The sequence below is a fragment of the Burkholderia sp. Bp8986 genome, from assembly GCF_003854225.1.
Classification (GTDB): domain Bacteria; phylum Pseudomonadota; class Gammaproteobacteria; order Burkholderiales; family Burkholderiaceae; genus Burkholderia.
The window spans coordinates 1-56,931 of record NZ_QTQM01000011.1 but is presented as its reverse complement, the minus strand read 5'-3'; the positions used below and the strand labels follow the sequence as shown (position 1 = coordinate 56,931).

General features: G+C 67.7%; 51 protein-coding genes and 1 pseudogene. 29 read left to right on the top strand and 23 right to left on the bottom strand.

Annotated features, from left to right (window positions below):
• Positions 1–203 precede the first annotated feature (203 nt).
• Both DID99_RS12990 and DID99_RS12980 read right to left on the bottom strand, forming a co-directional pair.
• A complete protein-coding gene (locus DID99_RS12990; RefSeq protein ID WP_124666872.1) occupies positions 204–434 on the bottom strand; it encodes a hypothetical protein in 231 nt (76 codons plus the stop codon).
• 279 nt (positions 435–713) lie between these two features.
• Positions 714–1,619: a hypothetical protein gene (locus DID99_RS12980; RefSeq protein WP_124485117.1), complete on the bottom strand. Its 906-nt coding sequence runs from the start codon at positions 1,617–1,619 to the stop codon at positions 714–716.
• A gap of 78 nt (positions 1,620–1,697) precedes the next feature.
• Between DID99_RS12980 and DID99_RS12975 the strand changes: the two genes are divergently transcribed.
• On the top strand, positions 1,698–2,036 hold the full coding sequence (locus DID99_RS12975; protein ID WP_044844401.1) for a helix-turn-helix transcriptional regulator: 339 nt from the start codon (positions 1,698–1,700) through the stop codon (positions 2,034–2,036).
• 619 nt (positions 2,037–2,655) lie between these two features.
• Entirely contained in the window at positions 2,656–4,608 is a 1,953-nt protein-coding gene (locus tag DID99_RS12970) for a Xaa-Pro dipeptidyl-peptidase (protein WP_124666871.1), read from the top strand.
• Between the two features lie 151 nt (positions 4,609–4,759).
• Here the strand turns inward: DID99_RS12970 and DID99_RS37255 are convergent, their stop codons facing one another.
• Complete coding sequence (locus tag DID99_RS37255) at positions 4,760–4,900, bottom strand: hypothetical protein (protein ID WP_185733770.1); 141 nt, start codon at positions 4,898–4,900, stop codon at positions 4,760–4,762.
• 169 nt (positions 4,901–5,069) lie between these two features.
• Positions 5,070–5,999 carry a 2-hydroxyacid dehydrogenase gene (locus tag DID99_RS12965; protein ID WP_124666870.1) on the bottom strand — a complete coding sequence of 310 codons (930 nt, stop codon included), beginning with the start codon at positions 5,997–5,999 and terminating at the stop codon, positions 5,070–5,072.
• 166 nt (positions 6,000–6,165) lie between these two features.
• Here DID99_RS12965 and DID99_RS12960 point away from each other — a divergent pair, with 166 nt between their 5' ends.
• From DID99_RS12960 to DID99_RS12940, 5 genes are all read left to right on the top strand, one after another.
• Positions 6,166–7,089 (top strand): ABC transporter substrate-binding protein, encoded by a 924-nt coding sequence (locus DID99_RS12960; protein ID WP_044844405.1) that lies wholly within the window; start codon positions 6,166–6,168, stop codon positions 7,087–7,089.
• Complete coding sequence (locus tag DID99_RS12955; RefSeq protein ID WP_124666869.1) at positions 7,086–8,264, top strand: ABC transporter permease; 1,179 nt, start codon at positions 7,086–7,088, stop codon at positions 8,262–8,264. The genes DID99_RS12960 and DID99_RS12955 overlap by 4 nt, the downstream gene beginning before the upstream one ends.
• Complete coding sequence (locus tag DID99_RS12950) at positions 8,261–9,199, top strand: ABC transporter ATP-binding protein (RefSeq protein ID WP_124666868.1); 939 nt, start codon at positions 8,261–8,263, stop codon at positions 9,197–9,199. The genes DID99_RS12955 and DID99_RS12950 overlap by 4 nt, the downstream gene beginning before the upstream one ends.
• Positions 9,196–9,969, top strand: a complete 774-nt coding sequence (locus DID99_RS12945) for an ABC transporter permease (protein WP_124666867.1) — start codon at positions 9,196–9,198, stop codon at positions 9,967–9,969. Before DID99_RS12950 ends, DID99_RS12945 begins: the two co-directional genes overlap by 4 nt.
• Positions 9,970–10,208: 239 nt before the next feature.
• On the top strand, positions 10,209–10,877 hold the full coding sequence (locus DID99_RS12940; protein ID WP_124666934.1) for a lytic transglycosylase domain-containing protein: 669 nt from the start codon (positions 10,209–10,211) through the stop codon (positions 10,875–10,877).
• 14 nt (positions 10,878–10,891) lie between these two features.
• Here DID99_RS12940 and DID99_RS12935 read toward each other — a convergent pair whose 3' ends face one another.
• The 8 genes from DID99_RS12935 to DID99_RS12900 all read right to left on the bottom strand — a co-directional run bounded on the left by DID99_RS12935 (position 10,892) and on the right by DID99_RS12900 (position 19,854).
• A complete protein-coding gene (locus tag DID99_RS12935; protein WP_124666933.1) occupies positions 10,892–12,244 on the bottom strand; it encodes a HipA domain-containing protein in 1,353 nt (450 codons plus the stop codon).
• A complete protein-coding gene (locus tag DID99_RS12930; protein WP_124666866.1) occupies positions 12,244–12,579 on the bottom strand; it encodes a helix-turn-helix domain-containing protein in 336 nt (111 codons plus the stop codon). Before DID99_RS12930 ends, DID99_RS12935 begins: the two co-directional genes overlap by 1 nt.
• A gap of 239 nt (positions 12,580–12,818) precedes the next feature.
• Positions 12,819–13,259, bottom strand: a complete 441-nt coding sequence (locus tag DID99_RS12925) for a dihydroneopterin aldolase (protein WP_006749884.1) — start codon at positions 13,257–13,259, stop codon at positions 12,819–12,821.
• Positions 13,256–13,885 (bottom strand): sarcosine oxidase subunit gamma, encoded by a 630-nt coding sequence (locus tag DID99_RS12920; protein ID WP_044844412.1) that lies wholly within the window; start codon positions 13,883–13,885, stop codon positions 13,256–13,258. Before DID99_RS12920 ends, DID99_RS12925 begins: the two co-directional genes overlap by 4 nt.
• The gene (locus DID99_RS12915) at positions 13,875–16,886 is read right to left on the bottom strand and encodes a sarcosine oxidase subunit alpha family protein (RefSeq protein ID WP_124666865.1); all 3,012 of its coding nucleotides are present in this window, start codon (positions 16,884–16,886) and stop codon (positions 13,875–13,877) included. The genes DID99_RS12920 and DID99_RS12915 overlap by 11 nt, the downstream gene beginning before the upstream one ends.
• Positions 16,883–17,182 carry a sarcosine oxidase subunit delta gene (locus tag DID99_RS12910; RefSeq protein WP_124485108.1) on the bottom strand — a complete coding sequence of 100 codons (300 nt, stop codon included), beginning with the start codon at positions 17,180–17,182 and terminating at the stop codon, positions 16,883–16,885. Before DID99_RS12910 ends, DID99_RS12915 begins: the two co-directional genes overlap by 4 nt.
• 26 nt (positions 17,183–17,208) lie before the next feature.
• Complete coding sequence (locus DID99_RS12905) at positions 17,209–18,453, bottom strand: sarcosine oxidase subunit beta family protein (RefSeq protein ID WP_034180813.1); 1,245 nt, start codon at positions 18,451–18,453, stop codon at positions 17,209–17,211.
• Between the two features lie 15 nt (positions 18,454–18,468).
• Positions 18,469–19,854: an L-serine ammonia-lyase gene (locus DID99_RS12900; RefSeq protein WP_044844415.1), complete on the bottom strand. Its 1,386-nt coding sequence runs from the start codon at positions 19,852–19,854 to the stop codon at positions 18,469–18,471.
• Between the two features lie 241 nt (positions 19,855–20,095).
• Between DID99_RS12900 and DID99_RS12895 the strand changes: the two genes are divergently transcribed.
• From DID99_RS12895 to denD, 8 genes are all read left to right on the top strand, one after another.
• Positions 20,096–21,169, top strand: a complete 1,074-nt coding sequence (locus DID99_RS12895; RefSeq protein ID WP_124521420.1) for a GlxA family transcriptional regulator — start codon at positions 20,096–20,098, stop codon at positions 21,167–21,169.
• 281 nt (positions 21,170–21,450) lie between these two features.
• Positions 21,451–22,155 (top strand): FadR/GntR family transcriptional regulator, encoded by a 705-nt coding sequence (locus DID99_RS12890; protein WP_044844417.1) that lies wholly within the window; start codon positions 21,451–21,453, stop codon positions 22,153–22,155.
• Between the two features lie 76 nt (positions 22,156–22,231).
• Positions 22,232–23,122, top strand: a complete 891-nt coding sequence (gene ltnD / locus DID99_RS12885) for an L-threonate dehydrogenase (RefSeq protein ID WP_124521418.1) — start codon at positions 22,232–22,234, stop codon at positions 23,120–23,122.
• A 19-nt stretch (positions 23,123–23,141) separates the two neighbouring features.
• Complete coding sequence (gene otnK, locus DID99_RS12880; RefSeq protein WP_124666864.1) at positions 23,142–24,428, top strand: 3-oxo-tetronate kinase; 1,287 nt, start codon at positions 23,142–23,144, stop codon at positions 24,426–24,428.
• On the top strand, positions 24,428–25,066 hold the full coding sequence (locus tag DID99_RS12875) for an aldolase (protein ID WP_044844447.1): 639 nt from the start codon (positions 24,428–24,430) through the stop codon (positions 25,064–25,066). Before otnK ends, DID99_RS12875 begins: the two co-directional genes overlap by 1 nt.
• A gap of 140 nt (positions 25,067–25,206) precedes the next feature.
• Complete coding sequence (locus DID99_RS12870; protein WP_124666863.1) at positions 25,207–26,532, top strand: MFS transporter; 1,326 nt, start codon at positions 25,207–25,209, stop codon at positions 26,530–26,532.
• Positions 26,533–26,591: 59 nt separating this feature from the next.
• On the top strand, positions 26,592–27,368 hold the full coding sequence (gene otnI / locus DID99_RS12865) for a 2-oxo-tetronate isomerase (protein ID WP_124521414.1): 777 nt from the start codon (positions 26,592–26,594) through the stop codon (positions 27,366–27,368).
• 28 nt (positions 27,369–27,396) lie between these two features.
• The gene (gene denD / locus DID99_RS12860; RefSeq protein WP_124666862.1) at positions 27,397–28,368 is read left to right on the top strand and encodes a D-erythronate dehydrogenase; all 972 of its coding nucleotides are present in this window, start codon (positions 27,397–27,399) and stop codon (positions 28,366–28,368) included.
• A gap of 79 nt (positions 28,369–28,447) precedes the next feature.
• Here denD and DID99_RS12855 read toward each other — a convergent pair whose 3' ends face one another.
• Together DID99_RS12855 and hpnI are read right to left on the bottom strand one after the other, a co-directional pair.
• Positions 28,448–29,536: a lysylphosphatidylglycerol synthase domain-containing protein gene (locus DID99_RS12855; RefSeq protein WP_124666861.1), complete on the bottom strand. Its 1,089-nt coding sequence runs from the start codon at positions 29,534–29,536 to the stop codon at positions 28,448–28,450.
• Entirely contained in the window at positions 29,533–30,702 is a 1,170-nt protein-coding gene (gene hpnI, locus DID99_RS12850; RefSeq protein WP_124666860.1) for a bacteriohopanetetrol glucosamine biosynthesis glycosyltransferase HpnI, read from the bottom strand. The genes DID99_RS12855 and hpnI overlap by 4 nt, the downstream gene beginning before the upstream one ends.
• A gap of 342 nt (positions 30,703–31,044) precedes the next feature.
• Between hpnI and DID99_RS12845 the strand changes: the two genes are divergently transcribed.
• Together DID99_RS12845 and DID99_RS12840 are read left to right on the top strand one after the other, a co-directional pair.
• Positions 31,045–31,272 (top strand): hypothetical protein, encoded by a 228-nt coding sequence (locus DID99_RS12845; protein WP_124666859.1) that lies wholly within the window; start codon positions 31,045–31,047, stop codon positions 31,270–31,272.
• Between the two features lie 70 nt (positions 31,273–31,342).
• Positions 31,343–31,870 carry a cytochrome b gene (locus DID99_RS12840; RefSeq protein ID WP_124521404.1) on the top strand — a complete coding sequence of 176 codons (528 nt, stop codon included), beginning with the start codon at positions 31,343–31,345 and terminating at the stop codon, positions 31,868–31,870.
• 266 nt (positions 31,871–32,136) lie between these two features.
• On the opposite strand, the gene DID99_RS12835 is transcribed toward DID99_RS12840, so the two are convergent.
• Positions 32,137–32,433, bottom strand: coding sequence for a DUF4148 domain-containing protein (locus tag DID99_RS12835; protein ID WP_124666932.1), 297 nt, complete (start codon positions 32,431–32,433; stop codon positions 32,137–32,139).
• Positions 32,434–32,504: 71 nt separating this feature from the next.
• Positions 32,505–32,849, bottom strand: a complete 345-nt coding sequence (locus tag DID99_RS12830; RefSeq protein ID WP_044844429.1) for a DUF4148 domain-containing protein — start codon at positions 32,847–32,849, stop codon at positions 32,505–32,507.
• A gap of 204 nt (positions 32,850–33,053) precedes the next feature.
• Here DID99_RS12830 and DID99_RS12825 point away from each other — a divergent pair, with 204 nt between their 5' ends.
• Complete coding sequence (locus DID99_RS12825) at positions 33,054–33,743, top strand: aspartyl/asparaginyl beta-hydroxylase domain-containing protein (RefSeq protein WP_124666858.1); 690 nt, start codon at positions 33,054–33,056, stop codon at positions 33,741–33,743.
• A gap of 28 nt (positions 33,744–33,771) precedes the next feature.
• Here DID99_RS12825 and DID99_RS12820 read toward each other — a convergent pair whose 3' ends face one another.
• Positions 33,772–34,713 (bottom strand): LysR substrate-binding domain-containing protein, encoded by a 942-nt coding sequence (locus DID99_RS12820; RefSeq protein ID WP_124521402.1) that lies wholly within the window; start codon positions 34,711–34,713, stop codon positions 33,772–33,774.
• Positions 34,714–34,791: 78 nt separating this feature from the next.
• Here DID99_RS12820 and DID99_RS12815 point away from each other — a divergent pair, with 78 nt between their 5' ends.
• The 3 genes from DID99_RS12815 to DID99_RS12805 all read left to right on the top strand — a co-directional run bounded on the left by DID99_RS12815 (position 34,792) and on the right by DID99_RS12805 (position 36,810).
• Positions 34,792–35,190 carry a nuclear transport factor 2 family protein gene (locus tag DID99_RS12815; RefSeq protein ID WP_124666931.1) on the top strand — a complete coding sequence of 133 codons (399 nt, stop codon included), beginning with the start codon at positions 34,792–34,794 and terminating at the stop codon, positions 35,188–35,190.
• A gap of 145 nt (positions 35,191–35,335) precedes the next feature.
• Complete coding sequence (locus tag DID99_RS12810) at positions 35,336–35,605, top strand: MoaD/ThiS family protein (RefSeq protein ID WP_044844433.1); 270 nt, start codon at positions 35,336–35,338, stop codon at positions 35,603–35,605.
• Between the two features lie 56 nt (positions 35,606–35,661).
• Positions 35,662–36,810, top strand: a complete 1,149-nt coding sequence (locus tag DID99_RS12805) for an exo-alpha-sialidase (RefSeq protein ID WP_124666857.1) — start codon at positions 35,662–35,664, stop codon at positions 36,808–36,810.
• 50 nt (positions 36,811–36,860) lie between these two features.
• Here the strand turns inward: DID99_RS12805 and DID99_RS12800 are convergent, their stop codons facing one another.
• Positions 36,861–37,784: a LysR substrate-binding domain-containing protein gene (locus DID99_RS12800; protein WP_124666856.1), complete on the bottom strand. Its 924-nt coding sequence runs from the start codon at positions 37,782–37,784 to the stop codon at positions 36,861–36,863.
• Between the two features lie 189 nt (positions 37,785–37,973).
• Between DID99_RS12800 and DID99_RS12795 the strand changes: the two genes are divergently transcribed.
• Positions 37,974–38,399 (top strand): PACE efflux transporter, encoded by a 426-nt coding sequence (locus DID99_RS12795; RefSeq protein ID WP_124485095.1) that lies wholly within the window; start codon positions 37,974–37,976, stop codon positions 38,397–38,399.
• 137 nt (positions 38,400–38,536) lie between these two features.
• Here DID99_RS12795 and DID99_RS12790 read toward each other — a convergent pair whose 3' ends face one another.
• From DID99_RS12790 to DID99_RS12775, 4 genes and pseudogenes are all read right to left on the bottom strand, one after another.
• Positions 38,537–39,484 (bottom strand): choline ABC transporter substrate-binding protein, encoded by a 948-nt coding sequence (locus DID99_RS12790; protein ID WP_124521396.1) that lies wholly within the window; start codon positions 39,482–39,484, stop codon positions 38,537–38,539.
• 110 nt (positions 39,485–39,594) lie between these two features.
• Complete coding sequence (locus DID99_RS12785) at positions 39,595–40,596, bottom strand: GlxA family transcriptional regulator (RefSeq protein WP_044844438.1); 1,002 nt, start codon at positions 40,594–40,596, stop codon at positions 39,595–39,597.
• A 117-nt stretch (positions 40,597–40,713) separates the two neighbouring features.
• Positions 40,714–41,610: a choline ABC transporter permease subunit gene (choW, locus tag DID99_RS12780; protein WP_044844439.1), complete on the bottom strand. Its 897-nt coding sequence runs from the start codon at positions 41,608–41,610 to the stop codon at positions 40,714–40,716.
• Positions 41,603–43,014: pseudogene (locus DID99_RS12775) on the bottom strand (glycine betaine/L-proline ABC transporter ATP-binding protein); the annotation flags it as partial. The pseudogene DID99_RS12775 and the gene choW, both read right to left, overlap by 8 nt.
• Positions 43,015–43,370: 356 nt before the next feature.
• Between DID99_RS12775 and DID99_RS12765 the strand changes: the two are divergent.
• Complete coding sequence (locus DID99_RS12765) at positions 43,371–46,769, top strand: DUF2339 domain-containing protein (protein ID WP_124666855.1); 3,399 nt, start codon at positions 43,371–43,373, stop codon at positions 46,767–46,769.
• Positions 46,766–48,118 (top strand): DUF3999 domain-containing protein, encoded by a 1,353-nt coding sequence (locus tag DID99_RS12760; RefSeq protein ID WP_124666854.1) that lies wholly within the window; start codon positions 46,766–46,768, stop codon positions 48,116–48,118. Before DID99_RS12765 ends, DID99_RS12760 begins: the two co-directional genes overlap by 4 nt.
• Positions 48,119–48,146: 28 nt before the next feature.
• On the opposite strand, the gene DID99_RS12755 is transcribed toward DID99_RS12760, so the two are convergent.
• Complete coding sequence (locus tag DID99_RS12755) at positions 48,147–48,974, bottom strand: GNAT family N-acetyltransferase (protein WP_124666853.1); 828 nt, start codon at positions 48,972–48,974, stop codon at positions 48,147–48,149.
• Between the two features lie 322 nt (positions 48,975–49,296).
• On the opposite strand from DID99_RS12755, the gene DID99_RS12750 reads away from it, so the two are divergent.
• From DID99_RS12750 to DID99_RS12730, 5 genes are all read left to right on the top strand, one after another.
• Positions 49,297–49,602: an NIPSNAP family protein gene (locus tag DID99_RS12750; protein WP_124485090.1), complete on the top strand. Its 306-nt coding sequence runs from the start codon at positions 49,297–49,299 to the stop codon at positions 49,600–49,602.
• Between the two features lie 300 nt (positions 49,603–49,902).
• A complete protein-coding gene (locus tag DID99_RS12745) occupies positions 49,903–50,553 on the top strand; it encodes an NADPH-dependent FMN reductase (protein WP_044844444.1) in 651 nt (216 codons plus the stop codon).
• Between the two features lie 224 nt (positions 50,554–50,777).
• Complete coding sequence (locus DID99_RS12740) at positions 50,778–50,996, top strand: hypothetical protein (RefSeq protein ID WP_006749916.1); 219 nt, start codon at positions 50,778–50,780, stop codon at positions 50,994–50,996.
• 92 nt (positions 50,997–51,088) lie between these two features.
• On the top strand, positions 51,089–51,991 hold the full coding sequence (locus tag DID99_RS12735; protein WP_124485089.1) for a ferritin-like domain-containing protein: 903 nt from the start codon (positions 51,089–51,091) through the stop codon (positions 51,989–51,991).
• 1,135 nt (positions 51,992–53,126) lie between these two features.
• Positions 53,127–56,931 (top strand): ESPR-type extended signal peptide-containing protein (locus DID99_RS12730; RefSeq protein WP_260444573.1); only part of this gene is annotated, 3,805 nt, incomplete at its 3' end.

The following is a 56,931-nucleotide window of genomic DNA, read 5'->3' as shown; positions in this document are numbered from 1 at the left end:
CCGGGTGCGCGCCGCCCGACTGCACGATGCGACGGGTGTAATGGCCGGTTGGCGGAGGATGAGCGACTGACATGCCGGACGTTGTCGTCCGGCATGCTGGTACGTCGGCACGCCGACGAACGTCGCATGACGCGGCGAAACGATCAGAACGAAAAACGGCAGACAACCGCGGCCGAAGCAAAAGCAGAGGCCGCGAACTCAGTTCAGTTGCCGTGCGCGGCGTCGGCGCCCACCACGCGATCGAAGAATTCCTGCGCGCGCGCCAGTTCGTCGAGCGCGCGATCGAGGCGCGACATCGCAAGTGCATAGTCGGCCGACGAGATGTCGTCGTCGCTTTCGCCGCGCACGGCGCGAAACGCCTGGTCGACGTTGCGCGTCGCCTCGACGAAGCGTTGCGCGGCCCGGGCTTCCCGCGAACAGGTGTGGGTCGACATCGACACTTCTCCCTCAGGGTTGCTGTGTGAAGCAAGCCGACGCCCAGTGTGCGTGGTGCGCATGTCGGCGGCGTGAACGACGGCAAGCAGCCTGTCGATGCACGGCCGCCGCGCGGCACGCTTCGTGGCGATTGTCGCTCCGCACCCGCCGATCCGCTACGGCGAGATTGCAACAAATTCTTGCGCGCGCCGAGATGGCGGCCACACGCATGCGCGTCGTTGCACGCGCATTCATCTGCCCTGCCTCGCGTCACGCGCCGCGCACCGGCGGCGCGAACGTCATGCGCGCCCGATGCGCGGATGCGCGAGACCGCCGAACGCGGCCGCTTCGCCGGGCGACAGATCGAACAGATCGCCGGTGAGCTCGCCCGGATGCTCGGCCGCGGGCCGGCTGCGCAGCCGCGCGACATGCGTGGGCGCGACGTAGGCAGCCGCCGTTTCGATCGGCGGCACGTCGAACAGGTCGCGCGTGACGCCGCGCACGGCATCCGTCGGCGAACGGCCGCGCAAGCGCGCGACCAGTTCGACGAAGCGGTCGAAATCGCCGGCGCGCGTCGCCTTGTTCACTTCGGCGAGATCGCGCGCCTTCAGCACGCACGGCTGTGCGAGCCGCACGAAATACGGTGCCTCGAGTTCGACCGACAGCGCGAGCGGATAGCTCTTGCCGGTCTGTTCCTTCGCGCGCCCGATGCAGTCGACCACGGCCGCGCCCTGCGCGACGCCGAGCGGCTTGCCCGTGCTCACGCTGCGCAGGTGATCGGGGCACACGCGCAGTTGCGTGCCGACCGTCAGCGCGGTGGACGATGCGCAGACGAGCGCGTAGTGCTGTTCGCGACGCCGGCCCGACGGCAGCGTCGCGCGGCTTGCAATGAACGTGTGCGGCGGCAGCGGCCGCACCTGGCCGCTGGCGTCGACCCAGGCATTCCACAGCAGCGCGTCCTCGCGCTTGCGCTCGCCGGGCCGCGGACGCGACGCAACCGGCGAGAACAGCGCGAGCAGCGAGCCGGTGCGATGCGCGGCGACTTGGGCGCTGCTGCCGAGCGGCTGGTTGATGCCCCACAGAAAACGCCCGCCTCCGAGCCGGCGCTCCCACTCCTTGCGGAGCACGACGGTCGGCAGTTCCTCGCCGGACTCGGTACCGATCTTCGTCCAGCAGAACGTGGGAGGGAGGTGTTTCAGTGTCATCAACTTTCTCGGGATACAGCCTCGCTGGTGACAGCAAGCCCATTCAACAACCGTAACTGTATAGGTATAATGCATCGCATGGAAGCCCCGGATCACGATTTTCCTGTACAAGACCTGTTACGCCGTCTGATGGCGGACACGCGCTCGTCCAGCGAAATTGCGCGACTTTCCGGGGTCAGCCAGCCGACCGTGTCGCGGCTGCGACTGTCGAACGGGCATCGGCTGCGGCGCAGCGCGCCATTCAACAAGCTATGCAGTTTCTACGGCGTCGATACCGGTCCGGCGCGCCGCCGCTACAACGACCTGCTGCGCGACGCGATCGTCGACGCGTGGGACGGCTCCGACGAGCACGGGCGCGCACTGCTGGTCGTGATTCAAGGGTTGAAGGATCTGCAGGCGAAGGCGGATGACGGGTGACGGCGCGCGCGGGCGTTGATCAATGGAAGGAAGACCGGGAGCATCCGGCGAGCGGGCGGGGCGAATGCGATTCGTCACCGCCCGTTTTGCTTGGGGCGACAGGACGCGAAGCAACGGCAAGCGCGTCGTCGCACATGCGCGAGGTCATCGCACTACGCGCGCCGCATCGGCATGCGCTTCGAATTTTTTTTACCTACGGTTAAAAAAGTTTGACACACCGTTTTCGCTGAGATAACTTTTGCGCAAGCTTCCGGAAAGCAAACGCGAACCGGCAAGCCATCACGATGCGCGGCGCGGCCGAAACCGCCGATCCGTTTCATTCCGTCGCCGCACGCGCGTCGCGTCGTGTTTTTTCGCAGCGCAGCACCGCAGCTCGCAACATCCCCGTCTCATCGAATGATGTCGTTCCGTTTCATCTGGAAGGACGCGTGGCATGCGCGCATTTGATTCGTAGTCCTGCATGACCGCAATGCACTGCCGCCGCTTTCCGGCCGGGATCGCGCCCGGCGTTGTCCCGATGGTGCAGTTTCCTCTTCGTCGCATGCAGTAATCGGCCCGGCCCGCAGGGGGCGTATCGCGGAACGGTCGTATCCACACAATCAAAAGAACGAGGTCGGCAATGCAATTTCATATCAGAGGATCGCGCAGCGCATGGCTACCCGCGCTCGTTGCGGCCGCGACGCTCGCCGCGTGCGGCGGTGACGACGGCGGCAGCGTGGCAGGCGTCTCCGCGCTCGCGCAAAATCAACAGGACGAGGCCGCTGCATCGGCGGCCGGCGCTCAATCGCTCGCAGCGCGCGTGTCGCCGTCCGGCGTCCCGTACGCGAACCCGGCGAGCGGCGGACGCTACAAACCGGTGATCAGCAACGGCCAGGTACAGCCGTCGCTGTCCGGCGGCACGATCGAGGAAAACGCGTGGATCGACACGCCGGTCGACTCCGACGGCGACGGCACGCGCGACCGCATTCACGTGCGCATCGTGCGTCCGTCCGAAACCGCCAACGGCGCGCGCACGCCGGTCATCGTGCTCGCGAGCCCGTACTACGCGGGGCTTGCCGACAGCCCGAACCACGATGTCGACGTCGAGCTCGACGGCTCGCCGCATCCCGTTGCGACGGCCGCCGCCCCCGGCGGCGCGTCCACGCGGATCATGGCCGCCGCGCCGCAAGTGCGGATGCTGCAGCAGCTCGAAGCGGCCGCCGCCGGCCGTTCATGGATCGAAGGCTACTTCGTGCCGCGCGGCTTCACCATCGTCTATGCGGACTCGCTCGGCACCGCCGGCTCCGACGGCTGCCCGACGATCCTCACGCGCGACGAATCCGTCGCGATGGCGTCGGTGATCCGCTGGCTCGGCCGCGACGCGACCGCGAAGGATGCGAGCGGCAAGGCAATCGTTGCGAGCTGGTCGACGGGCCACGTCGGCATGTACGGCGTGTCGTACGACGGCACGCTGCCGAAGATGGTCGCGAGCCTGCGCACGCGCGGGCTCGATGCGATCGTGCCGATCGCCGGGTTGTCCAACATGTACGGCTACTATCGCTCGGGCGGCCTCGTGCGCGCGCCGGAGGGCTATCAGGGCGAGGACGTCGACGTCTACATCAAGGCGCTTCTGACGAATGCGCATCCGGAGCGCTGCACGCACCTGGTCGACGAAGCGCTGCAGCAGGAAGACCGCAAGACGGGCGACTATTCGCCGTTCTGGGCCGCGCGCGACATCCCGACCGAGCACGCCGTCGCGCCGGCACTCGTCGCGCAAGGGTTGACCGACGACAACGTGCGCGTCGACCAGTCGACGTCGTGGTATCTCGCGATGCGGCGTCAGGGCGTGCCGACGCAGCTGTGGCTGCATCGCCTGAAGCACACCGACCCGACCCGCGTGGCGGCGATGGCCGATGCGTGGACCGCCGAGGTGAACCGCTGGTTCACGCGTTACCTGATCGGCGTCGACAACGGCGTCGAACGCGATCCGCGCGCGGTGGTCGCGCAGGCCGACGGCACGCTGCTGAAGGAAACCGACTGGGCCGCGCGGCGCGCCACGCCGGTCGCGTATTTCGCGGGCGGCGACGGCACGGGCACCGGCACGCTGTCGCGGCTGCCGAGCGGCGGCCCGCTCGCGCGCTTCACCGACGATGCGTCGATTCCCGCGCTCACGCTGGCGAACGCGCCGACCGGCGAGCATCGCAGCCGCTTCGAAACGACTCCGTTCACGACCGCGACACGCCTGTCCGGCTCCGCGACCGCCCGCGTGCGGCTGACCTTCACCGGCATCGCGAACGTGACGGCGCTGCTGGTCGACCGCGCGCCGGACGGCACGGCGACGATCGTCTCGCGGGCATGGACCGATCCGCGCAACCGCGTGTCGGACTGGATCTCGGCGCCGGTGCTGCCGGGCATGCCGTATGACCTGAAGCTGACGTTCATGCCGCGCGACTACACGCTCGAAGCGGGTCACAGGCTCGGCCTCGTCGTGCTGTCGAGCGACAACGAGGCGACGCTGCGGCCGGCACCGGGCACGGGGCTCGCGCTCGACCCGGCAGGAACGTCGGTGACGGTGCCGCTGGTGTCGTCCTGACCCGGCGCGCGCAAAACGGGCGCGGTGGCCCAAAGGATGCGCGTGCGATCGTGAACGATCGCACGCGCCCGAATCCACACGAAACGCACCCTGGGCGCCACGCGGCGATGCTGCACCGTTGCGTGGCGCCGTTCTTCATCGGCAACGCGGCTCAGCCCGCCGCAAGACGCCTGGGCACGACATCCGGCCACACGTTCGCGCGCTCGACGCGCTGATCGTCGCCGGCATGTTCGCGCGGGTGGCGGCTGATCGCGCCGCGGCTCGGCACGAAGGGTACGGCAGCGATAGTCATCGATCGTCTCCATGAACGGCACACGTCCGGCAGCAGCCGGACGGCATGGAATGCGATGTCGTTGCAGCGGGATCGACGTTCCGGCGCCGAATGGCCGGCCTTGATGCGAATTTTTCCGATTTTCGCGTGCGGGTTGCGGATACATGCCCGCGCGCCGCACGGACCACACTCACAGCGGCGTCAGCACCGTCTCCCCGGCGAAATGCCGCGCCGCATTGTCGAGAAACTGCTGGACCGAGCGATCGAGCGCCTCCGGCGACCAGCCGCCCATGTGCGGCGTCAGCACGATATTGTCGAGCGCCGTCAGCGCGCGCGGCGGCTCCGGCTCGCCTTCGTAGACGTCGAGCCCCGCGCCCGCGATGCGCCGTTCGCGCAGCGCATCCGCCAAAGCGGCGGTATCGACAACGCTGCCGCGCGACACGTTGACGAGAAACCCGCCGGGGCCGAGCGCATCGAGCACCGCGCGGTCGATCAGGTGACGCGTGCCCGCGCCGCCCGGCGTCGCGACGATCAGGAAATCGGCCCATTGCGCGAGCGCCTCGACGCGCTCGAAATAGCGATACGGAACATCCTTCCCGGAACGGTTGTGATAACCGATCTCGATGTCGAAGCCGGCCGCGCGCCGCGCGCATTTCTCGCCGATCTTGCCGAGCCCGACGATACCGAGCTTCTTGCCCGACACGTTCGGCGGCATCGGCAGCGCGTCGCGCCATACGCCCGCGCGGGTCTTCGCATCGAGTTGCACGACGTTGCGCACCGCCGCCAGCAGCAGCGCGAACGCATGATCGGCAACGCAATCGTCGTTGGTGCCCGCGCCCGTCACCACGGTGATGCCGCGCGCCTTCGCATGCGCGACGTCGATGTGCTCGTAGCCGGCGCCGAGCGCGCTGACGAACGTGAGCTGCGGCAGACGATCGATTTCGGCGGCTGTCAGGCCCGTGCTGCCGTTGGTCAACACCGCGCGAATCGTGCGGCCGTGTTCGGCGATCGCGCGCTCGCGTTCCTCGGCGGTCGGTGCATGGTGGACGTCGTACGACGCGGCGATCTGGCGGTGCGCGTCGTCGCGCAGCGCGATAAGGACCAGTAGCTCGGGTTTCATGTCAGCAAGTGTCCGCAGGCGGGAATGCGCTCCAGTGTAACAACGGCGTGCGACGCATGCGGGTTACCCCCACGCGTGCTGTGGACGTGCCGCCGCACGCGGTTTGCCAAAGCCGACTCAGTCAAGTAACTTTCGGCGTACGTCCCCGTTCTGGAGAAAGGCCCCGATGAAGCTCGCCCTGCCCGCCCGCATCCTGGGCCTCGCGTTCGCCGCCGCAGTCGTCGCACCCGGCGCGCACGCCGACACGCCCGTCGTGGTGTCATCGAAAATCGACACCGAAGGCAACCTGCTCGGCAACGTCATCGCACAGGTGCTGAAGGCCCACGGCATCCCCGTCACCGAAAAGATCGCGCTCGGCACGACCCCGATCGTGCGCAAGGCGCTCACGAGCGGCGAGATCGACATCTACCCCGAATACACGGGCAACGCGGCGTTCTTCTTCAACAAGGCCGACGATCCCCTGTGGAAGAACGCGAGCCAGGGCTACGACACCGCGAAGAAGCTCGACTACGCGGCAAACCATCTCGTCTGGCTGACGCCGGCGCCCGCGAACAACACGTGGGGCGTCGCCGTGCTCGCGCCGGTCGCGCAAGCGCAGCACCTGAAGACCTTCTCCGACTTCGGCAAGTGGATCGCGGGCGGCGGCAAGCTGAAGCTCGCGGCATCGGCCGAGTTCGTGAACAGCGCATCCGCGCTGCCGTCGTTCGAAAAGGCATACGGCTTCAAGCTGAAACCCGATCAGCTCGTCGTGCTGTCGGGCGGCGACACGGCCGCGACGATCAAGGCCGCCGCGAACCAGACCGACGGCGTAAACGCGGCGATGGTGTACGGCACCGATGGCGGCATCTCGTCGAGCGGCCTCGTCGTGCTCGACGACGACAAGCACGTGCAGCCCGTCTATGCGCCGACGCCGGTGATTCGCGAAGCCGTGCTGAACGCGCATCCACAAATCGCCGACTTCCTGAAACCCGTGTTCGCGAGCCTCGACCTGAAGACGCTGCAGACGCTGAACGCGCGCATCCAGATCAACGGCGAACCGGCGGCCGGCGTGGCCAAAAGCTACCTGAAGTCGAAAGGCTTCGTTAAGTGACGGGTCGCGCGGTGGCGTCCGCGCGGCGCATCACGCTCGACAAGGTCGGTATCCTGATCGGTGTCCTGACGATCGTGGCGGTGTTCGGCATGCCGTTCATGGTGCTGCGGCCGAACCGCATCGCGGCCGGCACGGGGCTGTCGGTATTCGCCGCGCTGCCCGCCGTGCAGGGTGCCGCGCTCGCCGCGCTGTGGCTCGTCGGCGCGTTGTGGGCGATGACGGCGAGCCGTCCCGGATGGCGGCTCGCGGCCGGCTGCACGTGGCTCGCGACGCTGGCCTACGCGGTCGGTGCGGCCGCGACGCACGCCGTCGCCGCCGACGACGCGCTCGCACGCGTGTCGCCCGCGGCGGGCGTGTGGCTGCTGCTGTTCGCGTGGGCCGTGCTCGTCGCCGACGCGCTCGCGCGGCTCGCCTTCGGCCCGTGGCGACGCCTCGTCGCGCTCGCCGTCGCCATGGCAGCGATATCGCTGCCGCTCGCGAGCGGCTGGTGGGACGGCCTGTCCGTGATGCGCGAATACGCGGTGCGCAGCGACGACTTCTGGCGCGAGGCGATCCGGCACGTCGCGCTCGCGGGCGGCTCGGTCGCGGCCGCGCTCGTCGCGGGCCTGCCGCTCGGCATCGCGTGCGCGCGGGTCGCCCCGGTGCGCACCGTCGTGATGCCGGTGCTCAATATCGTGCAGACGATCCCGAGCATCGCGATGTACGGGCTGATGATGGCGCCGCTCGGTCTGCTCGCCGCGCACGTGCCGCTCGCGGCCGCGCTCGGCATCCGCGGGATCGGCGTCGCGCCGGCCGTGCTCGCGCTGTTTCTCTACTCGCTGCTGCCGATCGCGTCGAGCGTCGTGGTCGGGCTCGAGCAGGTGCCGCCGCACGTGACCGAAGCAGCACGCGCGATGGGCATGACGCGCGCGCAGCGGCTGCTGCGCGTCGATCTCGTGCTCGCGTTGCCGGTGATCCTGAGCGGCGTGCGCATCGTGCTGGTGCAGAACATCGGCCTGACCGCGGTCGCCGCGCTGATCGGCGGCGGCGGGTTCGGCATCTTCATCTTCCAGGGAATCGGGCAATCGGCCGCCGATCTCGTGCTGCTCGGCGCGATCCCGACGATCGCGCTCGCGCTGGCGGCCGCCGTCGTGTTCGAAGCCGCGACCACGCTCGCGAAGGGACGTACCGCATGATCGAGATCGAACGCATCGGCAAACGCTTCGGCGACGTCGTCGCCGTCGACGACGTATCGATGACGATGAAGCAAGGCACGATCACCGCGCTCGTCGGCGCATCGGGCAGCGGCAAGTCGACGCTGCTGCGGATGATCAACCGGCTGATCGCGCCGACCGGCGGCACGATCCGCATCGACGGCGTCGACACCGCGAGCGTGCCGCCCGAGCAGCTGCGGCGTCGCATCGGCTACGTGATCCAGGGACACGGCCTGTTCCCGCACTGGAGCGTCGCGCGCAATATCGCGACCGTGCCGCGGCTGCTCGGCTGGCCGGCCGAGCGCATCGACGCGCGCGTGCGCGAACTGCTCGACCTGTTTCATCTCGCGCCGTCCGAATTCGCGGACAAGCTGCCGCACGAACTGTCGGGCGGCCAGCAGCAGCGCGTCGGCGTCGCGCGCGCGCTCGCGGCCGAGCCCGCGATGCTGCTGATGGACGAGCCGTTCGGCGCCCTCGATCCGATCATCCGCAACAAGGCGCAGGACGATCTGTACGCACTGCAGCGCCGCCTCGGCATCACGGTCGTGATCGTCACGCACGATATCGAGGAAGCGCTGAAGCTCGGCGACACGATCGCGGTGATGGACGGCGGACGGCTGCTGCAGGTCGCGTCGCCGGCCGAGATTCTCGGCAAGCCGGCAGCGGGCGTCGTCGAACAGCTCGTCGCCGGCGTCGACCGGCCGCTGCGCCTGCTCGCGCTGACGCCGATCGACGCGGTGGCCGAGCCCGGTCACGCCGACGGCGAACCGATCGCCGCGACACGCACGCTGCGCGACGCGGTGTCCGAGCTGCTGTGGCGCGGAGCGGACGCATTGCCGGTCGAAGGCGGCAACGGGCACGCCATGCGCCGCATCACGCTCGACGCGATCCGCGCGCACGCGAGGAAGCCCGCATGACGACGCGGCCCGCGCGTTCGCTTTCGCCCCGGCCGCGGCGGCTGCCCGCGCATGTCGCACGCGCGGCCGCGCTCGCGCTGCTGCTCGTGCTGCTGTTGCGCCCCGCGTGGCTGCAGGGCGTGTTCGCGCCGTTCGCGGACAACGGCGCGCCGGTCATCTACGATCGCGCGAGCCTGCTCGATCTCACGCTCGCGCATCTCGGCACCGTCGCGCTGTCGAGCCTGCTCGGCACGCTGATCGCGGTCGCGGCCGGGATCGCGGTCACGCGGCCGGCCGGCGCAGATTTCCTGCCGGTCGCGCGCAGCGTCGTCGACATCGGCCAGACCTTTCCGCCCGTCGCGGTGCTCGCGCTCGCGGTACCGGCCGTCGGCTTCGGGTTGAAACCCGTGCTGATCGCGCTCGTGCTGTACGGGCTCCTGCCGGTTTTCGAGAGCACGATCGCGGGGCTCGAGGACGTGCCGCGCGACGTCGTCGACGCCGCGCGCGGAATGGGGATGAGCGGCTGGCAGCAGCTGGTGTCGGTCGAGCTGCCGCTCGCGTTTCCGGTGATCGTCAACGGCATCCGGCTCGCGGTCGTGATCAATCTCGGCACCGCGACGATCGGCTCGACGGTTGCCGCGCGCGGGCTCGGCGACGTGATCATCGCGGGCCTGCAGACGTCGAACACCGCGTTCGTGCTGCAGGGCGGCGTGATCGTCGGGCTGCTCGCGGTGCTGGTCAGCGATGCGATCGGGGCGATCGCGCGGGTGGCGGGCGCGCGGCGGGCGTAGCACGCGGCAGGCGGCAGACGGATTACGCACCCGCAGTCGCTGCGTCGCGGGCGAAAAAGGGGGCGCCAAAAAACCGGATGCGCTTCATCCGGACTCCGATGCGTGTTCGTGCAACAATCCCGTCTGCGCACCGCGCGCATCGATACAAGCCTACATCGTGCTTTCATTCGAGCCTGCGCTCGAACGCGCACGACGATTGGCCGATATACTATGCGCCTCTCATTTCCCCGCACTCCACCATGCGACGACGGTTTCTCTGGCTGATCGTGCTTTCGCTCGGCATTGCGCAACAGGCCTCGGCGCAGCAGGTGCCAACGCTGCCTGCCTCCGCGCCCGAAGCGGCCGCATCCGCGCCGGCCGAGGCCTCCGCCCCGCTCGCGAACGATCAGCCGAACGAAGCAAACCGCCGCATCACCTCCTACCTGACGAAGAAATTCGGCGTCGCGAAAGAGCGCGCCGCGAAGCTCGCCGACATCGTGAGCGTCACTGCGACGAAATATTCGCTGCCTCCGGCACTCGTTTACGCGATTATCTCGATCGAATCGCGCTTTCAGGAAAAAGCGCGCGGCCAGCATGGCGCGACCGGGCTGATGCAGGTCGTGCCGGCAGCACACCGCGGCATGCTGCGCGACGTGAAGGACCTCACCGAGCCGAATGCGAACGTCGAAGCGGGCTCCAAGATTCTGTCGGGCTATGTGCGGGCGGCCGGTGGCAACGTGCAAGCCGGGCTGAGGAGTTATGGCGGCTCCAACGCGTATGCGGCGAAGGTGATGCAGCGGGTCGACACGTTCCGCTTCGTGCTCGAACCGGAAGACGGCGCGAAAGGCTCGAACGACACGAGCCCGCGCATGGTGCCGGTCAGCGATCCGTCGACCGCGGCGCCCGCCGCGAGCCGCAACGCAAAGTAAGCGCACCGCGCGCGTCAGAGCAGTTCGACGTTGACCTTGGGCACCATGGGCGCAATCCGCAGCACGCGCTCGGCCTGAGCTCGCACGTACTCCGAAATACGCTGTACCCATGCACGCTCGTCGCCTGCGTACACGCCGGATTCCGCCAGTTCGGGAGCCAGTTTCCCGGCCAGCGTCGCCATCCGCGTCATTTCACGCGCAACGAGCGCCGGCCGGATCCGCACACGATGCGCGAAGTCTGCGAGCGCGAAAGCCGTGAGCTCCTCGCCGCGAAACACATCGCCGTACGCCATCGCCATGTCCTGCACATAGGCGTCGCCGTAGACGTTCACGCACACCAGGTCGTAAAGCGGCGCCGGATCGAGCCCGCCGCTGCTGACGAAAAACGAAATGTTCTTGCCGTGCGCGTCGCTGTTGCCGATCAACAGTTGCAACAACGCCCAGCGCAACATGGCCGAACGCGCGGCGGCGGGCGTCTCGAGAAACGGTGTCAGCGAAAACAGCTTTTCGAAGCTCACGCCTTCGCGGATATTGCGTACGTCCGCGTTGTTGCCGAGATTGCGTTCGTATTTGAGTGTCGCCGGCAAGTCGAGGGCCTGGCATCCATCGATGACATGAAGTCGCCGCACCGCGCTCACGCGCTGCGGATCCTCCGGATCGGTCGTCACGACCCGGTCGAATCGTTCGATCAGCAGAATCGGTTCGGGGATGCGCCGAATCTCGACACGCGCGACCGGCAAGCCCATGCGGGCCGCCAGCGTCATGCAGAAATGCTCGTTGGCCACCATGAACGGCGCCTGCGGGCTGCGCGACTCGGGCTTCAGAATATGCGAACTGCTGAGCGACCCGTCGACAAGCGCATACCGTTCGCCCTCGACGAGCACCTGCAGCTTGTCCTGATGGCCGGCGATCGACAGACGTACCTGATCGTCCCAGACGGGAAACGGAATCGCATCGCGCTTGCGGATCCGATCGGTCAGTTCCTCCGCGGAGATCGGTCGGCGCACGGGTTCGAGGGTCTCAGGCGCTCGTGCGGGCGAACCGTCGTCCGGAACGAAGCTCAACGCACCGACGGGCTCCTTGCCGAGCATTCGGATCAGGCCGAAAACGTTGTCCTTCGACATCTGATACATCGAGGCGGCCACGTCGAGTGCGCGGCCCTCGGGCAGCAGGTTGCCCACGAAGCGCTGGATCGCACCCGACGGCGGGATCCCCCCGTCGAGCGGAATGCACGGCGACAGCGCAAACGCATCGCCGCGTGCCAGCCACGCCGGATCGTAGGAAAAGCCGTAGTCGTCGCGGCGGGCATCGTAAGTCAACTGCCCGACCGGCGAGCCATCGGCCGAAATGCGCAGACGATGGATCATCACGGGCCCTCGGGCAAACCGGACGAGCCTGGCGGAGCGGCGCGCACCGTCGAGGTGTCACGCAATGCGTTGCGCGCCGCCGGGACGTCGCGTTTCGGCACGACGAGCAAATTGAGGCCGAAGCCGTCCAGTACCTTGAACAGCTTGTCGAGACTCACCGCGCGGCCGTTTTCGAGCCGCGACAGCACGTCCTTGGAGACGCCGAGCATGTCGGCCGCATCGTCGATCCGCATCTGGTTCTGCGCGCGCCGGTTGCGCACGAGCGCGCCCAGGGCGGCAAGGTCCGGTGCGAACGGGTCGGGTGCTGCGATGGGTTGCGGTAAGGTTCGAGCCATAATTCCGAAATTTCAGGAACAAAGCGCCGTTACGGTCAGCTGACGGCATAGTTACGGAAATATCGGAATTATAGTGGTTCAACGGCCGAACGGCCAATTGTTCCGGTATTTCAGGAATAAAATCGAGAGCGGCACGTGACCGTCGATTATTCGCATATTTCAGGAATTATAAATGGAAACAGCGACGCCTCCGCGCCGCCGTCTCGCACTGACCGGAACCCGCCGACCAGCCGACCCGCTCAAAGCTGCCCCGCCGCCCCCGTCCACCGCAGGTAATCCCCGCGCGTCCAGTCGAGCGACACGCCCACGCGCTTCGTCCCCGGCCGGATCTTCGGCTTGTACATCGACAGCGTCAGCGACTCCAGCGCGGGCCATTCGCGGAACGACAGCACCGCGAGATCGGCGACGAGCGTCTCCAGCAGCCGCGTATGCGGCTTGTGCGACAGGAACGACGCGACGCGCGCGCAGTAGCCGTCGTAGTCGATCCACTCGCCCTGCTCGCTCGGCTCGCAGCGATACCCGAGCCGCGCATCGATCACGATCGGCTGCGGCGCCTCGTGCTCGTGCGCGTGGATGCCGATCCGCGCGGGCACCTTCAGTTCGTCGACGAACACGCTCCAGCCACGCCCGCGCAGGCGCGGCGCGTCGATCGCCACGAACGGTTCGTCGAACGGCTTCATGATGCGAGCGGCGCCGCGGCGTCGAGCATGATGCGCACGAAATAGTCGGCGAAGCTGCGGCGCAGCACGATCTCGAACGTATCGTCGCCGGTCGGGATCAGCGTGATCGGCGACTTGAAGTAGTGCGACTGCGCGCACTGGCCCGGCTTGAGCACGCGCGGATGCAGGTCGAGCGGGCAGCCGCGCGCGATCACGTCGCGCACGCGTTCGCCGCTGACCTCGACGACCGTGTAGCCGCTGCCGACGTCGACGGCCGCCGCATACGAACCCTGCACGGCCTCCGCGAGTTGCGCCTCGAGCACGCCCGCCTGCACGGGCCCGTTCGAGCGCACGAGCCACTCGTCGGGACCGAGCCACAGCACGTCGTACTCGGCGCCGCGCGCCACCGTGTTCGGCACCGCCGGCGGCCGGCAGCCGACCACGCGCTCGAACGCGCTGACGAATGCCGGGTCGCTCAACTCGCCGCGCACGTTCACGAGATCGAGGAACGGCCGCTCGCGCAGCGTGAACTTCTTCGATGCGCGTGCCTGGTGCAGCTTCAGCACATCGGCCGCGCCGACGAACGGCGATTCAAGCGTCACGCCCGCGCCCGCCACCGGCGTCTGGTTTCTCGTTTCATTCCACATGCTGGCGCACCCCTTCGGTATCGTAGAAAACCGGGCTCGAGATCTTCGCGGTGATGCGCTTGCCGTTGGCCAGCGGAATCACGACGCTCTCGCCCATCTTGTTCAGGCCGCCCTTCACCACCGCCAGCGCAATCGAGCGCTTCAGGATCGGGCTGTAATAACTCGACGTCACGTGGCCGATCATCGGCGTCGGATCGACCGCCGACACCTGCGTGTCCTTCGCGATGATCTGCGCGCCTTCCGGCAGCACGAACTGTTCGTCCTCGGTCAGCAGGCCGACGAACTGCTTGCGGCCTTCCTTCGCCGTATCGGAGCGCGACAGCGAACGCTTGCCGAGGAAGTCCTTCGACTTCGCGACGAGCCCGCCCATCCCGAGGTCGTACGGCGTGATCGAGCCGTCGGTGTCCTGGCCGACGATGATGTAGCCCTTCTCCGCGCGCAGCACGTGCATCGTTTCCGTGCCGTACGGCGTGATGTCGAACTCGGCACCGGCTGCCATCAGCGCTTCCCACACCGCGCGGCCCGCGTTGGCCGGCACGTTCACTTCATAGGCGAGCTCGCCCGAGAAGCTGATCCGCATCACGCGCGCCTTCGCGCCCGCGACGGTGCCGTTCCGGTAGCTCATGAACGGGAACGCGTCGTTGCCGAAGTCGATGTCCTGGCAGACCTTCTGCACGACCTTGCGGCTCTTCGGGCCGACCACCGCGAACGTCGCCCAGTGATCGGTGACGGACGCGAGCCGCACCTTCATGTCGGGCCATTCGGTCTGCAGCCAGCGCTCGAGCCACGTGAGCACGCGCGCCGCGCCGCCGGTGGTCGTCGTCATCATGAAATGCTGGTCGGCGAGGCGCACCGTCACGCCGTCGTCGAACACCATCCCGTTTTCGTCGAGCATCAGCCCGTAGCGGCACTTGCCGATCTCGAGCTTGTTCCACGGGTTCGTGTACATCCAGTTCAGCAGCTTCACCGCGTCCGGACCCTGGATGTCGATCTTGCCGAGCGTCGACGCGTCGAGGATGCCGACGCCGTTGCGCACCGCGAGGCATTCGCGCTTCACGGCCGCATGCAGGTCCTCGCCCTTCTTCGGGAAGTACCACGGCCGCTTCCAGTTGCCGACGTCCTCGAACATCGCGCCGTGCTCGACGTGCCATTCGTGCACGGCCGTCTTGCGGATCGGGTCGAGGAAGTCGCCCGTCTCGCGGCCCGCGAACGTACCGAACGACACGGGCGTGTAGTTCGGGCGGAACGTCGTCGTGCCCGTTTCCGGAATCGTCTTGCCGAGCGCCTGCGCGAGGATCGCCATCCCGTTGATGTTGCCGAGCTTGCCCTGGTCGGTGCCGAAGCCCATCGCGGTGTAGCGCTTCACGTGCTCGACCGACTCGAAGCCTTCACGCGCGGCCAGCAGGATGTCGGCGGCCGCCACGTCGTTCTGGAAGTCGACGAACTGCTTCGGCCCGCGTGCGGCGGCCTCGCGGCTGCCGACGAGCCACAACGGCTGCAGCGCACCTTCGACGGTTTCCGCGACCTGCGGCGCGACGGGGCGCTGCGCGGCCGTGAAGCCCGCGGCCTTCGCCGCTTCGGCGCCCGCGTCGACCGCGAGCCGCAGCGCACGGGCGAGACCGAACTCGCCCGCGGCCGCACCGACGCTCGCTTCGGCCTGCACGGGCTTGCCCGGCAGGAAGCACGCCTTCTCGTCGCTCCAGCACGCCTTGCCGCCCGACTGCGCGAACAGGTGCAGCACCGGGCTGAAGCCGCCCGACATCGCGACGAGGTCGCACGGCAGCGACTGCAGCTTGCCGCCGGTCTGGCCGTTCGAGTAGGACGCGACGTCGACCGACGATACGCGCCACTTGCCCGAAGCGGCCGTCACGACCGCACCGCTCATCACCGTCACGCCCTGCCGCTTCGCGGCCGCGGGCAGCGCGCCGTTCGACGACGCACGCGAATCGACGACGGTCACCTTCGCGCCGCATGCCTTCAGGTCGAGCGCGGTCTGGTACGCACGGTCGTTGTTCGTGAACACGACCACGTTGCGGCCCGGCAGCACGCCGTAGCGATGCACGTAGGTGGACACCGCGCCGGCGAGCATCACGCCCGGCAGGTCGTTGTTGCCGAACACGATCGGACGCTCGTGCGCGCCGGTCGCGAGGATCACGCGCTTCGCGCGGACCTTCCACAGCAGCTCGCGCGTGCCCTTGCGCATCGACACCGGCTGGTGATCGGTCAGGCGCTGCGTGACCGTCACGAGGTTGTGGTCCTGGTAGCCGAACGCCGTGCTGCGCGACAGGATCGTCACGTCGGGCAGCTTGCGCAGCTCGGCCTCGATCTTCTCGACCCATTGCAGCGCGGGCTTCGCGTCGATTTCCGCGCGGCACGACAGCAGGCTGCCGCCGAGTTCGCGCTGGTCGTCGACGAGGATCACGCGTGCGCCGGCGATCGCTGCCGCATGCGCGGCGGCGAGGCCCGACGGGCCACCGCCGACCACGAGCACGTCGCAGTGCGCGTAGCATTTGTCGTAGCGATCGGCGTCGAGCACTTCGGGCGCCTTGCCGAGGCCGGCGGCCTCGCGGATCTTCTCTTCGTACTTCGGCCACATGTTGCGCGGCCACATGAAGGTCTTGTAGTAGAAGCCGGCCGGCATGAAGCGCGAGAACTTCTGGTTGATCGCGTACTTGTCGTTCTCGAGCGACGGCTCGGCGTTCACGCTCGTCGCGACGAGGCCCTGGTACAGCTCGATCTCGGTCGCGCGCGCGTTCGGCACCGTGTACGGGCCGGTTTCGAGCTGCACGACGGCATTCGGTTCCGCGACGTCGGCCGTCACGATCCCGCGCGGACGGTGGTACTTGAAGCTGCGCGCGACGAAGTGCACGCCGTTCGCGAGCAGCGCGGACGCGAGCGTGTCGCCCTGGAAGCCCTGGTACGTGCGGCCGTTGAACGTGAACGTCAACGGAATCGCGCGATTGATGCGGCCACCGGTGCCGAGGCGGTCTTTCTGGCTCATTTGCTCGTGCCCTCTTCGTGTGCGTTGCCGGCAGCTGCGCCACCGAACTTTTCGTAGCCCTTGATATCGTAGGTCACCGTGTCGCGCGTCACCTTGAACCAGCGGCGGCAGCCCTGCGTGTGCAGCCATTGCTCCTTGTGCAGGCCGCGCTTGTTCTCGCGCATGAACACGTATTCGCCCCATTCGCGGTCGGTCATGGTCTCGTTCGCCACCGGGCGCACGATGTCGGCTTCACCGCCGCACGTGAACTCGGATTCGGCGCGCGGCCCGCACCACGGACATTCGATCAGCAACATGTTTCTTTCTCCAATGGTCGTCGGGTTTAGTGCGCAACGGCGGCAGCGCCGTGTTCGTCGATCAGGTGGCCCGTGTAGAAGCGGTCGAGCGCGAACGGGGCGTTCAGCGGATGCGGTTCGTCGCGGGCGATCGTGTGCGCGAACACCCAGCCCGAGCCCGGCGTCGCCTTGAAGCCGCCGGTACCCCAGCCGCAGTTGAAATAGAGGCCCTTCACGTCGGTCTTGGTGATGATCGGGCAGGCGTCCGGCGACACGTCGACGATGCCGCCCCACTGGCGGTTCATCCGCACGCGCGAGAACACCGGGAACATCTCGATGATCGCCTGCAGCGTGCTCTCGATGATGTGGAAGCTGCCGCGCTGGCCGAAGCCCGTGTACTGGTCGATACCGGCGCCGATCACGAGGTCTCCCTTGTCGGACTGGCTGATGTACGCGTGCACCGCGTTCGACATGATCACCGAGTTCACCACCGGCTTGATCGGCTCGGACACGAGCGCCTGCAGCGGGTGGCTTTCGATCGGCAGGCGCACGCCGGCCATGTCGGCGAGCGTCGTCGTGTTGCCGGCTGCGACCACCGCGACCTTCTTCGCCTTGATGAAGCCCTTCACCGTATCGACGCCGACCACCGCGCCGCCTTCGCGGCGAATGCCCGTCACCTGGCAGTTCTGGATGATGTCGACGCCGGCGCGGTCGGCGCCGCGCGCGAAGCCCCAGGCCACCGCGTCGTGACGCGCGACGCCCGCACGGCGCTGGATCGAGGCGCCGAGCACCGGGTAGCGGCTGTTCAGGTTGATCGTCGGCTCGATTTCCTTGATCTGCGCGGGCGTCAGGAATTCGGCGTCGACGCCGTTCAGGCGGTTCGCGTTCACGCGACGCTCGGTGTCACGCACGTCCTGCAGCGTGTGCGCGAGGTTCATCACGCCGCGCTGGCTGAACATCACGTTGTAGTTGAGGTCCTGCGACAGCCCTTCCCACAGCTTCATCGCCTTCTCGTACAGCGCGGCCGATTCGTCCCACAGGTAGTTCGAGCGCACGATCGTCGTGTTGCGCGCGGTGTTGCCGCCGCCGATCCAGCCCTTCTCGAGGATCGCGACGTTCGTGATGCCATGCTCCTTCGCGAGGTAGTACGCGGTCGCGAGGCCGTGGCCGCCGCCGCCGACGATCACGACGTCGTATTCCTTCTTCGGTTCCGGGCTCTTCCACTGCTTTTCCCAGTTCTCGTGATACGAGAGGCCGTTGCGGAACAGGCTGAATATCGAGTAGCGGCTCATGTTAGTGATCCTTCGTTAGCATTCGATGACGTTCACGGCAAGACCGCCGCGCGACGTTTCCTTGTATTTCGTCTTCATGTCGGCCCCCGTCTCGCGCATCGTCTTGATCACCGAATCAAGCGAGACGTAGTGCTGGCCGTTACCCTTGAGCGCCATGCGCGACGCGTTCAGCGCCTTGATCGCGCCCATCGCGTTGCGTTCGATGCACGGAATCTGCACGAGCCCGCCGACCGGGTCGCAGGTCATGCCGAGGTTGTGCTCCATGCCGATCTCGGCCGCGTTCTCGACCTGGTCAGGCGTGCCGCCCATCACCGCGGCCAGCGCGGCGGCGGCCATCGAGCACGCGACGCCCACTTCGCCCTGGCAGCCGACTTCCGCGCCGGAGATCGACGCCGTTTCCTTGTAGATGATCCCGATCGCCGCGGCCGTCAGCAGGAATTCGACGATGCCGGCTTCGTTCGAGCCCGGCACGAACTTCACGTAGTAGTGCAGCACCGCGGGAATCACGCCGGCCGCGCCGTTGGTCGGCGCGGTGACGACCCGGCCGCCCGCCGCGTTCTCCTCGTTGACGGCCATCGCGTACAGGTTGACCCAGTCGAGCATCGACAGCGGATCGCGCAGCGACTCCTCCGAACGCGCGCGCAGGCGCCCGTTCAGTTCGGCCGCGCGGCGCTTCACGCGCATCGGGCCCGGCAGTTCGCCCTCGACCTTGCAGCCGCGCTCGACGCACGCGGCCATCGTGCGCCAGATCGCGAGCAGCCCGGCGCGCACTTCGTCCTCGGGGCGCAGCGCGCATTCGTTGCGCAGCATCAGTTCGGCGATCGACAGCCCGTGTTCGCGGCACTGGCGCATCAGGTCGTCGCCGGTGCGGAACGGATACGGCACCTCGACCGCCGCGCGCACGCCGTTCACGCGATCGCCGTCGCGGTTCACGACGAAGCCGCCGCCGACCGAGTAATACTCTTTCTCGACGAGCAGCTGGCCGTGCTCGTCGAACGCCTGGAAGCGCATCCCGTTCGGATGCACGATGCTCGTGCCGCTCATCAGCTTGCGGTAGAAGCCGATGTTCTCCTTCTCGTCGAAGCGGATCGTCTGCTTGCCGAGCAGCGCCAGCGACTTCTCCGCGCGGATCGCCGCGAGCCGCGGCTCGATCAGGTCCGGATCGATCGTGTCCGGCAGGTGGCCCTCGAGGCCGAGCAGCACCGCCTTGTCGGTGCCGTGGCCCTTGCCCGTTGCACCGAGCGAGCCGTATAGTTCGACCCGCACGCGGCGCACGAAGCCGAGCAGGTTCGCGTCCTCGATGTGCGACGCGAAGCGGCACGCGGCGATCATCGGGCCGACCGTATGCGAACTGGACGGGCCGATGCCGATCTTGAACAGGTCGAACGCGCTGACGTTCATCTGGCTTCCTCTGGGTGGGCGTACGTGAAATGTCGTTGGCATCAGTACATCAAAGCGTAAAATTGGCCGATAGAACAAAAACGGCATCGGCGTGGGATACCGCCGCCAAGCCCCGCGCAGGACGGCCGGAAAGTGCGTTTTGACGATGATCGGCGACGCAAAACCACAAGTCGGCCGGCGCGCCCGCAAGCAGAGTGCAACAAGTGAGACCCGCCTTCCCGGCGTGACGAGATTGACCGCGATGACACCCGACGTACCCGCTTTCCCCCTCGCCGAACCTGCGCCGCGGCGCATCCGCTTCGGCATCGTGCTGCTGCCGAACTTCACGCTCACGGCCTTCTCGGGTTTCGTCGACATGCTGCGGCTGTCGGCCGACGACGGCGACTACAGCAAGCCGGTGCGCTGCGCGTGGAGCGTGATCGGCGAAACGCTGGCGCCGGTGCGCGCGAGCTGCGGGATCCAGATCACGCCGTGGGAAACCTTCGAGAGCGCCGAGCCGTTCGACTACGTGGTCGTGGTCGGCGGGCTGCTGCATTCGGGGCCGCAAGCCGGCCCCGAAACGCTCGAGTTCGTGCGCCGCGCGGCGGCGGACGGCGCGACGGTCGTCGGCATCTGCACGGGCGTGTTCACGCTGATGCGCGCGAACGTGCTCGACGGCTACCGCACCTGCGTGAGCTGGTTCCACTACTGGGATTTCATCGAGCGCTTCCCGAACGCCGATCCCGACCTCCTGATCGCCGATCGCCTGTTCGTGATCGACCGGCGCCGGATCACCTGCTCGGGCGGCCGCGCGTCGATCGACGTCGCCGCCGCGATCCTGCTGCGCCATTTCGACCATGCGACCGTGCAGAAGGCGCTGCGCATCCTGCTGGTCGGCGAGATGCAGAAAGGCAATGCGCCGCAGCCGCATCCGCCGGGCCTCGAGCCGGCCACGCATCCGAAGGTCAAGCGCGCGATTCTCCTGATGGAACAGCATGTCGGGCGCGCGCTGCCGCTCGAGGAACTCGCGTGCAAGCTGGACATGTCGACCCGCCAGCTCGAGCGGCTGTTCAAGGCCGAGACGGGCAAGAGCCCGCAGGCGTTCGCGAAGCAGGTGCGGCTGCGCACGGCCGCTTGGCTGCTGACCAGTTCCGACCGCACCGTCGCCGATATCGCGTCGAGCTGCGGGTTCGCCGACGCGTCGCACCTCGGCCGCGAGTTCCGCAAGCAGTTCGGCGTGCCGCCGGCGACCTATCGCGAGCGCGGCGGGGAAGTCGCGGAAGGCGGTATGTCGGCGGCGACCGATCCCGATCCCGTGGAAGACGTCGCCGACTGATTGACGATCACGCGCGCCGCCGGCGCGCGGCTTCGTTCTTCGTTCTTCGTTCTTCGCTCTTCACCCTTCGCCTCGGCCCCGCCGTTCGCCCTTCACCTCCGCCCTCCCTTCGCCCGCCAACCGCACATCGAACCCGGCACGATCGCCGCATTTCCCCGCCATTTGGAACCGGTTCCAACCTATTTGACCGACGTTGCGACTCATTGATCGAGGGTTATTCCGGATGCTGACGTACCTTCAAATTTGTATGATGACCACATCACCTTACAAACCAGAGCGCCATGTTCGAGAAAATTCCCGCCCGTGCGATGAGCGACCACGTCGCGCAGCAACTGCTGAAGCAGATCGAAGCCGGCAGTTTCTCGGCCACCGGCAAGCTGCCGACGGAAGCCGTGCTCGCGCAGGAATTCGGCGTGAGCCGCACCGTGATCCGCGAAGCCATCTCGCGCCTGAAGAACGAAGGCGTGGTCGAGCCGCGCCAGGGCAGCGGCGTGTACGTGAACCAGCACGGCGCGATCCGGCCGCTGCGGATCGACTACGCGGAAGCCGTCGAGGCGAGCTCGCTGCCGCACCTGCTTGCGGTGCGCCGCGCGATCGAGGCTGAAGTCGCGGCCGAAGCCGCGCTGCATCACACCGCCGACGACATGGCCGACATCGACGACGCGCTGCGCAAGATCGACGACGCGGTGGCCGAAGGGCGCGACGGCGTCGCGGAAGACGTCGCGTTTCACCGCACGATCGCGGCCGTTACCGGCAACCCGTATTTCCTGAAGACGCTGCAGTTCCTGAACCAGTACCTCGAGGCCGGCGTGAAGGTCACGCGGCGCAACGAAGCGACGCGCGAGGATTTCTCGCGGCAGGTGCGCGACGAACACGCGGCGATCGCGGACGCGATCCGCGCACGCGACCCGATGGCGGCGCGCAACGCGGCACGCACGCACATGTACAACGCCGCGCGCCGCCTCGCCGAAGCCGGCATCTGCTGATGAACGAATGCGGCGGCCCGGGCCGAACCGGCGCCGTCGTTGTCCCGAACCTTTTCCGAATCGATCAAGGTTGACCATGTCACGAAATGTTGGAGTCATCGGCCTCGGCGCGATGGGCCTCGGCGTCGCCCGCTCGCTGCTGCGCGCGGGGTTCCGCGTGCACGCCTGCGACGTGCGCGACACCGTGCTGCAGGCATTCGCGGCCGAAGGCGGCGTGGCCTGCGCGAACCCGGCCGAACTCGGCGCGCAGTGCGACGTCGTCGTCACGCTCGTCGTCAATGCCGCGCAGACCGAAACGGTGCTGTTCGGCGAGCACGGCGCGGTCGCGGCGATGAAGCCGGGCGGCGTCGTGATCGCGAGCGCGACCGTCGCGCCCGACTTCGCGGTTGCGCTCGGCGCGCGCATCGAGGCCGCAGGCCTGCAGATGCTCGATGCGCCGGTATCCGGCGGCGCCGCACGCGCGGCCTCCGGCGAGATGACGATGATGACGTCGGGCCCCGCCGCCGCGTATGCGGCCTGCGATGACGTGCTCGCCGCGATCGCCGGCAAGGTCTATCGCCTCGGCGACGCGCACGGCATCGGCTCGAAGGTGAAGATCATCAACCAGCTGCTGGCCGGCGTGCATATCGCGGCGGCCGCCGAGGCGATGGCGCTGGGCCTGCGCGAAGGCGTCGATGCCGACGCGCTGTACGACGTGATCACGCACAGCGCCGGCAACTCGTGGATGTTCGAGAACCGCGTGCCGCACATCTTGAACGGCGACTACACGCCGCTGTCGGCCGTCGACATCTTCGTGAAGGATCTCGGCCTCGTGCTCGATACCGCGCGCCGCAGCAAGTTCCCGCTGCCGCTGTCGGCCACCGCGCACCAGATGTTCATGAGCGCATCGAGCGCCGGCCACGGCGGCGAGGACGATTCCGCCGTGATCAAGACTTTCCCCGGCATCACGCTGCCGCCCGCCCGCTGATTCGAACGACGTTCCCGCCATGACCGCTTCCGCTTCCCGCCCCCTGCTCGGCTGCATCGCCGACGATTTCACCGGCGCGACCGATCTCGCGAACATGCTCGTCAAGAGCGGCATGCGTACCGTGCAGACGATCGGCGTGCCCGCCGGCGGCACCGCAATCGATGCCGACGCGATCGTCGTCGCGCTGAAGTCGCGCACGATTCCCGCCGCCGACGCCGTCGCGCAATCGCTTGCCGCCTACGAATGGTTGCGCGCGCAAGGGTGCCGCCAGTTCTTCTTCAAGTACTGTTCGACGTTCGATTCGACCGACGCGGGCAACATCGGGCCGGTGGCCGACGCGCTGCTCGATGCAGCCGGCGGCGACTTCACGATTGCGTGCCCGGCGTTCCCGGAGAACGGCCGCACGATCTATCGCGGCCACCTGTTCGTCGGCGACGTGCTGCTGAACGAATCGGGAATGGAGAACCACCCGCTCACGCCGATGAAGGACGCGAACCTCGTGCGCGTGCTGCAGCGGCAGACGAAGTCGCAAGTCGGCCTGATCCGCTACGACACGATCGCACTGGGTGCGGCCGCCGTGCGCGAGCGGATCGAGCAGCTGCGCGCGGAAGGCGCGCGCTTCGCGATCGCGGACGCGCTGTCGGATCACGACCTCTACGTGCTCGGCGAAGCGTGCGCGGGCCTGCCGCTCGTCACCGGCGGCTCGGGCGTCGCGCTCGGCCTGCCCGCGAATTTCCGCCGCGTGGACCAACTGCCCGAGCGCGACAACGCAGCCTCGCTGCCGCACATCGACGGATCGTCGGCGGTGCTCGCCGGCAGCGCGTCGAAGGCGACCAACGCACAGGTCGCCGCGTGGCGCGAAAGCCGGCCGAGCTTCCGGATCGATCCGCTCGCGGCCTCGCGCGGCGAACCCGTCGTCGACGCGGCACTCGCGTTCGCACGCTCGCACCTGCCGCAGCCCGTGCTGATCTACGCGACCGCCACGCCCGACGAAGTGAAGGCCGTCCAGCACGCGCTCGGCGTCGAAGCGGCCGGCCATCTCGTCGAAAGCACGCTCGCGGCGATCGCCCGCGGCCTGCGCGACCTCGGCGTGCGCAAGTTCGTCGTGGCCGGCGGCGAGACGTCCGGCGCGGTCGTGCAGGCGCTCGACGTGAAATCGCTGCAGATCGGCGCGCAGATCGATCCGGGCGTGCCGGCGACGGCCACCGTCGACGCGCAGCCGCTCGGCCTCGCGCTGAAGTCCGGCAACTTCGGCACGGTGGACTTTTTCGACAAGGCGCTGCGCGCACTCGACGGAGCCGCATGATGAGTCACGAAGCGACACTGCGCGAAGAGATCTGCGTCGTCGGCGCGAGCCTGTATGCGCGCGGCCACGCGGTCGGCAGCGCCGGCAACATCAGCGCGCGCCTGGACGACGGCTGGTTGATCACGCCGACCGACGCGTGCCTCGGCCGCCTCGACCCGAACGACATCGCGAAGGTCGGCCTCGACGGCCAGCCGGTATCGGGCGGCAGGCCGTCGAAGACGCTTGCGCTGCATCGCGGGATCTACGCGCGCAACGCGCAAGCGCACGGCATCGTCCATACGCATTCGACGCACCTCGTCGCGCTGACGCTCGCGGGCGTGTGGCGCGACACCGACGTGCTGCCGCCGCTCACGCCGTACTACGTGATGAAGGTCGGCCACATTCCGCTGATCCGCTATCGCCGCCCCGGCGACCCGGCCGTCGCGGCCGAAGTCGCGGCGCTCGCCGACCAGGTGCGCGGCGTGCTGCTCGACCGCCTCGGCCCGGTGATGTGGGGTCCGTCGGTGTCGCACGCATCGTATGCGCTCGAGGAACTCGAGGAAACCGCGCGGCTGTGGCTGATGACGGACCCGAAGCCCGAGCCGCTGTCCGACGCCGCGCTCGACGAACTGCGCCAGGCCTTCGGCGCGCGCTGGTAACGCAACGCGTCGCGTATACGAATCACGCAGGACTCCGTAGCGATTCCCATGCCCGCCGTGTGCGCGGGCCCTTCCGTCAGCACACACACACGATCCGGCGGCCTACGCGCCGCCGGCACACGACATATCTGGAGACGACGATGACTGCTCTCGACGCGGCCGCAAGCCGCTCGCCCGCCGCGCCCGCCCAATCGGGCGAGCTCGACCGCACCTACAGGAAAGTGTTCTGGCGCATCGTGCCGTTCCTGATGCTCTGCTACGTGGTCGCGTATCTCGACCGCGTGAACGTCGGCTTCGCAAAGCTGCAGATGTCGCAGGACCTCGCGTTCAGCGAAACCGTGTTCGGCCTCGGCGCCGGCATCTTCTTCCTCGGCTACTTCCTGTTCGAGCTGCCGAGCAACCTGCTGATGCACCGCATCGGCGCACGCATCTGGATCGCGCGGATCATGATCACGTGGGGTCTGCTGTCCGCGGTGTTCGCGTTCGTGAAGACGCCGACGCAGTTCTACGTGCTGCGCTTCCTGCTCGGTCTCGCGGAAGCCGGCTTCTATCCGGGCGTGATCCTCTACCTCACGTACTGGTTCCCGTCGCATCGGCGCGCGAAGATCATCGCGGTGTTCATGTCCGCGATTCCGGTGTCGGGCATCTTCGGCAACCCGCTGTCCGGCTGGATCATGGAGCGCTTCCACGGCGGCTCGGGCTTTCACGGCTGGCAATGGATGTTCGTGATCGAAGCCGTGCCGGCGCTGCTCGTCGGTATCGCGACGATCCTGTATCTCGACAACGGCATCCGCAGCGCGAAGTGGCTCGACGCGCGCGAGAAGCAGCTGCTCGAGGACGAAATCGCCGCGCAGCCGCAGGAACAGCAGCAGCACGGCCATTCGCTGAAGGCCGTGTTCGCCGACCCGCGCATGTGGTGGATGTCGCTGATCTACTTCGCGTTCGTCACCGGCCAGTACGGCCTCACGTTCTGGATGCCGACCCTCGTGAAATCGACCGGCATCACCGATACGCTCCAGATCGGCCTGCTGTCGGCGATCCCGTTCGTCGTCGCGATCGTCGTGATGAACCTGTTCGGCCACAGCGCGGACAAGCGTCGCGAACGCCGCTGGCACCTGATCGTGCCGGCGCTGATGGGCGCGGTCGGGTTTGCGGTCGCCGCGTCGTACTCGCACAATACGGCGGTGTCGATCGTGTTCCTGTCGCTCGCGGCGGGCGGCGTACTGACCTGCGCACCGCTGTTCTGGTCGCTGCCGACCGCGTTCCTCGCCGGCTCCGCCGCGGCCGCCGGGATCGCGATCATCAACTCGGTCGGCAACCTCGCCGGGTTCGCGAGCCCGTACGTGATCGGCTACCTGAAGGACGTCACGCACAGCACGTCGTCCGGCATGTACGTGCTGGCCGGCATGCTCGTGATCGGCGCGATCGCCGTGTGGCTCACGCCCGCGAAACTCGTGAACCGCTGATCCCTCATTCGACGCGGGGCGCCGGGCGCCCCGCCCCATTCATTCACCGGACCGCTGCCATGCCCCGCTTCGCCGCCAACCTCTCGATGATGTACACCGAGCACGCGTTCCTCGAACGCTTCGCCGCTGCCTCGCACGACGGCTTCAAGGCCGTCGAGTACCTGTTCCCGTACGACTTCGCCGCCGAGGACATCCGCGCGCGCCTCGACGCGCACGACCTCGAGCAGGCGCTGTTCAACGCGCCGCCCGGCGACTGGGCCGCCGGCGAACGCGGGATCGCATCGCTGCCGGGCCGCGAGGACGAGTTCCGGCGCGGCATCGACCAGGCGCTCGATTATGCGCGCGTGCTCGGCAACAAGAAGCTGCACGTGATGGCCGGGATGGTCGCGCCGGGCGCCGACCGCGCGCGCCATCGCGACACCTACGTGGCGAACCTGCGGCATGCGGCGCAGGCTGCTGCCGCGCACGGCATCACGATCCTGATCGAGCCGATCAACCAGCGCGACATGCCCGGCTATTTCCTGAGCCGCCAGGACGATGCGCACGACATCCGCGCGGAAGTCGGCGCGCCGAACCTGAAGGTGCAGTTCGACTGCTATCACTGCCAGATCGTCGAGGGCGACCTCGCGATGAAGCTCAAGCGCGATTTCGCGGGCATCGGCCACATCCAGATCGCCGGCGTGCCCGAGCGTCACGAGCCGGACATCGGCGAACTCAATTACCCGTACCTGTTCGCGCTGATCGACGCGCTCGGCTACGACGGCTGGATCGGCTGCGAGTATCGCCCGAAGGCCGGCACGTCCGAGGGCCTCGGCTGGCTCAGGCCGTACCTGTAATTTTCGTATTCCTCAGAGGGCAAAGAACATGAAAGTACTGATCACCGGCGGCGCCGGCTTTCTCGGCCAGCGTCTCGCGCGCAAGCTGCTCGAACGCGGCGAGCTGACCGGCCCCGACGGCCGGAGCAGCAGGATCGACGAGCTGGTGCTGCTCGACGTCGTCGAGGGCAGCGATTTCGGCGACGCGCGCGTGACGTCGATCGTCGGCGACATCGCCGATCGCGCGGTGCTCGAAAGCGCGATCGACACGCAGACGAGCGCGATCTTCCACCTCGCGGCGATCGTCAGCGGGCAGGCCGAAGCCGATTTCGATCTCGGCATGCGGATCAACCTCGACGCGTCGCGCACGCTGCTCGAAGTGTGCCGCGCGCGCGGCCATCGTCCGCGCGTCGTGTTCACGAGCTCGGTGGCCGTCTACGGCGGCGTGCTGCCCGACGTCGTGCGGGACGATACCGCGCTGAATCCGCAATCGTCGTACGGCGCGGAAAAGGCGATCGCCGAGCTGCTGCTGTGCGACTACGCGCGCCGCGGCTTCGTCGACGGCCGCGTGCTGCGGCTGCCGACCATCAGCGTGCGGCCGGGCCGCCCGAACGCGGCTGCGTCGTCGTTCGCGAGCGGCATCATCCGCGAGCCGCTGAACGGCGAGGAAAGCGTGTGCCCGGTGCCGGGGTCGACGCGGCTGTGGCTGCTGTCGCCGCGCGGCGCGATCGACGCGCTCGTCGCCGGTTGCGAGCTCGACAGCGAGCAGCTCGGCAACAAGCGCGTGATCAACCTGCCCGGCCTGTCGGTGTCGGTCGACGAGATGATCGCGGCGCTGCGCGAAGTCGCGGGCGACGAGGTCGTGAAGCTGATCCGCCATGCGCCGGACGAACGCGTCGAGAAGATCGTCGGCAGCTGGCCGGGCCGCTGGGACACGACGCGCGCGGAAGCGCTCGGGCTGAAAGGCGACACGTCGTTCGCGGACGTCATCCGCAGCCATCTCGCCGACGAACGGCGTTGACGGCCGCGCCGCCCGGCAGGCGAGCGACCGCCCCGGCGTCGCTGCCGCCTGCCCGGCAGGCCGGCAACGCCCGGCCGCATCAGCGCGGCCCGGCGGACTCCCCGACGTGTATCGATGCGCGCTTCGCGCCGGATGGCGAGCGCGCCGCGCCGGCCGCATGCTGCCACGCCAGCAATCCGGGCAGATAGAACAGCAGATCGCGCACCCGTCGCGCGCCGGCGAGCGCCAGACAGGTCGGCGCGTCGAACCCGAGCAGCCCGCCGATCAGCACGAACCCGCCCTCCTGCACGCCCAGCCCGCCCGGCATCAGGAACGCGATGCTGCTCAGCAGCTGGATCAGCGCTTCGATCGCGAGCGCCTGCGCGAACGTCGGATCGGCGCCGAGAAAACGCAGCGCGAGCCAGATTTCCAGCGCATAGCCGGCGAACTGCAGCGTCTGCCAGATCACCAGATAGCGGACGACGATACCCGTCTTGCGCCAGATCACAAGGATCGACTGATCGGTGCGTGCCGATTCGCCGACCAGCGCCACCACCTTGCCGCTCGTGACGCGGTTGACCACGCGCATCGCGCGCTCGAACGGCCGCGCGTGCTGAACCAGTGCGAACAGCAGCAGCACCGGCACCAGCGCCGCCATGCCGATGGCGAGGCGCGCGGCCACCTGCGCGGCATCGGACGATACGTGTTCGAGCACGTAGCCGATCGCGACCAGCGCGAACACGAGCTGGCTGATCAACGTCAGCTGCATGTCGGCGACGAGGCTCGCCACGGCGGTCGCCGGGCGTACGCCCGCCTGCCGCAGCAGGCCGAACGACACGATCTCGCCGCCGATTCGCGCGACCGGCAACAATCCGTTGATCGATTCGCGGATCCACACGAGCTTGAGCATCGTCGCGAACGACGGCCGGCGCGGGCCGCGGATCAGCATCCGCCAGTCCCACGCATTCGCGAGCATCGGCAGGATGTGGGCCAGCGCGGCGACCAGCAACCCGGCGCCGGCGATCCGCAGCCGGTGCAGGATCTCCAGCGGATGCTCGCGCCAGACCAGCCACACCGCGAGCACCAGCCCGGCCAGCGCCGCCGCGCGCCCCGCTTGCCGCAGGCGCGCGTCGCGACGCGCGGACCGCCGGTCCGCGCCTTCGAGGTCGGCATGCGTGTCATGCGTCATGATTTCCCCGCGGGCGACAGCAAGCCCTCGCGGTCGACGCGAAAGCGCGTGCCGCGCCAGACGACGTGCGACGAGAAGAAACTCGACACGAACACCACGAACTGCAGGAAATCGACGAACGGCAACCAGAGCGCGCCGCGCAGACCCGCGCCGGTGGCGCGGCTCGTCTTCAACATCAGCAGCGCCCGCGCGACGAGCGCCGCGAACGCCAGCCCCCAGGCGGCGAGCGTGCCGCCGGAAAACAGCACGGCCAGCACCGCCAGCGGCAACGGGTGCATCAGCACCGACCCGGCGTGACCGAGCCGGTCCGCCGCGCGGATCGTGCAGCTCCAGCGCAATTCGTGCGCGTACAGCGTGGCGAACGTCTCTTCGACACAGGCGTGCCCGACGACCAACGGCGGGACGACGACCTGCGCGCCGATCTGCCGCACTGCTTCGCCGAGCGCGTGATCCTCGGCCAGGTGATGCGCGAAACGCGCGAGCCCGCCGATGCGTTCGAGCGTCGCGCGCGTGATCGCAATCGTCTGGCCAAAGCACGGACGGGCGCGCCCGATGAAAAGCCCGGTGATGACGCCCGGCAGGAAATGGTAGTTCGTCATCGCGACGGCGACACCGGGCCAGAAGCCCGGCGACGCGATGCCGCGATACACGCTCGTCACGATGCCGACTTCCGGCTGCTGCAGCGCGCCGACGACGGCACGCAGATAATCGCGCTCGACCAGCACGTCGCTGTCGGCAAGACACAGCACTGAATGTTCCGCGTGTTCGAGCATGTTGACGAGATTCGCGATCTTGCGGTTCGGCCCGTACAGTCGCGCGTCGGCGACGACCTTGATGTTCGCGTCCGGATGGCGCCTGCGCAACGTTTCGACGGCCGCGAGCGCCGCATCGCCCGCATCGTGCACGCCGAACAGATGCTGTACCGGCCCCGGATAATCCTGCACGAAGAAGCTTTCGAGATGCTGTACGAGATTCCATTCGTCGCCGTGCAGCGGCTTCGCGACGGTGACGCCCGGATAATCGCACGGCACCGACCGCGCGCGGGAAAAGAACCGGCCGACCAGCACGCTGGCCGTGACCGTGTAGGCAATGCCGAGCAACACGCCCAGTCCGCAGGCGATCGACATCGCGCCGGCCAGCGCGTGCAGCAGATGCAACAGGATCATGCTTCTCCCCAGTGGTGGCCCAATGACCGCGACGCCCCGGCCGGCACGCGCGAACGCGCGCTCGCCCGGACACGCCGCCGTGTCGATTCCCGTTGAGCCGGATATCAAGGATGACCAACCGACGGTACGCGCAATCAGATGACACGACTACCGTGCGGCGATCGATTCCGGTCACGCGCGCACAGCCGCGAACGTCCGCGGCCCTGAACGCCGCGTGGGCCACCTTACGGGCCGACAGGATCGCGGTCGCGATGACGGTCCGGATGCGGAATGTCATCGCCGTGAAAGACGCTTCGGGTACGCGCGGCGCAACCCAGCGGAACCGGCACGACACACCCGTGCGTGGTGGCGCTTGCAACCGACGATCCGGCGCACAAGCAGCCCGGCAGCGGGTCCGTGCTGTCGATCATCCAGCGCATCGCGCGATGGTTCGGCGGCCGCGTGCGGTTCGGGCCCGGCATCGGCGGATACGGCCCCGGCGTCGCGATCGTGTTGCCGTCGGCCGACGCCGCCCGGGTCAAGAGCGCGCATGCGTCACGGGGTGAATCCGATGCGCGGCCGCACGCTTAACGTTTTGTTAAGGATTCGGCCGTAGAATCCTCCGGAAGATACGGTCCCCACCCGCTTGCCAGGAGCTTTCATGTCTACCTCCGCCCGATACGATGCAGTCGCACGCCTTCTCCACTGGCTGATCGTGGCGCTCGTCGTCGCGCAGTATGCAATCGGCTGGACGATGCCCGACGTGCATCGCGATACGCAACCGGTCGGCCTGATCGCCGCGCACCTGATCGTGGGCACCGCGCTGCTCGCCGCGATGGCTTGCCGCGTACTCTGGCGCGTGACGCATCGTCCGCCCGCCGACCAGTTGTCGCCCGCGATGCGCGCCGTGTCCGGCGCGACGCACTTCGGGCTCTATGCGCTGCTGATCGCGGTGCCGTTGCTCGGCTGGATCAATGCGTCGTCGCGTGCCTGGGCCGTGACGCTGCTCGGCATCGTGCCGCTGCCTGCGCTGTCGGCGGCCGGATCGGGATTCGGGCATGCGATGGGCGACGTGCACGGCATCCTCGCGTGGGTGCTGTTCGGCGGCATCTGCCTTCACGTCGCTGCCGCGGTCGCGCATCGTTTCATCCTTCGCGACCAGGTCATGCAGCGGATGATGCCCTGGTAATCCCGCCGCCGGCATCGTTGCGCGTCATCGCGGACAGCAGTCCGCCGATGGCGGATCGCATCTCGTCCGCATCGCCGCTCATCCCGCGATCCACCTGCGCGCCCAACGGAAACGGGCAACGAGACGGTCGCGGCGCCGCGCGAAGCGGCGCGCGGTCGACGGCCTGGCCGTCCGTGCCGTTCGACCGGGCCGCGTGCCGCGAACGGCATGCGTATCGCCGTACCGCGAACACGACGGCCTGAAGACACACACGTACATGTCGGCTCCTAGTTGCCGGCCTGCGCCGGCATGACGGAGGCCGGCGCAGGCGCGGCAGCCGAAGCCGAAGCCGAAGCCGAAGCCGCCATCCTCGCGCGATCCTGCTCGGCGAGTTTCGCCTGCGCGGCCTGAATGTCCGCCGGATATTCGCCGTCGTCCCCCTTCGACGGATCGTACCCGGCCGCTTCCAGACGAATCAGCTCCTCGCGAACCTGGGCACGCGTGAGCGGCGCATTCGATTGCGCGAATGCGGACTGACCGGAGATTGCGCCGATCATCATCAGTAGTGCGATATAAGTTTTCATCATCAACTCCTTCAATGTTGCGTGCCGATCAACCTTCGTGAATGTCGAACCCGCCGCGGCGGTCCGCTGCGTCAGCTTCCGAAATACGGCGTGCAAAAGCTCTCGGGGCCGACGCATGCGGCCGGGCGCGGGCGGGTCGGTTGCGCCGCCGGCCTGCCCGCATCGGACGTCCCCGCCGGATCGCCGCCGACCGCGGTTTCGGCCTGATGCCGAGGCAGTTGCCCGGCCTGCTGCTGGAACAGCGGACTTACGTCCGGATACGACGTATCGGTCACGAAGCGCAGCCCGTTGGTTTCGGCGTCGATCAGTTGCTGCCTGACCTGCGCGCGCGTCAGTGCCTGTGCCGACGCAGGCGTCGCGACACTCGCGACGGACATCGCCGCCACCGTGGCGGCCACCAGCCAATGCGTATTCATGCTCCACTCCTTCGGAAGTCAACGAAACGAGGTGCTACACCCGTATGACGACGCGGGGCGTACGTTTATTCCCGGAATGCCGGAGCGCTCGCACCGGACCTTCACCGATCTGTCATTCTTTCGTCAGCCGGCGTAACCTGACGTAACGCAGGCCCCACCGCGCGTGGGGCAGACTGACGACACCTTGTGGATCGCCCCTCGATCATGTCCGTCGCTTACGACTATGCAGCCGGCCTGCTTCGCACGCTGTACGACCGCCATCTCGACGGCGGCGCCGTGCTCGATACGGCCGCGTTTCCCGACGCCGAGCGATTCGTTCGTGCGTGGCCGGCCATTCGCGCGGAAGCGCTGGCCGTCGCGCGCGACCTGCCGCGCATCCCGCGCTTCCACGAGATCATGCGCGAGCAGCACGACATCTCGGCCAACGATGCGCGCGACTGGCGGATGTTCATCATGCAGGCTTACGGCCAGCCGTTCCCGCGCAACCTGTCGCGCTGCCCGACCGTCGAATCGATCGTCGCGGCGTCGCCGGACGTGCTGTCCGCGTCGCTGTCGTTCCTCGCGCCCGGCAAGCATATCCCGCCGCATCGCGGGCCGTTCCGCGGCATCCTGCGCGGTTATCTGGTGCTGTCGATGCCGAAGCGCGCGGACGGCGCGCCGGCCGCCGTGCTGAAGGTCGACGGCCGCGACTACCGGCTCGACGAAGGCTGCTTCCTGCTGTGGGACGACACCTTCGTGCACGAAGTGTGGAACGACAGTGACGAAGTGCGGATCGTGCTGCTGCTCGATATCCGCCGGCGCGGCATGCCGCGCTTGCTGATGTGGCTGTCGAATGCGGTGATCGGCGTCGTGCGGCTCGGGATCAGGGTGCGGGGGCGGTCGATTCCGGTCTAGCAACCCGCCCGGCGCACGCGCCTTGCGGTCAATCCTCGCGCGCAAGCCGCGTCAGCACCTCCGTGAGCGCTTGAATCGCGGGTTGAGCGGCGCGCTGCACCGGGTACACGAGGTAGTAGCCCAGACCGTTGCGTACCACCTCCGGAAACGGCGCGACCAGCGCGCCGGCTTCCAGCCGATCCGCCGCCATGCGCGGATCGCCGATCGCGACGCCGTGCCCGTCCGACGCGGCCGTCAATGTCAGCTCGAGCGTATCGAACACGAGCCCGGTGCCCGGGTCGACCTGCGTTGCGCCGACGGCGTCCAGCCAGCATCGCCATTCGTCGCGATTGCTGGCGGGATGCAGCAGTGTCGCGTGCGCGAGATCGGCGATCGACTTCAGCACCGCGCCCGCCTCGCGCGTACACATCGGCGTGAGGCATTCGTCGAACAGCGGCACGGCCACCATGCCCGCCCAGCTTCCGCTGCCGCGCACGACGATCGCATCGAAACCGGCGTCGGTGAAATCCGGCGTGTCGTCCGCCGACGTGTGAATGCGCAACTCCGTGCGCGGCAACGCATGATTGAGCGCCGACAGCCGCGGCAACAGCCAGCGAATCGCGAACGTGGAGGGCAAGCGCAATGTGAGAGTCGACGCGGCATGCGCATGCGCGCGCGCGTGTTGCGCCAGTTGCGAGAGTACGTCGACGGCCACCGTCAGCAGCGCGCCGCCTTCCGCGGTCAACGTCAATCCCGACGCATGACGGACGAACAACGCACACCGGTAATGCGCTTCCAGTTGCTGCACCTGACGGCTCACCGCACCCTGGGTCCGGCACAGATGCTCGGCTGCGCGGTTGAAGCTGCCGAGTTCGGCGGCGGCGACGAACGCCTGGAATGCCGTCAGCGGCGGCAGCGCACGGGTGAGATCCGCGAGCGGATATGCGCGGGCGGCATACCCGGGTTGCGGATTATTCGTTTGTTCGGTCATCGCTGCATCGCTATCGTGGTTGAACCGGTTCGCGACGGCTGTCGTGGCTGGCTCGTCAACAATCAGCGGAGAAATACCATGGTCTCGTCGTCCGACGCACTATACACGCGGCAGGTCGATACCTACCTCAAAGCGCTCGAGAGCGGCAACGTCGCCGCGATCTGCGCATTGTTCACGCCGGATGCGCAGATATTTTCGCCGTTCCTCGGCTGGATGTCGCCACTGCCCTTCTTCGAAAAAGTCGCGGCGGCCTCCGGACAAAGCCGGATCACGCCGATCGACATCTGCGTCAGCGCCACGGGCGCACGTCGGGCCACCGGCTATTTCGTCTACGACTGGGGACTGAAGGACGGCACCGCGGTGCAATTCGAGTGTGTCGACGTCTTCGAATTCGACGACGACGCGCGCATCGAGCGCATGATCATCGTCTACGACACCTATCCGATCCGCAGTACGGTCGGCGACAAGTACGCATAGCGCATCGACGGGGATCAGGCACCACGGCCGTTGCGCGGCGCAGCAACGGCGCCGCGCCGCCGGCCGTACGGCAATGTCGCTGCCGGCCCGATCGATCGCCTACACTACAGACCGTCCCCCCGCACGGCTCCTGCCAGCCACCGCCATGGCACACCTCTTCTTCGCGGCGTCGATCCAGCGCCATATCGACACGCCCGAGCGCGACATCGACGCACGGACGCTCGGCGAAGCGCTTGAAACCGTCTTCGGTGAACAGCCGCGGCTGCGCGGCTATATCGTCGACGACCAGGGCGCGCTGCGAAAGCACCTGTCGGTGTTCATCGACGGCCAGCCGGTACGCGACCGGCAACATCTGTCCGATCCGCTCGGCAACGGCAGCCGCGTGTACGTCGTGCAGGCGCTGTCCGGCGGATAAAGGGACGCATCGCCATCCAAACGAGCGCGCGGCCGCGCCCACAGGAGACATCCGACATGAACGATCGACTGCTCGTCGCGACCCGCAAGGGCCTGTTCGTGCTGCACGCCGACGGCAACGGCGGCTGGGCGCTCGGCGAGCCGCACTTCGTCGGCGAACCGGTCAGCATGGCACTGGCCGACCCGCGCGACGGCACGCTGTATGCGGCGCTCAATCTCGGCCATTTCGGGGTCAAGCTGCACCGCAGGCGTGCCGGAGCCGCCGCATGGGAAGAATGTGCGGTCCCCGTCTATCCGCCGCAGCCCGCCGATGAACCGCGCGCCGACGTCAGCGCCCATGCCGGCACCGGCGACGCGCACGACGAAGCGCCCACCCCGCCCCGCCCGCCGTGGACGCTTCAGCAGATCTGGTCGCTCGAAGCCGGCGGCGCGGACGGACCGGGCGTATTGTGGGCCGGCACGATACCGGGCGGCCTCTTCCGCTCCGACGACGGCGGCGATTCGTGGGCGCTCAACCGCCCGCTGTGGGATCGCCCGGAGCGCCCCGAGTGGTTCGGCGGCGGCTACGATGCGCCGGGCATCCATTCGGTGATGGTCGATCCGCGCGACAGCCGGCACGTGACGATCGGCATCTCGTGCGGCGGCGTCTGGCAGACCTTCGACGGCGGCGCGACCTGGCGCGTGAGCGCCGACGGCATGGAGGCCGACTACATGCCGCCCGAGCGGCGCGGCGAACCCAACGTGCAGGACCCGCATCGCGTCGTCCAGTGCGCGGCCAACCCCGATGTGCTGTGGACCCAGCATCACTGCGCGATCTTCCGCTCGACCGACGGTGCCGCGCACTGGCAGCGGATCGAAGCGCAGCCGTCGAGCTTCGGCTTCGCGGTCGCCGTGCATCCGGCAGACCCCGACACTGCGTGGTTCGTCCCCGCCGTGAAGGATGCGTGCCGGATTCCGGTGAACGGCCGCTTCGTCGTCACGCGCACGCGCGACGGCGGCCGCAGCTTCGAGAGCCTGTCGAACGGGTTGCCGCCTGCGCCGGCCTACGATCTCGTCTATCGGCACGGGCTCGCGGTGGACGACACCGGCACGCGTCTCGCGATGGCGTCGACGACGGGCGGGTTATGGACCTCCGCGGACGGCGGCGAAAACTGGCGGCAGGTCTCCGCGCATTTGCCGCCGGTGTATTGCGTGCGCTTCGGATAACGAACGACTCACATGCAGCGCGCGCCGACGGCAAGCGCCCGCCCGTTGCTTTACGTCGGCGGCGCGATCCGCGCGACCGCGTCGCGCGTCTGCACGATTTCCGCTTCAAGCCAGTCGAGAAACCGCCGGACCCGCGGCTCGCGCTCTCGCCCGGGCCGGCACAGCGCGACGAAACGCGCGCCGGCGAGCCGCACCGATGCATCGATCGGCGTCAGCGCGTCGCGTTCGACGTGCTCGGCGGCCAGCACCGAACTGAGCAGCCCGACACCCTGCCCATGCAGCACGGCCTGCAGCGCGTAATGCTCGTCGTCGTAATGGCGGAACACCGCGCGCTCGAGCCATGCTTCGCGGCCGGCCGCACGGCACCAAGACGCCCAGTCGACCGACACGGGAAGCGGCGCATCCCAGGTGGTCTCGATCAGCTCGATACGCTCGTTCGCGCGCCCGACGTCGAGGCCGCGCGCCGCATACGCGCCGAAATACTCGTCGATCAGCGCGATCTCGTGCAGCGCGGGAAACGTGCGCGACGTCGCGCGGATCGCGAGATCGACCCGCGCGTCGCGTTCGAGATCGACGAGCGCGTTGCCGGTTTCCACCTTGATGTGCAACTGCGGATCGACGCGCCGGAACCGGCCGAGCCGCGGAATCAGCCACATCGCGGCGAACGCGGGCGTGGTGGTCAGCACCAGCGTGCGCGCATCGGCCGTCGCGGGCCGCAGCGCATCGAGCCCGCGGCTCATGCCGAGCAGCGCGTCGTGACACGCGCGAAACAGTTGCCCGCCCTCGTCCGTCAACCGCACGCCGCTCGCGCCGCGCTCGAACAGCAGCACGCCGAGTCGGCTTTCGAGCGACTTGATCTGATGCGACACGGCCGCCGGCGTCACGGACAGTTCGTCGGCGGCCGCCTTGAACGTGCCGAGCCGCGCGCACGACTCGAATACACGTAATGCGGTCAGGGGAATTTTCGAGAACACGACGCCTCGCGGGCCGGATCCGGCCGGGTTGAATTCGATTCAATCCGCGTGAGATTAGGTGAATTGAGGCACGCGCGCAACGCGGGTAGCCTTCCGGGACGTCGCGGCACGGCGGCCGCAGCACGCAGCAGCGGCCAACCCGCCGCCCAACCATCGACGAACCAACGACCGTCGAACCGGAGAACCAACGTGCAAGGCCTACCGCGCAGGATCACGCAGGCGGTGCTCTACGAAGCGATCGCCATTTCCTGCATCTCGCCCGCGATCGCGGCGCTCTTCAAGCAGGGTCTGGTCTATTCGGGCGCGCTGTCCGCGACGATGTCGGCGATCGCGCTGCTGTGGAACATGATCTTCAACGCGCTGTTCGAGCGCTGGGAAGCGTCGCGCCGGCAGCCTGCGCGCACGCTCGCGCGACGGATCCTGCATGCGACCGGCTTCGAGGGCGGGCTCATCTTCATCCTCGTGCCGGTCGTATCGTGGTGGCTCGACATCTCGTGGTTCGACGCGTTCGTCGTCGACATCGGGCTGTTCGCGTTCTTCTTCTGCTACGCGTTCGTGTTCCAGTGGGCATTCGATCGCGTGTTCGACGTGCCGGCGGCGACGAAGGAATCGTGACGAGGTGTTCGCGGGCCGGCTTCGCGCCGATCGACGCGCAGCCCGAAAGCAACGCGGCCCGCCCGCACGATACGGGAGGGCCGCGTTTCATCACGCCGGCGCGCCGCCTTCGGCGAGCGCGCCGGTCACGTCGACGCTCAATGCACGCCGAGATACGCCTTCACCGCCGGCAGGCCCGGCTTGCCGTCGAGCGTCGTCACGCCGGCCAGCCACTTGTCGAGCGCCTGCGGATTCGCCTTCAGCCACTCGGCGGCGGCCTTGTTCGGGTCTTCCTTGTTCATGATCGGCAACATCACGTGGTTCTCGATCGACGTCGTGAACTGCAGGTTCGACACGAACTTCGCGACGTTCGGGCAACGCTGCGCGTAGTCCGGCGGCGTGGCCGTCAGCACCTTCGCCTCGCCGTAGTTCGGGCCGAACACGTCGTCGCCGCCGCTCAGGTAGTCGATCTTCATCTGCACGTTCATCGGATGCGGTTCCCAGCCGAGGAACACGATCCACTGCTTGTCGCGGATCGCGCGGTTCACCTCGACCAGCATCCCGGCCTCGCTCGACTCGACCATCTTGAACTTGCCGAGGCCGAACTGGTTGCCGTCGATCATCTTCTTGATCAGCAGGTTGCCGTCGTTGCCCGGTTCGATCCCGTAGATCTTGCCGTTGAGCTTGTCGGCGTACTTCTGGATGTCGGCGAACGACTTCAGGCCGCCCTGGTACACGTAGTCGGGCACCGCGAGCGTGTATTTCGCGCCGGTCAGGTTGGGCGTGGCGAGCACCTTGATCGTGCCGGCCTTCGTGAACGGCTGGATGATCGGGTCCATCGTCGGCGACCAGTAGCCGAGGAACACGTCGATCTGCTTGCTCTTGATGCCCGCGAACGTGATCGGCACCGACGCGATCGTCTTGGTCGGCGCGTAGCCGAGCCCCTGCAGCATCGTCGCTGCAAGACCGGTGGTGGCAGCGATGTCGGTCCAGCCGACGTCCGCGAAGCGCACGTTCTTGCATACGGGCGGGTCGGCCGCATAAACCGCCGACATCGGCGCGGCCATCCCGATCCCGCATACCGCTGCGATCAATTGGCGCTTCATCTGTCTTCTCCTCAAAGTGACGTCGTTTTTCATGGGGGCGGGATCGATGGTTGAAGCCGCGCGCCGCGATCCCGGCGGCGTCGCGGACCGAATGGTTCGCGCGGGTTGCGTCAGCGCCCCGGCAACCGTCGCTCGTAGCTCGGCGCGTGACCGAACTGCGCGCGATACGCCTTGCTGAAGTGACACGGCGAATGGAATCCGCACGTCGTCGTCACGCGCGCGATCGACGCATCCGTCGTGCGCAGCAGGTCGCGCGCGCGTTTCAGCCGAAGCGTCAGGTAATAGTGAGTGGGCGACACGTTCAGGTACACCTTGAACATCCGCTGCAGGTGACGCTGCGACAGCCGCACGAGCCGCGCGAGTTCCTCGAGCGACAGCGGCTCCTCGATGTTCGCTTCCATCAGCCGCACGACCTCGATCAGTTCCGCGCGCGAGAAGCCGACGCGCGCATCGACGGGGATCGGCTGCGTATCGGTCGAGCTGCGGATGCGTTCGAGGATGAACTGCTCGGACACCTGCGCGGCGAGCTGCTGGCCGAAACGCATGCCGACGAGATTCAGCATCAGGTCGAGCGGCGCGGTGCCGCCGGTGCAGGTGAGCCGGTCGCGATCGACGACGAACAGCTCGTCGGCGAACCCCACCTGCGGAAACTCCGCATGCAGCGCGGACAGGTTCTCCCAGTGCACGGTGCAGCGATAGCCGTCGAGCAGGCCGCCCGACATCAGCGCATACGCGCCGGTGCAGATGCCGCCCAGCGGCAGCCCGCGTTCGGCGAGCGCCGCGAGCGTGTCGCGCGCGCCGTCGTCGACCACCTCGCGGATGTGAATCCCGCCGCACACGATCATCACGTCGGGCAGGTTCGTGTAGTCGAGCGCCTGGGTCGGCCGCACCGCGATGCCGTTGCTGGCCCGCACGGGGGCGCCGTCGAGCGAATAGATCGACCACTGGTAGTGATCGGCACGCCCAACGTAGTTCGCCATCCGAAGCACTTCGACCGCGCTCGAGAACGCGATCATCGAGAAGTGCGGCAGCGTCAGGAAGCCGAAATGGGCAAGGGACGAAACCGGTGAAACGCGAGCGGCGGGCACGGCGGCAGCGGCGGCGGACGTCACATCGAGCTCCTGGCGAACGGTTGAGCAGGTTGCACGCAGCCAGCCCCGTGGCAAACGCCACGGAAGCCGGTATCGAATCGGAAGAGGCGGCCGGAAGTCGAACCGGCCGCTGGTTGCTTACGCTTGCGCGGGCGCGGCCTTCGCGCGGAACAGCTGCTTCAGGCCCGAGAACAGCGGTGCTTTCGCGGTGCCCGGCGCGCGGCCGAAGCTCTCGGTGATGCGGTCGAGAATGATCGCGAGCAGCACGACCGACAGACCGCTTTCGAAGCCGAGGCCGATGTCGAGGCGCTGGATACTTGCGAGCACGTCGTTGCCGAGGCCACCCGCGCCGACCATCGACGCGATGATCACCATCGACAGCGCCATCATGATGGTCTGGTTCACGCCCTGCATGATCGACGGCAGCGCGTTCGGGAACTGCACCTTGTACAGCAGCTGCCACGGCGTGCAGCCGAATGCCTGGCCGGCTTCGACGATCTCGCGGTTCACGTGACGGATGCCGAGGCTCGTCAGGCGCACGGCCGGCGGCATCGCGAAGATCACCGTCGACAGGATCCCCGGCACGCGGCCGAGACCGAACAGCATCGCGGCCGGAATCAGGTAGACGAACGCGGGCATCGTCTGCATCAGGTCGAGGATCGGACGCACGATCGCGGCGACCCACTTGCTCTTCGCGGCCCAGATGCCGAGCGGAATGCCGAGCACGAGGCTGATGATCGTCGACGACAGCGTGAGGCCGAGCGTGATGACCGTCTGATCCCAGAAGCCCGTCGCGAAGATCAGCAGCAGCGACGCGGTGGTGAACAGCGCGAAACGCCAGCCCACGCGCCACAAGCCGACGCCGATGAAGATCGCCATCATCAGCCACATCGGGATCGCCTGCAGGCTGTGCTCGACGAAGGCGGCGAGCCCCTCGATCGCGCGGCCGATCGCATCGAACGTCGCCGCGTCATGATCGAGCAGGTAGTGAACGGACTGGTCGACCCAGGTACCGAGCGGAATCATTTCAGACATGGGAGCCTCGCGAACGCGTGATGGCCTTCAGGATAAGAGCGCGGTCGACCGAGCCGCAGTAGCAGCCGTCGTCGTCGACGACGGGCAGTGCATTCGGGCTCGCGACGACGCGCGCGACGACATGTTCGAGCGACGCATCGCGCCGGATGCTTTCGATCGGCCGCACCGACGGCGTGTCCTGACCGATCGCCTCGCGCGTGACGAAGCCGCGGATCTTGCGTGCGGCGTCGAGCACGAACGCATATTCGGCACTGCCGTTCAGCGTCGCCGCGACGTTCGCGGCGTCGCACTTCGACATGGTCGGCACGGCGCCCGTCTGCATCAGGTCGCCCGCGGTCAGATAGCGGCTCGTGTCGATGCCGTCGAAGAACGCGCGCACGTAGTCGTCGGCCGGGTTCGCGATGATGTCCTGCGGCGTGCCGACCTGCACGAGCCGGCCGCCTTCCATGATCGCGATGCGGTTGCCGATGCGCAGCGCCTCTTCCAGATCGTGCGACACGAACATGATCGTGCGGCGCTGTTCCTTCTGCAGTTGCAGCAGCACGTCCTGCATTTCGCGGCGCTTGAGCGGATCGAGCGCGGAGAACGCCTCGTCCATGATCATCAGCGACGGGTTCACGGCCAGCGCGCGGGCCAGGCCGACGCGCTGCTGCATGCCGCCCGACAGCTCGGACGGCAGCTTGTGCGCGAACGGTGCGAGGCCGACCTGCTCGAGCACCTCCATCGCACGGCGTTCGCGTTCCTTCTTGCCGACGCCCGCGACCTCGAGGCCGAACGCGGCATTCGACACCACGGTGCGATGCGGCATCAGCGCGAACGACTGGAACACCATGCTCATGTCCTTGCGGCGCAGCGCGGTCAGCGCCGAGCGGCGTGCCGACGCGACGTCGAGCCCGTCGATCAGCACCTTGCCGGCGCTCGGATCGACCAGCCGGTTCACGAGGCGGATCAGCGTGGATTTGCCGGAGCCGGACAGGCCCATCAGCACGAATATTTCGCCTTCCTGCACGTCGAACGAAACGTTGTGCACACCGACGACCTGACCGGTACGCTTGAGCACATCGTCTTTCGTTGCGCCGGCGGCGAGCATGTCGAGCGCCTGCTGCGGGTTGCTTCCAAATACCTTGCTCAGACCTTCGACTACGACCTTGGGGGCATCCATCGAAACCTTCTCCTCGTGTAGCGGGGACTCACGCGTGTGACTCAACGTGCCTACATAGTTGCCAGAAAAAACCCCGACCTGCCGACGAATTACGACAAACGCTTGCGCAAATACGACACACCCCGCAGGCCCGCCCGGCGGGGCGCGGCGCTCGGCGGCCCCCGATTGCGGCAACGCAATACGCGCACAGCCAGCAACGGCGGGCATCGCGGGCGTGACTTGTGCGCAGCAGCGCGACGCGCGAGCGGCGGCGTTTTGCGACAACCCGCAAAAACCGCGCGTCGCTTTGCGACAATTCCACGTCCGATCGGACCGTTCGCCTGCCCGGCGCCGGCAAAAAGAATGGTCGTACGAAAACAGGCGCCGCGAACGCGCGGCAGCCATGCTTCGCGGCCCGCCCGCAACCCAGAAAATCCCCCATGGCCATTGTGATACATTCCGGCAAACACGCCGATCGCGACGTCGCCGCGCGCCTTGCGCATGGCGCTGCGCCGGCAGTCCGCGCATGCCGGTTCGCCTGCCGGCCATGCGGAAACAGCCTCGATCGCGCCGCGCGACGATCGAAGGACGATAACGAAATGAGAGAGGGAGCAAGGCGATGAATTGGGCTTTTGCCGCAATCGGTTTCATCGTGGGCGGTATCGCCGCATTGTTCGGGGATTTCTCCGCCGCCAACGGCGCACTGCTCGGTGCGGCGGCCGGGTTCTGCATCGGCTACGCGCTGCAGCAACGCAAGCACACGCACGGCGGTACGCCCCCCGACGCGTTCGCGATTTCCGCGACGCCGCAACCCGCTCCCGTGCCGCTCGCCGATCGCGTCGCGCGCCTCGAAGCGGCGGTCGACGCGCTCACGCGCGAGCTCGACGTGCTGCGCGGCCAGCTCGCAGGCGCGAAGGCCGGTGCCGCAGCGACCGGCAGCGCCGCGCAGGTGCCGTCGACGCCTCCCTCCGCCATCACGCCTGCGCCCGCCGCGATCCCGCCTCGACCATCCGTGCAGCCTGCGGTCGCGAGCGCCGGCGTGCCGTCGTCGACGTCCGCGCCCGCGCCCGCGCCGGCAGTCGCCACGCGGACGAGCGCCGCACCTGCCGCCGCCGGCGCACCGACGAGTGCGCCCGCAACGACCACGCCGCCCGCCCCACCCGCCCCGCCCGAACCCCGCGAACCCGGTATCGCCGAACGCGCGCTCCGCGCCGCGCGCGACTGGCTGCTCGGCGGCAACACGGTCGTGCGCGTCGGCATCATCGTGCTGTTCTTCGGCGTCGCATTCCTGCTCAAGTACGCGGCCGACAACGACATGCTGCCGATCGAATTCCGCCTGGCCGGCACGGCGCTCGCCGCGGCCGCGCTGCTCGCGATCGGCTGGCGCGTGCGTGCGCGCCGCGCGGCGTACGGTCTCGTGCTGCAGGGTGGCGGCATCGGCATCCTGTACCTGACGATCTTCGCCGCGACCAAGCTCTACGCGCTGCTGCCGGTCGGCGCGGCGTTCCCGCTGATGGTCGCGGTGTGCGCGCTGAGCGCGTTCCTCGCGGTGAAGCAGAACGCGCTGCCGCTCGCGTTCATGGGCAGCGCGGGCGGCTTTCTCGCGCCGGTGCTGCTGTCGACCGGCCACGGCAGCCATGTCGCGCTGTTCAGCTACTACGCACTGCTGAACGCAGGCATCTTCGCGATCGCGTGGTTCAAGGCATGGCGTCCGCTGAACCTGCTCGGCTTCGTGTTCACGTTCACGATCGGCTCGACGTGGGGCGTGACGGCGTACCGCCCCGCGCTGTTCGCGACCACCGAGCCGTTCCTGATCTTGTTCTTCCTGATGTATGTCGGCATCGCGCTGCTGTACGCGGTGAAACGCGAACTGGCGCTGCGCCACTATGTCGACGGCACGCTCGTGTTCGGCACGCCGATCGTCGCGACCGCGCTGCAGGCGTCGCTCGTGAAGGACATGCCGTTCGGGCTCGCATGGAGCGCGGTCGCGCTGTCGGCGTTCTATGTCGCGATCGCCACCTGGCTCGCGCGGCGCCGCGATCGTCTCGCGCTGCTGTTCGAAGCGATGCTCGCGCTCGCGGTGATCTTCGCGACGCTCGCGGTGCCGCTCGCGTTCTCGGGCCCGACGACCAGTGCCGCGTGGGCGATCGAAGGCGCGGCGATCGTGTGGGTCGGCGTGCGCGAGAAGCGCCTTGCGCCGTTCGGCTTCGGCCTGCTGATGCAGATCGCCGCGGCCGGCGCATTCTTCACGAGCCTGCTCGGCCCGGCCGACACGAACGCGCTGCCGGTGCTCAACAGCGCATACATCGCAATGCTGCTGATCGCGCTCGCCGGGCTGTTCACGGGCTGGTGGCTGCACGGACGCGACGAAGCGCGCATGTGGCACGCGTGGATGCCGGACGTCGGCGCGGCCGCCGCGGCGTGGGGGCTGCTGTGGTGGCTGAGCGGCGGACTGCACGAGATCCTCGTCTACGCGGGCCGTCACGTCGACCTGCATGCGGACCGGTTCGTCGTCGACGCGACCGCGCTGTTCGCCGCCGGCACCGCGTGGCTCGCGCACGTCGCGCGCCGCAAGCTCGCGTGGCCGATCGCCGAATGGCCGGCACTCGCGCTGACGCCGGTGCTCGCGCTGCTCGCGTTGCGCGCGTTCGATTCGCACGAGGCGCCGCTGTCGGGCATGGGCGCGTTCGCGTGGCCGATCGCCGTCATCGCATGCTATGCGCTGCTGCTGCGGCAGTCGCGCGGCACGGCGGCAGCCGGTCCGGCGGCGAGCGCGGCGGGCGCGGCGGGCACGTTGGCCGTGGCGGCCATCCCCGTTCCCGTGATCGCGCCGTTGCACACGCTGATGTTCTGGACGTTGTGCGGGCTGTTCTCGCTCGAGGGCTTCTGGCGCCTGCGCGCGTTCGTCCCCGAAGGCGCGTGGAGCTGGAGCGCGTGGGCCTACGGCTTCGGCGCGCTGCTTCTGCTGGTGTCGGGCCCCGGCTCGCGCCTGCGCTGGCCGGTCGCCGCGTTCCCGCGCGCGTATCAGGTATGGGGGGCTGCGCCGCTCGCCGCGCTGCTGTGGCTGTGGAGCATCGCCAGCGTGACGAGCGACGGCGATGCGTCGCCGCTGTTCTGGCTGCCGCTGCTCAATCCGCTCGACGTCGCGCAACTGCTGATCTTCGTCGCGTTCGCCACCTGGCTGCGCCGCCTGAAGACGCTCGGGGTCACCTGGCATCCGCTGGCGGCCGATCTCGCCGCGCTCGCGACCGTGTTCCTGTGGTTCAACGCGCTGCTGCTGCGCACGCTGCATCAGCGTTTCCACCTGGCCTACGACATCGACACCGTGCTGTCCTCGTTCGGCATCCAGCAGGTGTTCATGGTCGGCTGGAGCCTGTTCGCGTTCGCCGGCATGTGGCTGACGCGCCGCAACGGCATCGCGCGCGTGTGCGCGCTGGCGTCGCTGCCGCTGATCGTCGTGATGTGGGCCTGGACCTTCTACGCGAACTTCACGCAGGACGGCGGCAGCTGGGCGCGCATTCCTCTGCTCAATCCGCTCGACCTCGTGCTGGTGGTGGTCTATGCGCTCGCCGCGTCGTGGTTCGTGCGTGCGCGCACGCTCGGCTGGCCGTTCGGCAACTATCGCGTCGAACTGCTCGGCGCGGCCGGCGCAACGGCCTTCCTGTGGCTGAACGCGATCCTGCTGCGCACGCTGCATCACTGGACCGGCGTGCCGTACGCATTCGACGCGATGGCGGAATCGACGCTCGTGCAGGCGTCGGTCTCCGTGTACTGGACGCTCTGCGCGCTCGCGACGATGATCTGGGCCACGCGCCGCGGCTTGCGTCCGCTGTGGTTCGTCGGCGCCGCACTCCTCGCGCTCACGGTGATCAAGCTGTTCCTGTTCGACCTGTCGCACGTCACCGGCATCGAACGGATCGTGTCGTTCATCGGCATCGGCATCCTGCTGCTGTTGATCGGCTATTTCTCGCCGCTGCCGCCGAAGGCCGCGGCCCAACCGGGCGACACCCAACCATGAAACGACTCGCAGCCCTGCTCGGCCTGAGCCTGCTGACGTCGTTCGCGACGGCCGACGGCGCCCCCGGCGCGGAACGCGTCGCCCGGCGCTTCTCGCTCGATCTCGACGGCAGCGCCGCGTATTACCAGCTCACCGTGCCGCAGGCCGTCTATGCGGCCAGCCGGCGCGACGATCTCGGCGACGTGCGCGTGTTCAACGGCGCCGGCGAGCCCGTGCCGTATTCGCTCGATGCGCCTGCGGCGGCCGCCGTGCCGCCGGCGCGCACGCCGGTGCACTGGTTCCCGCTGCCGCCCGCGCGCGCCGACGACGGTCAGGCGCCGCTCGGCGTGTCGGTCGCGCCGGACGGCTCGCTGCGCGCGGCCGTCACCGCGCCGGCTCGCGCGAAGCATGCGGCCGATCTCGTCGACCTGTCGCATGCGGACGGCGAGGTCGACGCGCTGCTCGTGCATGTGAGCGACGACAGCTACCAGGGCCGTGTCGCCGTTGAAGCGAGCGACGACCTGCGCAGCTGGCGCTCGCTCGGCAGCACGCAACTGCTGAAGGTCGGCCGCGGCGGCGACCTGCTGGTGCAGGAACGCATCGCGCTCGAGGGCGCGGGACCGCGCTACCTGCGGCTCGACTGGCTCGACGGCGCGCCCGCGATCGGATCGATCGAGATCGAAACGCAACCGCACGATGCGCGCACGACGGACTCCGCCGCCGTGCCGCGTCAATGGCGCGAAGCCGTACACGTGCGGGCCGGCGGCGCGCCCGGCGAGTATCTGTTCGATACCGATGGCGCGTATCCGGTCGACCGCGTGCGCATCGACCTGCCGCAACCGAATACGGTTGCGCGCGCAACGCTGCAGAGTCGCCCCGACGCGCAGGCGCCGTGGCGCGAGGTCGCCAATGCCGTGCTGTTCCGGCTGCAGGGCAAGGGCGGCGAGCAGCGCAACCCGCCGCTGGCGTTTGCATCGAATCCCGATCGCGCGTGGCGAATCATCGTCGACATGCGCAACGGCGGGCTCGGCGGCGGCCAGCCGGCCGTCGCGGTCGGCTGGCATCCGGCCGCCCTGACCTTCGTCGCGCGCGGCATGCCGCCGTTCACGCTCGGTGTCGGCAATGCGTCGCTGCCGTCGTCGGCCGTGAGCCGCGATGCGCTGCTGGTCGGAATGGCGCCTGAGGTGCGGCCCGCGCGCGTCGGTGCGGCGCTGCCGGCCTCGGCGGTCCCGCCCGGGCCGGCAGCCGATACGGATGCGGCCCGCCGTTACGTGCTGTGGGGTGCGCTGGTCGTCGCGGTCGGCGTGCTCGGCACGATCGCATGGCGCCTCGCACGCGGCGGCGGCGACCCGCCTGCTCGCGACGAGTAGGACCACGCCGGCACACCGGCACGCCGAATCAGGCCGGTGCCGCTCGCACCGTTCGCGCAGTTCCCACCGTTCCCACCGTTCGCGCCGCGACGCGGCCGTGCGGACGCGGACGCCACGGCGACGAGCGGCAGCTGGCCGCGCCGGCCGCCCCCATCGCCGGCGAGCGCGTACCGCGACGCGCACGCCAGTCGGCCCGGATCGCCGCGATCGCGCGAAGCGCCCATGATTGCGCCATCACGACAGGCCGCACGCCCCGCCGCGATGCCGGCGGCATGCGACGCGCGACGCATGCGACGGGACGCCTGCACAGGATCGCGCTGTCATAGCGCTTGCCGGCGAAGCGCACGATATCGACGACGTCGAAGCCCTGGGCCCGGTAGAACGCCAGCAGATGCGACGCGGGATGCGGCGTATCGAGCGCGAGCAGCGAATAACCGCGCAACGCGGCCCACTGCCCGGCAAATGCGAGCAGCGTCGCACCGATCCCGCCGCCTTGCCAGCCGGGATCGACGGCCACCTGGCGCACGCTCGCGACGCCGTCGCGACGGTACAGCGAACACGGCGACGCCGGATCGGTGGCGTAGAGCGTCATCGTGCCGACGACGCGACCACCAGACACCGCGACATGACATTCACCCGCTTCCGCGCGGCGACGCGTGACCTCCTCGGCCTGGTCGACACACGTACAGTCGAGCCCCATCGCGCCGAGTCGCGCGAACGCACGATGCAGCAGCGCGGTGAGCTGCGTGTAGCTGTCGACTGCCGGATCGAAGCGCCGCACGATGACCCGGTCGGCGCGCACGGCGGGCGGCGCGGCGGGTGAACGTTCGGCGATCGTGTTCCGGGATATCGACATGGCATCGCTCCGTGGTCAGGATGACCGAAGTCTAGGAGCGCGCCGCGAGGCGTCGCAAGAAAAAATGTCGTAAAAATGACGAGAATTCGAAGCGAGGCGATGGCGCGACGGTGTGCATTTTCATGCGTCCGGCGCCTTCGGTCACGTGGTCGAACACACCGATCGTTGTGCCTGCAAGCAATGCGTGACGCACACTGCGTCGCCGACCCCATGCCGCGCGATTCCGGACTCGCGATGCCCCGCGCGAGCGCCCCGCATCGTCGTTGACACACCCGGCGACGCGCTCCAGACTCGCTGATCCTCCACCGCACCGCGAGCGCACATGGTCACCTGCTTCCTTCGCTACGTCATCGATCCGTACAAACTCGAGCAGTTCGAAACCTACGGCAAGATGTGGATTCCGCTCGTCGAGCAATTCGGCGGCACGCACCACGGCTACTTCCTGCCTTCCGAGGGCGCGAGCAACATCGCGCTCGCGATGTTCTCGTTCCCGAGCCTCGCCGAGTACGAGCGCTATCGCGAACGCTCGAAGGCCGATCCCGCGTGCCAGGCCGCGTTCCGGTATGCAGAGGAAACACGCTGCATCGTCAGCTACGAGCGCAGCTTCTTCCGGCCGGTGTTCGAGTAACCCCGCGCATCGCGCCCCCTTTCCGGCGTCGGACGAAAAAAAGCCCCGCCTGCATCCGCGCGGCGGGGCCAACCCATGTCAGTAGAGACATCATGGAGGAGACGGGCCCATCTTATCGAGCGCGGCTCGCCGTCCCAACCAAGCATTTCTGCTATCCATCTGCGTCGCCGCGCGCACGCGCGCCCCGCGTGCCTGGCATATCGATAGAACGAAAAGTCGTTTTCAGAGTGGCGGCGGGGTCGTTACCATCTGGTTTTAAGCCTGTGCTTAGCCGGGCAAGCCATCCCCAAGGAGCGCCCTTTGACTGCATTCGATCAACACCGCCGCCCGTTCGTGGTCGGCATCGGCGGCACCACCCGGGCCGCGTCGTCGACCGAGCGCGCGCTGTCGTTCGCGTTGCGCGGCGCGCAAGCCGCCGGCGCACGCACGCGCCTGTTCGACGGCCCGTTCCTGCATACGCTGCCGCACTACGCCCCCGAACACAAGACGCTGACCGACGCGCAGCGAGAACTGATCGACACCGTGCGCGAAGCCGACGCGATCATCATCGCGACGCCCGGCTATCACGGCGGCGTGTCCGGCCTCGTGAAGAACGCGCTCGACACGCTCGAGGAACTGCGCGCCGACGAGCGCCCGTACCTCGACGGTCGCGCGGTCGGCCTGATCGTCACGGCCTACGGCTGGCAGGCCGCCGGCACCGTGCTGACGTCGCTGCGCTCGATCGTCCACGCGCTGCGCGGCTGGCCGACCCCGTTCGGCGCCACCGTGAACACGCTCGAAACGCGCTTCGAAAGCGCCGACAGCTGCTCGGACCCGAAGGTCGTCGCACAGCTCGAGACCGTCGGCTCGCAGGCAGCCGAATTCGCGCTCGCGTTCGCATCGCATCGCGCGGCCACGCATGCCGCGTCGGTCGACGCGCTCGCGCCCGTGCTGAAGATCGCCAACCAGTAATCCCCGCCTCCCCGCAGCCCGCGCCCGGCCGACGACGTTCGCCGCGCGCGGGCTGCGCGCGTCTGGCAGTCCGGCGCGCATCGCAGCGCTGCCGCCTGCTTCATGCCGGCTCCCCACCCCGATAACGATCCGGCCCACCACGTGATTTGCATTGGCCGAAAGATTGGTTCACGCGGGCCGCGGGTTTTCGTACGCTGAAAGCCCGAACCTTCCATGCGCACGCCATGAACCGCACGATCCGTTACAAGGGCTACGAAGTCGCCCCCGCCGCCGCCCGGCTGCCGAACGGGCTGTTCGCCGCGAACCTGACGATCGAGAAGGCAAGCGGCGGCCCGTCGCCGCGCGCCGTATCGTTCGACGCAATCGATTTCTTCTTCGAAGAGGAACACGCGCTCGCGTATGCGTCCCGCTGGGGACGCCTCTGGGTCGATACACAGGCCTGAGCGCGGCACCCGGCAGCGCAGGGCTGCTCGAAAATGCGCGATTACGGAAGCTATGCAAGAATCTTTCGTCTCGTAATCGCATAACAACAGCCATGTCCGACACGCTGCAGGAAGACCATGCAGCGGCAGATCACGCCATGCGCAACTGGACCTTCGAACGTCAAGGTCCGGTCAGGATCGGTTCCGATGCGCACAGGCAAATGTTCTGCCGCATGCTGCTCGATACGCACAACCCGTACAAACCGGCCGTCATCGACTGGCCGCCGCTCAAGCCCGACGAACTCAAGCGGCTCACGTCGCTGCCGATCTGGGACATCGCCGTGCAGACCGAAGGCCGCGCGTCGATCCGCGTCGCCACCTTCGCCGCAACCGTCGGCGATCCGCTGCTGCGCCGGGCGCTCGAGATGGACGGCGCCGAGGAGGCTCGGCACAAGGTCGTGCTGTCGAAGCTGGTCCAGGCATACGGCATCAAGCTCGCCCCCGAACCGGCCTATCCGGCACCGAAGGACCCCGAGTGGTCGTGGATGGTGACCGGCTTCAGCGAATGCATCGACAGCTTCTTCGCGTTCGGCCTGTTCCGCTCCGCGCAACGCTCCGGCTATTTCCCGCCCGAACTCGTCGACACCTTCGAGCCCGTGATCCAGGAGGAAGGCCGGCACATCCTGTTCTTCGTGAACTGGTATGCGTGGTACTGGCGGAGTTTGCCGTGGTGGCGCCGGCCGTGGTTCTTCGCGCGGGTGGCGGCCGTGTGGGCATTCCTGATCCGGGAACGCATCGGCATCGCGCGCGGGATCGATGCGGACGGCGTCGCGCACGACGCGAACTTTCCGGCGACGAGCACTGCCGACATCGGCGATGCGCTGAATCCGCGCGAACTGATCGAACTGTGCGTCAGCGAGAACGACCGGCGCATGGCCGGGTACGACAAACGGCTGCTGCGCCCGATGTTCGTGCCGCGCATGGCGCGCCTCGCGCTGCGATTCATGCGGAAATAAGGCTGCGGCGGCGGGTTGCCGGCCGTGCAGGCCGGCCGCCGGTGCATTGTCCGGGACGATGTACGGCGCCGCCCGGACCGGGTGGCAGAACCGGGGCGCGTTGCCGCGGCTGCCATCCTCATCGCGGTTCCCCCTTCCGGACGAGAACGAACCACACCCCGGCTCGCATCCGGCGATTTGGGTGCGGCATCGCGCCAGCCAACGGACACCCATCAGCCTGACGGTGCTCCTCCGACGCGCTTGCGTATCGTCTTTCTCTCCCGCGGAATGCCCCCTTGCCAGCGCGGTCGAGTCACCGTGAAGCAGATCCGGGTTTCCTGCTCGCGGCTCCCCGTTGCTCCCCTTCGTTCGCGTCTTCAGCCGTCATCGTGGACGCCCCGCCACCTCATCGCAACGACTCCGGTTGCAAGACTGCCCGGCGCGGGCGATCTGGCACCTCGTCTCCCCCTGCCCCAACCCGTCATATGAAGTACGTCAATTGAACAGATTCCGAAGTGGAATCCCAATCGCCGTACCAATGCACCTGTAGCACTTTTTTACAACTTTGTGAAACCGGCGGCCGGCGAAGGCCCGCCCCACGGGCGCGCGCGGCCGATGAGATGCGCAAACCAGCATAATCAGACAATCCGTGGCTCATGTTTTTTTGATTTCCCAGAAAATCAATAAATACAATTAAAAATCCACATCAAATCTCGCATTAATAAATTAACAAGAGCCTCGAATGCATACGAGCCAGCGTCCCGCCAAACATTACAACCCAGAAAGGCAAACGTTTGCCGCAAACGTTTGTCGTTTCATTTGTCTTACTTTTTTGGTTTCCAAATGTGCGGCAACACACACAAAATCACGTCACAACGTTGATTTTTATGGTTTTTTTCATCCATCACCGCATCCGCACGAGACCTTCACTCTACCTTCCAGTCATTTTCAACTTTCTTGCACACCAACAGCTCAAAACACGATCTATTAACCATCTTTTAACTTCCAAAACCTTAGATTTATCACTGTTTATCAATCTCAAAATATCGCCTCAAATAAACTCCGCCCATCAATTTTAAGATTCGCGCGAGCGCACGGCAGATTCCTCTAACGAAAGAGACCGGTGTGTGGCGTGCATATTTGGAGGTAGTAGGACATGAACCGCACATACCGCTCGATCTGGAACGAAGCCCTTGGCGCCTGGGTCGCGGCATCCGAACACGATTCGGCACGGGGCAAGCCGAACAAGTCCGCCGTTGCTGCCGCAGCACTGGTCGCTGTCGCAATGCTCCCGTCGCTCGCCAGCGCCAATACCACCATTCCAGGCACGACGAACGGTAGCCAATTCACGGTGTCGTCGTGTACGTCAAGCGGCGGTAGCGGCACCGTTGGCCGCACGACGACAGGCAACACCAACGCCTATCCCGTCGACGGATCCGGCACTTACTCCACGGTTACAGGCTGCAACTCGAGCGGCAACAACACTCTCGCGGCCACGGTTTACGGTGCGTTCGCGCAAGTGACCGGCACCGGTGGTACGGCGACGGGCTTTCTGTCATCCGCTGCGCTGTGGGGCACGTCCGCCGGCCTCGAGTCGACCGCTAGCGGCACGGGTTCGACCGCGCTCGGGTTCGGGGCAACGGCCAACGCATTGAATTCGGTCGCGATCGGCGGTGCAGCCGGTAATGGCACTACCCCGCTTTCGTATGCGAACTCGACCATCGCTTCGGGCGCCGGCGCGGTCGCAATCGGCAGTAACGCAACCAAGGGCGCGCAAGCAGCCGCTTCGGACTCGATCGCGATCGGTGGCCAGTCGTCCGTCGCGACGACCGCGACTTCCGGCATTGCAATGGGTCGCGGCGCGACGGTCAACGGCGCCTTCGGCATCGCCCAAGGCGATGGCGTCGTGTCCGGCGCGATCGGCCAGAACGTTGCGATCGGCTCGAGCGGTACGACGGCCAACAGCAGCACGGCGATCGGCGGGGCCGTGGCGATCGGTCGTGGCCAAACGGCGACGGGCAACGGCGCGGTCGCGATCGGCGACCCGAACTCGGCGATCGGTACGGGTGCCGTTGCGCTCGGTGCAAACGACGCGTCGAACGGCCAGGGCGCCGTCGCGATCGGCAATGCCAATTCCGCGACCGGTCAAGGCTCGGTCGCATTGGGCAACAGCAGCGCGGCCACCGCGGCCGGCGGCGTCGCGATCGGCGATACCGCGGTCTCCAGCGCCACCAACGCGCAGGCCTTCGGGTCCGGTGCCAATGCAAACGTGGCTGGCTCGGTCGCGCTCGGCTCCAATGCCGCCACGATCGGCGCCGCGAACACGGCGACCGGCGGCACGGGTTCCGTCACCAGCACGACGATCGGCGGCCAGACGTTCGGCACCTACGCCGGCGCGAGTTCCTCCGCGGGCGTCGTCAGCGTCGGTGCGGGCGGGGCGGAGCGGCGCATCCAGAACGTCGCCGCCGGCCTGGTCAGCACGACCAGCACGGACGCGATCAACGGTAGCCAGCTTTATGCGGTCGCCAGCACGACGACGTCGAGCATTGCCAGCCTGTCTACATCGACTTCGACCGGTATCAGTTCGCTGTCGACTGGACTCAGCTCGGCCAATAGCTCGGTCGCTTCGCTGTCGACTTCCACGTCGACCGGTATCAGCTCGCTTTCGACTGGACTCAGCTCGACCAATAGCTCGGTGGCTTCGCTGTCGACTTCCACGTCGACCGGTATCGGTTCGCTTTCGACTGGACTCAGTTCGGCCAATAGCTCGGTGGCTTCGCTGTCGTCGTCCACGTCGACGGGCCTCTCGTCGGCTAACAGCTCGATCGGCTCGCTGTCCACTTCGACTTCGACCGGCATCAACTCGCTGTCCACGGGCCTCAGTTCCGCCAGCAGCTCGGTCGCTTCGCTGTCGACTTCCACGTCGACCGGTCTCTCGTCGGCCAATAGCTCGATCTCGTCGCTTTCCACGTCGACTTCGACCGGTATCAGCTCGCTGTCCACGGGCCTGAGCTCGACCAACAGCTCGGTCGCTTCGCTGTCGTCGTCCACGTCGACCGGCCTCTCGTCGGCTAATAGCTCGATCGGCTCGCTGTCCACTTCGACTTCGACCGGTATCAGCTCGCTGTCCACCGGCCTGAGCTCGACCAACAGCACGGTGGCCTCGCTTTCGACTTCGACGTCGACCGGCCTCTCGTCAGCAAACAGCTCGATCGGCTCGCTGTCCACTTCGACCTCGACCGGCATCAACTCGCTGTCCACCGGCCTGAGCTCGACCAACAGCTCGGTTGCGTCACTGTCGACTTCCACGTCGACCGGCCTCTCGTCGGCAAGTAGCTCGATCAGCTCGCTGTCAACTGGCCTCAGTTCGACCAATAGCTCGGTGGCTTCGCTTTCGACTTCGACGTCGACCGGTATCGGCTCGCTTTCGACTGGACTCAGCTCGGCAAACAGCTCGATTTCGTCGCTCTCCACGTCGACCTCGACCGGCATCAACTCACTGTCCACCGGCCTCAGCACTGTCACGACCAAGACCGACAATCTCGGCACCAGCACGGCCTCCGCCCTCGGCGGCGGTGCGAAGTATGATCCGACGACCGGAACGGTTTCCGCTCCGGCGTACACGACGTACAACGCGAATGGCACGACGTCGACCGCCAGCAGCGTCGGCTCGGCGATCGACAGCATCAACAGCCAGGGCATCAAGTACTTCCACGCGAAGTCGACGGCAGCCGACAGCCAGGCGCTCGGCACCGACTCAGTCGCGATCGGCCCGAATGCCATCGCCAACAACACCGGCGACGTCGCGCTCGGCAGCGGCTCCGTCACCGACACGCCCCACGCGACGCCAACGGGTACCGTCGGCGGCGTAACCACCACGTTCGCGGGCGGCAATCCGAGCAGCGTGGTGAGCGTCGGCAACGCGAGTACGGGCACCACGCGTCAGATCACCAACGTCGCAGCAGGTCAGATCACGCCGACCAGCACGGACGCGATCAACGGCTCCCAACTCTTCGCGACCAATTCCATCGTGGATTCGCTGTCGACGACGGTGTCGTCGTCCAGCAGCGCGATCTCGTCGCTGTCGACCGGCATCACTTCGTTGTCGACGGGGCTGAGCTCGACCGATAGTTCGGTCGCTTCTCTGTCGACTTCCACGTCGACGGGCCTCTCGTCGGCTAACAGCTCGATTTCGTCGCTGTCCACCTCGACTTCGACGGGGATCAGCTCGTTGTCGACGGGCCTCAGCTCGACCGATAGCTCGGTGGCCTCGCTGTCGACGTCGACGTCGACTGGCCTCTCGTCGGCAACCAGCTCGATTTCGTCGCTGTCCACCTCGACCTCGACCGGCCTGTCGTCGGCTAACAGTTCGATCAGCTCGTTGTCCACGTCGACCTCGACGGGTATCAGCTCGCTGTCGACGGGCCTGAGCTCGACCGATAGCTCGGTCGCTTCGCTGTCGACGTCGACGTCGACTGGCCTGTCGTCGGCTAACAGCTCGATCGGCTCGTTGTCCACGTCGACTTCGACGGGGATCAGCTCGCTGTCGACGGGCCTCAGCTCGACCGATAGCTCGGTCGCTTCGCTGTCGACGTCCACGTCGACGGGCCTCTCGTCGGCAACCAGCTCGATCAGCTCGCTGTCCACCTCGACCTCGACCGGCCTGTCGTCGGCTAACAGTTCGATCAGCTCGTTGTCCACCTCGACCTCGACGGGTATCAGCTCGCTGTCGACGGGCCTGAGCTCGACCGATAGCTCGGTCGCTTCGCTGTCGACCTCCACGTCGACTGGCCTCTCGTCGGCAACCAGCTCGATCAGCTCGCTGTCCACGTCGACCTCGACCGGCATCAGCTCGCTGTCGACCGGCCTCAGCTCGACCGATAGCTCGGTCGCTTCGCTGTCGACCTCCACGTCGACTGGCCTCTCGTCGGCGACCAGCTCGATCAGCTCGCTGTCCACCT

Excerpts from the sequence above, each read along its gene's own strand:
- DID99_RS12815 (WP_124666931.1), top strand. The coding sequence starts at position 34,792 with ATGGTCTCGTCGTCCGACGCACTATACACGCGGCAGGTCGATACCTAC.
- hpnI (WP_124666860.1), bottom strand. The coding sequence starts at position 30,702 with ATGATCCTGTTGCATCTGCTGCACGCGCTGGCCGGCGCGATGTCGATC.
- DID99_RS12740 (WP_006749916.1), top strand. The coding sequence starts at position 50,778 with ATGAACCGCACGATCCGTTACAAGGGCTACGAAGTCGCCCCCGCCGCC.
- DID99_RS12900 (WP_044844415.1), bottom strand. The coding sequence starts at position 19,854 with ATGAACGTCAGCGCGTTCGACCTGTTCAAGATCGGCATCGGCCCGTCC.
- DID99_RS12975 (WP_044844401.1), top strand. The coding sequence starts at position 1,698 with ATGGAAGCCCCGGATCACGATTTTCCTGTACAAGACCTGTTACGCCGT.
- otnK (WP_124666864.1), top strand. The coding sequence starts at position 23,142 with ATGACCGCTTCCGCTTCCCGCCCCCTGCTCGGCTGCATCGCCGACGAT.
- DID99_RS12840 (WP_124521404.1), top strand. The coding sequence starts at position 31,343 with ATGTCTACCTCCGCCCGATACGATGCAGTCGCACGCCTTCTCCACTGG.
- DID99_RS12870 (WP_124666863.1), top strand. The coding sequence starts at position 25,207 with ATGACTGCTCTCGACGCGGCCGCAAGCCGCTCGCCCGCCGCGCCCGCC.
- DID99_RS12755 (WP_124666853.1), bottom strand. The coding sequence starts at position 48,974 with ATGTCGATATCCCGGAACACGATCGCCGAACGTTCACCCGCCGCGCCG.
- DID99_RS37255 (WP_185733770.1), bottom strand. The coding sequence starts at position 4,900 with ATGACTATCGCTGCCGTACCCTTCGTGCCGAGCCGCGGCGCGATCAGC.
- DID99_RS12835 (WP_124666932.1), bottom strand. The coding sequence starts at position 32,433 with ATGAAAACTTATATCGCACTACTGATGATGATCGGCGCAATCTCCGGT.
- choW (WP_044844439.1), bottom strand. The coding sequence starts at position 41,610 with ATGTCTGAAATGATTCCGCTCGGTACCTGGGTCGACCAGTCCGTTCAC.
- DID99_RS12890 (WP_044844417.1), top strand. The coding sequence starts at position 21,451 with ATGTTCGAGAAAATTCCCGCCCGTGCGATGAGCGACCACGTCGCGCAG.
- DID99_RS12910 (WP_124485108.1), bottom strand. The coding sequence starts at position 17,182 with ATGTTGCTGATCGAATGTCCGTGGTGCGGGCCGCGCGCCGAATCCGAG.
- DID99_RS12915 (WP_124666865.1), bottom strand. The coding sequence starts at position 16,886 with ATGAGCCAGAAAGACCGCCTCGGCACCGGTGGCCGCATCAATCGCGCG.
- DID99_RS12810 (WP_044844433.1), top strand. The coding sequence starts at position 35,336 with ATGGCACACCTCTTCTTCGCGGCGTCGATCCAGCGCCATATCGACACG.
- DID99_RS12895 (WP_124521420.1), top strand. The coding sequence starts at position 20,096 with ATGACACCCGACGTACCCGCTTTCCCCCTCGCCGAACCTGCGCCGCGG.
- DID99_RS12925 (WP_006749884.1), bottom strand. The coding sequence starts at position 13,259 with ATGAAGCCGTTCGACGAACCGTTCGTGGCGATCGACGCGCCGCGCCTG.
- DID99_RS12930 (WP_124666866.1), bottom strand. The coding sequence starts at position 12,579 with ATGGCTCGAACCTTACCGCAACCCATCGCAGCACCCGACCCGTTCGCA.
- otnI (WP_124521414.1), top strand. The coding sequence starts at position 26,592 with ATGCCCCGCTTCGCCGCCAACCTCTCGATGATGTACACCGAGCACGCG.
- DID99_RS12905 (WP_034180813.1), bottom strand. The coding sequence starts at position 18,453 with ATGAGCCGCTACTCGATATTCAGCCTGTTCCGCAACGGCCTCTCGTAT.
- DID99_RS12830 (WP_044844429.1), bottom strand. The coding sequence starts at position 32,849 with ATGAATACGCATTGGCTGGTGGCCGCCACGGTGGCGGCGATGTCCGTC.
- DID99_RS12920 (WP_044844412.1), bottom strand. The coding sequence starts at position 13,885 with ATGTGGAATGAAACGAGAAACCAGACGCCGGTGGCGGGCGCGGGCGTG.
- DID99_RS12820 (WP_124521402.1), bottom strand. The coding sequence starts at position 34,713 with ATGACCGAACAAACGAATAATCCGCAACCCGGGTATGCCGCCCGCGCA.
- DID99_RS12805 (WP_124666857.1), top strand. The coding sequence starts at position 35,662 with ATGAACGATCGACTGCTCGTCGCGACCCGCAAGGGCCTGTTCGTGCTG.
- DID99_RS12765 (WP_124666855.1), top strand. The coding sequence starts at position 43,371 with ATGAATTGGGCTTTTGCCGCAATCGGTTTCATCGTGGGCGGTATCGCC.
- DID99_RS12750 (WP_124485090.1), top strand. The coding sequence starts at position 49,297 with ATGGTCACCTGCTTCCTTCGCTACGTCATCGATCCGTACAAACTCGAG.
- DID99_RS12875 (WP_044844447.1), top strand. The coding sequence starts at position 24,428 with ATGAGTCACGAAGCGACACTGCGCGAAGAGATCTGCGTCGTCGGCGCG.
- DID99_RS12950 (WP_124666868.1), top strand. The coding sequence starts at position 8,261 with ATGATCGAGATCGAACGCATCGGCAAACGCTTCGGCGACGTCGTCGCC.
- ltnD (WP_124521418.1), top strand. The coding sequence starts at position 22,232 with ATGTCACGAAATGTTGGAGTCATCGGCCTCGGCGCGATGGGCCTCGGC.
- DID99_RS12940 (WP_124666934.1), top strand. The coding sequence starts at position 10,209 with ATGCGACGACGGTTTCTCTGGCTGATCGTGCTTTCGCTCGGCATTGCG.
- DID99_RS12760 (WP_124666854.1), top strand. The coding sequence starts at position 46,766 with ATGAAACGACTCGCAGCCCTGCTCGGCCTGAGCCTGCTGACGTCGTTC.
- DID99_RS12855 (WP_124666861.1), bottom strand. The coding sequence starts at position 29,536 with ATGACGCATGACACGCATGCCGACCTCGAAGGCGCGGACCGGCGGTCC.
- DID99_RS12965 (WP_124666870.1), bottom strand. The coding sequence starts at position 5,999 with ATGAAACCCGAGCTACTGGTCCTTATCGCGCTGCGCGACGACGCGCAC.
- DID99_RS12980 (WP_124485117.1), bottom strand. The coding sequence starts at position 1,619 with ATGACACTGAAACACCTCCCTCCCACGTTCTGCTGGACGAAGATCGGT.
- DID99_RS12945 (WP_124666867.1), top strand. The coding sequence starts at position 9,196 with ATGACGACGCGGCCCGCGCGTTCGCTTTCGCCCCGGCCGCGGCGGCTG.
- DID99_RS12990 (WP_124666872.1), bottom strand. The coding sequence starts at position 434 with ATGTCGACCCACACCTGTTCGCGGGAAGCCCGGGCCGCGCAACGCTTC.
- DID99_RS12790 (WP_124521396.1), bottom strand. The coding sequence starts at position 39,484 with ATGAAGCGCCAATTGATCGCAGCGGTATGCGGGATCGGGATGGCCGCG.
- DID99_RS12825 (WP_124666858.1), top strand. The coding sequence starts at position 33,054 with ATGTCCGTCGCTTACGACTATGCAGCCGGCCTGCTTCGCACGCTGTAC.
- DID99_RS12735 (WP_124485089.1), top strand. The coding sequence starts at position 51,089 with ATGTCCGACACGCTGCAGGAAGACCATGCAGCGGCAGATCACGCCATG.
- DID99_RS12960 (WP_044844405.1), top strand. The coding sequence starts at position 6,166 with ATGAAGCTCGCCCTGCCCGCCCGCATCCTGGGCCTCGCGTTCGCCGCC.
- denD (WP_124666862.1), top strand. The coding sequence starts at position 27,397 with ATGAAAGTACTGATCACCGGCGGCGCCGGCTTTCTCGGCCAGCGTCTC.
- DID99_RS12970 (WP_124666871.1), top strand. The coding sequence starts at position 2,656 with ATGCAATTTCATATCAGAGGATCGCGCAGCGCATGGCTACCCGCGCTC.
- DID99_RS12935 (WP_124666933.1), bottom strand. The coding sequence starts at position 12,244 with ATGATCCATCGTCTGCGCATTTCGGCCGATGGCTCGCCGGTCGGGCAG.